Source organism: Stenotrophomonas sp. STEN063, assembly GCF_056854515.1.
In genome coordinates this window covers 1-57,671 of record NZ_JBXFWF010000015.1, presented here as the reverse complement: position 1 = coordinate 57,671, position 57,671 = coordinate 1, and the positions used below count along the sequence as shown (strand labels likewise).

Annotated in this window: 45 protein-coding genes and 2 pseudogenes (1 of these 47 running past the window's edge); 17 read left to right on the top strand and 30 right to left on the bottom strand. The window is 64.1% G+C overall.

Annotated features, from left to right (window positions below; translation table 11 throughout):
• The 5 genes and pseudogenes from AC1VWL_RS06155 to AC1VWL_RS06135 all read left to right on the top strand — a co-directional run.
• Positions 1-1,128, top strand: the 3' portion of a protein-coding gene (locus tag AC1VWL_RS06155) for a sulfotransferase family protein (protein WP_482986117.1). 261 nt of this gene lie to the left of the window's left edge; only the last 1,128 of its 1,389 coding nucleotides appear in the window; its start codon lies off the left edge, out of view; its stop codon occupies positions 1,126-1,128.
• A complete protein-coding gene (locus tag AC1VWL_RS06150) occupies positions 1,125-2,075 on the top strand; it encodes a class I SAM-dependent methyltransferase (RefSeq protein WP_481533516.1) in 951 nt (316 codons plus the stop codon). Before AC1VWL_RS06155 ends, AC1VWL_RS06150 begins: the two co-directional genes overlap by 4 nt.
• Positions 1,969-2,238, top strand: a pseudogene (locus tag AC1VWL_RS06145) (tetratricopeptide repeat protein); the annotation flags it as partial. The gene AC1VWL_RS06150 and the pseudogene AC1VWL_RS06145, both read left to right, overlap by 107 nt.
• A gap of 87 nt (positions 2,239-2,325) precedes the next feature.
• Positions 2,326-3,993: an O-linked N-acetylglucosamine transferase, SPINDLY family protein gene (locus tag AC1VWL_RS06140; protein ID WP_482986120.1), complete on the top strand. Its 1,668-nt coding sequence runs from the start codon at positions 2,326-2,328 to the stop codon at positions 3,991-3,993.
• A complete protein-coding gene (locus tag AC1VWL_RS06135) occupies positions 3,990-5,369 on the top strand; it encodes a putative 2OG-Fe(II) oxygenase (RefSeq protein WP_482986116.1) in 1,380 nt (459 codons plus the stop codon). The genes AC1VWL_RS06140 and AC1VWL_RS06135 overlap by 4 nt, the downstream gene beginning before the upstream one ends.
• A 40-nt stretch (positions 5,370-5,409) precedes the next feature.
• Here AC1VWL_RS06135 and AC1VWL_RS06130 read toward each other — a convergent pair whose 3' ends face one another.
• Positions 5,410-6,012 (bottom strand): TetR/AcrR family transcriptional regulator, encoded by a 603-nt coding sequence (locus AC1VWL_RS06130; protein WP_282265782.1) that lies wholly within the window; start codon positions 6,010-6,012, stop codon positions 5,410-5,412.
• 164 nt (positions 6,013-6,176) lie between these two features.
• On the opposite strand from AC1VWL_RS06130, the gene AC1VWL_RS06125 reads away from it, so the two are divergent.
• The 4 genes from AC1VWL_RS06125 (at position 6,177) to AC1VWL_RS06110 (ending at position 10,516) form a co-directional block, all read left to right on the top strand.
• Complete coding sequence (locus AC1VWL_RS06125) at positions 6,177-7,082, top strand: alpha/beta fold hydrolase (RefSeq protein ID WP_481533513.1); 906 nt, start codon at positions 6,177-6,179, stop codon at positions 7,080-7,082.
• Complete coding sequence (locus AC1VWL_RS06120; protein WP_481533512.1) at positions 7,079-9,559, top strand: acyl-CoA dehydrogenase; 2,481 nt, start codon at positions 7,079-7,081, stop codon at positions 9,557-9,559. Before AC1VWL_RS06125 ends, AC1VWL_RS06120 begins: the two co-directional genes overlap by 4 nt.
• 66 nt (positions 9,560-9,625) lie before the next feature.
• Entirely contained in the window at positions 9,626-10,108 is a 483-nt protein-coding gene (locus AC1VWL_RS06115) for a hotdog fold domain-containing protein (RefSeq protein WP_482986115.1), read from the top strand.
• A 3-nt stretch (positions 10,109-10,111) separates the two neighbouring features.
• Positions 10,112-10,516: a hypothetical protein gene (locus tag AC1VWL_RS06110; protein ID WP_482986114.1), complete on the top strand. Its 405-nt coding sequence runs from the start codon at positions 10,112-10,114 to the stop codon at positions 10,514-10,516.
• A gap of 173 nt (positions 10,517-10,689) precedes the next feature.
• On the opposite strand, the gene AC1VWL_RS06105 is transcribed toward AC1VWL_RS06110, so the two are convergent.
• Together AC1VWL_RS06105 and AC1VWL_RS06100 are read right to left on the bottom strand one after the other, a co-directional pair.
• Positions 10,690-11,046, bottom strand: a complete 357-nt coding sequence (locus AC1VWL_RS06105) for a DUF1304 domain-containing protein (RefSeq protein ID WP_482986113.1) — start codon at positions 11,044-11,046, stop codon at positions 10,690-10,692.
• 49 nt (positions 11,047-11,095) lie between these two features.
• On the bottom strand, positions 11,096-12,424 hold the full coding sequence (locus tag AC1VWL_RS06100; RefSeq protein WP_482986112.1) for an NTP/NDP exchange transporter: 1,329 nt from the start codon (positions 12,422-12,424) through the stop codon (positions 11,096-11,098).
• 169 nt (positions 12,425-12,593) lie between these two features.
• Between AC1VWL_RS06100 and AC1VWL_RS06095 the strand changes: the two genes are divergently transcribed.
• Complete coding sequence (locus AC1VWL_RS06095) at positions 12,594-14,228, top strand: GMC family oxidoreductase (RefSeq protein ID WP_482986111.1); 1,635 nt, start codon at positions 12,594-12,596, stop codon at positions 14,226-14,228.
• Positions 14,229-14,310: 82 nt separating this feature from the next.
• Here the strand turns inward: AC1VWL_RS06095 and AC1VWL_RS06090 are convergent, their stop codons facing one another.
• Positions 14,311-16,236, bottom strand: a complete 1,926-nt coding sequence (locus tag AC1VWL_RS06090; RefSeq protein WP_482986110.1) for a M48 family metallopeptidase — start codon at positions 16,234-16,236, stop codon at positions 14,311-14,313.
• A 29-nt stretch (positions 16,237-16,265) separates the two neighbouring features.
• The gene (locus AC1VWL_RS06085; protein ID WP_482986109.1) at positions 16,266-16,871 is read right to left on the bottom strand and encodes a LemA family protein; all 606 of its coding nucleotides are present in this window, start codon (positions 16,869-16,871) and stop codon (positions 16,266-16,268) included.
• 79 nt (positions 16,872-16,950) lie between these two features.
• On the opposite strand from AC1VWL_RS06085, the gene AC1VWL_RS06080 reads away from it, so the two are divergent.
• Positions 16,951-18,366: a serine hydrolase domain-containing protein gene (locus AC1VWL_RS06080; protein ID WP_482986108.1), complete on the top strand. Its 1,416-nt coding sequence runs from the start codon at positions 16,951-16,953 to the stop codon at positions 18,364-18,366.
• Positions 18,367-19,165: 799 nt separating this feature from the next.
• On the opposite strand, the gene AC1VWL_RS06075 is transcribed toward AC1VWL_RS06080, so the two are convergent.
• The 11 genes from AC1VWL_RS06075 to nudE all read right to left on the bottom strand — a co-directional run bounded on the left by AC1VWL_RS06075 (position 19,166) and on the right by nudE (position 26,514).
• Positions 19,166-19,642, bottom strand: a complete 477-nt coding sequence (locus AC1VWL_RS06075) for a hypothetical protein (RefSeq protein WP_482986107.1) — start codon at positions 19,640-19,642, stop codon at positions 19,166-19,168.
• 286 nt (positions 19,643-19,928) lie between these two features.
• Positions 19,929-20,132, bottom strand: a complete 204-nt coding sequence (locus AC1VWL_RS06070) for a hypothetical protein (RefSeq protein WP_482986106.1) — start codon at positions 20,130-20,132, stop codon at positions 19,929-19,931.
• A gap of 300 nt (positions 20,133-20,432) precedes the next feature.
• Positions 20,433-20,828 (bottom strand): glycine cleavage system protein GcvH, encoded by a 396-nt coding sequence (gene gcvH / locus AC1VWL_RS06065; RefSeq protein WP_282270622.1) that lies wholly within the window; start codon positions 20,826-20,828, stop codon positions 20,433-20,435.
• Positions 20,829-20,914: 86 nt separating this feature from the next.
• The gene (gene gcvT / locus AC1VWL_RS06060) at positions 20,915-22,036 is read right to left on the bottom strand and encodes a glycine cleavage system aminomethyltransferase GcvT (RefSeq protein WP_482986105.1); all 1,122 of its coding nucleotides are present in this window, start codon (positions 22,034-22,036) and stop codon (positions 20,915-20,917) included.
• Positions 22,037-22,126: 90 nt separating this feature from the next.
• Entirely contained in the window at positions 22,127-22,558 is a 432-nt protein-coding gene (locus AC1VWL_RS06055; protein ID WP_282270620.1) for an NfeD family protein, read from the bottom strand.
• A gap of 3 nt (positions 22,559-22,561) precedes the next feature.
• Positions 22,562-23,530: an SPFH domain-containing protein gene (locus tag AC1VWL_RS06050; RefSeq protein ID WP_296252634.1), complete on the bottom strand. Its 969-nt coding sequence runs from the start codon at positions 23,528-23,530 to the stop codon at positions 22,562-22,564.
• Between the two features lie 68 nt (positions 23,531-23,598).
• Entirely contained in the window at positions 23,599-23,901 is a 303-nt protein-coding gene (locus AC1VWL_RS06045) for an Mpo1-like protein (RefSeq protein ID WP_282270617.1), read from the bottom strand.
• Positions 23,902-23,940: 39 nt separating this feature from the next.
• Positions 23,941-24,264, bottom strand: coding sequence for a YnfA family protein (locus tag AC1VWL_RS06040; protein WP_482986104.1), 324 nt, complete (start codon positions 24,262-24,264; stop codon positions 23,941-23,943).
• A complete protein-coding gene (mazG, locus tag AC1VWL_RS06035; protein WP_482986103.1) occupies positions 24,261-25,082 on the bottom strand; it encodes a nucleoside triphosphate pyrophosphohydrolase in 822 nt (273 codons plus the stop codon). Before mazG ends, AC1VWL_RS06040 begins: the two co-directional genes overlap by 4 nt.
• Before the next feature lie 77 nt (positions 25,083-25,159).
• Positions 25,160-25,969: a 3'(2'),5'-bisphosphate nucleotidase CysQ gene (gene cysQ / locus AC1VWL_RS06030; protein ID WP_482986102.1), complete on the bottom strand. Its 810-nt coding sequence runs from the start codon at positions 25,967-25,969 to the stop codon at positions 25,160-25,162.
• Positions 25,966-26,514, bottom strand: coding sequence for an ADP compounds hydrolase NudE (gene nudE / locus AC1VWL_RS06025; RefSeq protein WP_296252621.1), 549 nt, complete (start codon positions 26,512-26,514; stop codon positions 25,966-25,968). Before nudE ends, cysQ begins: the two co-directional genes overlap by 4 nt.
• Before the next feature lie 124 nt (positions 26,515-26,638).
• On the opposite strand from nudE, the gene AC1VWL_RS06020 reads away from it, so the two are divergent.
• Complete coding sequence (locus AC1VWL_RS06020; RefSeq protein ID WP_482986101.1) at positions 26,639-27,373, top strand: 16S rRNA (uracil(1498)-N(3))-methyltransferase; 735 nt, start codon at positions 26,639-26,641, stop codon at positions 27,371-27,373.
• Positions 27,374-27,568: 195 nt separating this feature from the next.
• On the opposite strand, the gene AC1VWL_RS06015 is transcribed toward AC1VWL_RS06020, so the two are convergent.
• The 7 genes from AC1VWL_RS06015 to pilG all read right to left on the bottom strand — a co-directional run bounded on the left by AC1VWL_RS06015 (position 27,569) and on the right by pilG (position 39,791).
• Positions 27,569-28,045: a chemotaxis protein CheW gene (locus tag AC1VWL_RS06015; RefSeq protein WP_282271128.1), complete on the bottom strand. Its 477-nt coding sequence runs from the start codon at positions 28,043-28,045 to the stop codon at positions 27,569-27,571.
• 25 nt (positions 28,046-28,070) lie between these two features.
• On the bottom strand, positions 28,071-29,414 hold the full coding sequence (locus AC1VWL_RS06010) for a chemotaxis protein CheB (RefSeq protein ID WP_482986100.1): 1,344 nt from the start codon (positions 29,412-29,414) through the stop codon (positions 28,071-28,073).
• On the bottom strand, positions 29,401-36,294 hold the full coding sequence (locus tag AC1VWL_RS06005) for a hybrid sensor histidine kinase/response regulator (protein ID WP_482986099.1): 6,894 nt from the start codon (positions 36,292-36,294) through the stop codon (positions 29,401-29,403). The genes AC1VWL_RS06010 and AC1VWL_RS06005 overlap by 14 nt, the downstream gene beginning before the upstream one ends.
• Positions 36,295-36,402: 108 nt before the next feature.
• On the bottom strand, positions 36,403-38,439 hold the full coding sequence (locus AC1VWL_RS06000) for a methyl-accepting chemotaxis protein (RefSeq protein WP_282271122.1): 2,037 nt from the start codon (positions 38,437-38,439) through the stop codon (positions 36,403-36,405).
• A gap of 40 nt (positions 38,440-38,479) precedes the next feature.
• Positions 38,480-39,010 (bottom strand): chemotaxis protein CheW, encoded by a 531-nt coding sequence (locus AC1VWL_RS05995; RefSeq protein WP_481510165.1) that lies wholly within the window; start codon positions 39,008-39,010, stop codon positions 38,480-38,482.
• Positions 39,010-39,372 carry a response regulator gene (locus AC1VWL_RS05990; protein ID WP_282271119.1) on the bottom strand — a complete coding sequence of 121 codons (363 nt, stop codon included), beginning with the start codon at positions 39,370-39,372 and terminating at the stop codon, positions 39,010-39,012. Before AC1VWL_RS05990 ends, AC1VWL_RS05995 begins: the two co-directional genes overlap by 1 nt.
• Positions 39,373-39,389: 17 nt before the next feature.
• A complete protein-coding gene (gene pilG / locus AC1VWL_RS05985) occupies positions 39,390-39,791 on the bottom strand; it encodes a twitching motility response regulator PilG (protein ID WP_057628851.1) in 402 nt (133 codons plus the stop codon).
• A 240-nt stretch (positions 39,792-40,031) separates the two neighbouring features.
• Here pilG and gshB point away from each other — a divergent pair, with 240 nt between their 5' ends.
• The gene (gene gshB, locus AC1VWL_RS05980; protein WP_296251146.1) at positions 40,032-40,979 is read left to right on the top strand and encodes a glutathione synthase; all 948 of its coding nucleotides are present in this window, start codon (positions 40,032-40,034) and stop codon (positions 40,977-40,979) included.
• Positions 40,979-41,869 (top strand): energy transducer TonB, encoded by an 891-nt coding sequence (locus AC1VWL_RS05975; protein WP_481547704.1) that lies wholly within the window; start codon positions 40,979-40,981, stop codon positions 41,867-41,869. Before gshB ends, AC1VWL_RS05975 begins: the two co-directional genes overlap by 1 nt.
• 373 nt (positions 41,870-42,242) lie before the next feature.
• On the opposite strand, the gene tsaB is transcribed toward AC1VWL_RS05975, so the two are convergent.
• From tsaB to mrcB, 4 genes are all read right to left on the bottom strand, one after another.
• Complete coding sequence (gene tsaB / locus AC1VWL_RS05970) at positions 42,243-42,950, bottom strand: tRNA (adenosine(37)-N6)-threonylcarbamoyltransferase complex dimerization subunit type 1 TsaB (RefSeq protein ID WP_482986098.1); 708 nt, start codon at positions 42,948-42,950, stop codon at positions 42,243-42,245.
• Positions 42,951-42,959: 9 nt separating this feature from the next.
• Positions 42,960-45,056, bottom strand: a complete 2,097-nt coding sequence (gene yoaA / locus AC1VWL_RS05965) for a DNA repair helicase YoaA (protein ID WP_482986097.1) — start codon at positions 45,054-45,056, stop codon at positions 42,960-42,962.
• 153 nt (positions 45,057-45,209) lie between these two features.
• On the bottom strand, positions 45,210-45,743 hold the full coding sequence (locus AC1VWL_RS05960; protein ID WP_482986096.1) for a tetratricopeptide repeat protein: 534 nt from the start codon (positions 45,741-45,743) through the stop codon (positions 45,210-45,212).
• A gap of 8 nt (positions 45,744-45,751) precedes the next feature.
• Positions 45,752-48,178: a penicillin-binding protein 1B gene (gene mrcB, locus AC1VWL_RS05955; RefSeq protein WP_482986095.1), complete on the bottom strand. Its 2,427-nt coding sequence runs from the start codon at positions 48,176-48,178 to the stop codon at positions 45,752-45,754.
• A 96-nt stretch (positions 48,179-48,274) separates the two neighbouring features.
• Between mrcB and AC1VWL_RS05950 the strand changes: the two genes are divergently transcribed.
• A complete protein-coding gene (locus AC1VWL_RS05950) occupies positions 48,275-50,377 on the top strand; it encodes a glycosyltransferase (protein WP_482986094.1) in 2,103 nt (700 codons plus the stop codon).
• A gap of 157 nt (positions 50,378-50,534) precedes the next feature.
• Here the strand turns inward: AC1VWL_RS05950 and AC1VWL_RS05945 are convergent, their stop codons facing one another.
• Together AC1VWL_RS05945 and AC1VWL_RS05940 are read right to left on the bottom strand one after the other, a co-directional pair.
• Positions 50,535-52,082 carry a hypothetical protein gene (locus AC1VWL_RS05945; RefSeq protein WP_481533483.1) on the bottom strand — a complete coding sequence of 516 codons (1,548 nt, stop codon included), beginning with the start codon at positions 52,080-52,082 and terminating at the stop codon, positions 50,535-50,537.
• A 13-nt stretch (positions 52,083-52,095) separates the two neighbouring features.
• Positions 52,096-54,252: a RelA/SpoT family protein gene (locus tag AC1VWL_RS05940; protein ID WP_482986093.1), complete on the bottom strand. Its 2,157-nt coding sequence runs from the start codon at positions 54,250-54,252 to the stop codon at positions 52,096-52,098.
• Positions 54,253-54,313: 61 nt separating this feature from the next.
• Here AC1VWL_RS05940 and AC1VWL_RS05935 point away from each other — a divergent pair, with 61 nt between their 5' ends.
• Both AC1VWL_RS05935 and AC1VWL_RS05930 read left to right on the top strand, forming a co-directional pair.
• On the top strand, positions 54,314-54,829 hold the full coding sequence (locus tag AC1VWL_RS05935) for a hypothetical protein (RefSeq protein WP_482986092.1): 516 nt from the start codon (positions 54,314-54,316) through the stop codon (positions 54,827-54,829).
• 77 nt (positions 54,830-54,906) lie between these two features.
• Entirely contained in the window at positions 54,907-55,437 is a 531-nt protein-coding gene (locus AC1VWL_RS05930) for a DUF4124 domain-containing protein (protein WP_482986091.1), read from the top strand.
• Between the two features lie 12 nt (positions 55,438-55,449).
• On the opposite strand, the pseudogene AC1VWL_RS05925 reads toward AC1VWL_RS05930, so the two are convergent.
• Positions 55,450-57,546: pseudogene (locus AC1VWL_RS05925) on the bottom strand (DUF3418 domain-containing protein); the annotation flags it as partial.
• Between the last annotated feature and the right edge of the window lie 125 nt (positions 57,547-57,671).

Sequence of the window (57,671 nt, the reverse complement as noted above, 5' to 3'; positions counted from 1 at the left end):
CTCACCGAAGATCGACTCCTGTTGGCCGCTCAGGTCGCGCAGGTCATGGGAAAAAAGGACACCGCCAGAGCGCTCTACCAGAGACGAATATCGCAACATCCCGCGGATGTGGATGCACTGCAGAAGTACATCGAATTCGAGGATCCGACGTTACGCTCACCACAGATACCTGCACAAATCGAAGCCCAACTGACCCAGCCGACCTCAAACTATGCACGGGAAAAGCTGCTGTTCTCTTTGAGCACGTACTTCCTGCAAAGGGATCCACCGACAGCTTTCCGCTTCGCGACCGCAGCACAGCGCCTCAAACGCGAGCGTTTGCCGAATTGGCATGCAAGCGAGCTTGCTGCACGCCTGCAAACTGACAAGTCCCGGGAGCTGATGGGCGCGTCCGAGCCAGGGGAACCACCTGAGCTTCTATTCATAGTCGGACTACCACGCAGCGGCACAACCCTCCTCGGCTCGATGCTCGGCGCGCATAGCAAGATGAGCAACGTTGGCGAGCAGAACCTTATACCTTCACTCGCAAACGGCCCACTTGCTCGAACCAGCGGACCAGTCGCAGCGCGCGTCACCCAATTCGTCAATCACTGGTATCGTGCCGCGACAGGAGACATCCTCGGCTCAAAAGCCACCACCGTGGATAAGCTCCCGGCAAACATCGAGCACTGCGGCCTGATCCTTTCCTGCCTCCCGCGCTCGGCAATAATTCACATCCGCCGCAACCCTTTGGACTGTGCTGTATCCATCCACCTGCGAGACTTCGATTTCGGATGCGGCTATGCCACGAGCGCAGCCGATATAGCTCGCTATCACGCGCTTACCGACGCCCATATCGCATATTGGAGATCAAAAGCACCGGATCGCGTGGTCTCGCTCGACATGGAAGATCTGATTGAGACACCACAAACGTCACTGGGGAAGCTCCTGGAGAAGTTTGGCTTCCAATGGGAACCACAGATGCTCGACTATTGGAAGAAATCGCGGAGTACGGCAACCTTCAGTGAATCCCAGGTCCGGCGCCCCCTGAACAGGGACGGACTTGGCTTGAGGGAAAAAATTGGTGATGCCGGCACCGAATTCACAACCGCGTACATCCAAGCAGCGGACAAGGTGGCGTCGGCATGACTGACCAGAACGATTCAACCCAACACTGGACGAACCTTTGGCGCACTGGCGTACTTCACTCCAGCAGCGTGTCTTCCATCAATGACAATTACGATGGAGAGACCGCCGACTTCTGGAACATGCAGTTTGAAAGCCTGACCGCAGGCGACCGCATCGTGGACTTGGGGACAGGCAACGGTGCAGTGTTGCTATTGGCCAAAAAACACCATGCTTCGTTCGAGCTCCACGGCGTCGATAGCGCATCCATAGATCCAGGCACGGACGCGGGTGCAACCAACCATGATTACAAGGGAATCATTTTTCACCCGGATTGCTCGATGAGTCGGCTGCCGTTCGCCGATGGCAGCGCCCAGCTTGTCACGTCGCAGTTCGCTTTTGAGTATGCGCATCGAGAACTGGCCCTGGCCGAGGTACTACGAATAACGGATCCCGCACACGGACGGATAGCAATGATTCTGCATAGCACGGACTCGGAGATATCGAAGATGTCCGAGCTTCAACTGGAGGCATTTCATTTTGTTTTCGATGAATTGGACATCGTACGAAAAGCGCTCCTGCTGGCGGATGCATTGAATCTTTCTGATGGCCACGCCGATCTGCGTGACAAATACCGACTCGTGTTCAATGATGCAGCCGCCCAACTCATGAGTCGCGTTGCCACCGCCGATCACGCACCGATGCTCGACACTGTATACACGTTGCTGCGGCGCGCCATGTCGACCCTCTCCTCATCTCCAGCGGACAGCGTCAAGTTGCTGCGCGCAACCGATATCCAGATGCGCAGTGAAAGGCAACGTCTGCTTGAGATGCAGCGCGCGGCACAGACGGCGCAGCAACTGCATGCACTGGAACAGCTCCTTGTGGAAGAAGGCCTTGGAGTATCCATCGCACCCCACCTTCAGCAGGGGAGCAAGATGGGCTGGGAGCTGGTGGCTTGCCGTGCTTGAACAACGCGCCAGGTATCTCCACCAGACTGGAATGCTACGGGAAGCAGAAGCGGCCTACCGGGCAGCGCTGCAGATCACACCAGGGGATTCTGGACTGCTAAGGGATATGGGTGTGCTCCTGATGCAGACCCGACGACTTGAGGACGCGATCGAGTACTTTCGAAGAGTTCCCAGAGGCACCTCCGCCTACGGCACCTCGCTTGTACCGAGGGCAGTCTGCGAACGCGACTCGGGGCTCGTGCAGGATGCCTTGGCCACCGCCACAGAAGCCATAGACTTCGATACCAGCGATCCCATTGCATGGATGCTGCATGGGAGCCTGCTCACTGCGTCAGGCGCTGCAATTCCTGCCGAAGCATCCCTGAGAAATAGCTTGATGCTTGCCCCCGGACTGGGTGAGGCGCGTCATTTCCTTGCAGAATGCCTCCAGCAACAAGGTCGCTTCAAGGAGGCCATTTCGGAATACCAGGTCCTGCTGCACCAAAAGCCTCAGGAGGCCTTCAACATAGCCCAATGTGCCGAGTTGATGGGAGAGCTCGTCATGGCTCGCCAGCATTACGAACTTGCAGCCCGCATATCGCCAGCACGACTGGATGTGCAAGCACGGCTTCTGCATCTCCTGTCCGCTCTATGCGACTTCGAGGAGTGCGAAAGAGTACTCGTCCGAATCAAACTTCTGCTGCGCGCGCCACTGGCATCCGATGACAGACCATCGCCATTCTCACTCAGTCACTGCGGCCTGTCTGGAGAAGAGTATCGCCGGGTTCTTGTTCACTACGCTGCCAGCTATCCTGCGCGCAGGCGGATGCACAACGAAAAAGTCAGCAGAACGCTTACATCTTCCCTGACCCACATCGCCTATCTATCTGCCGATTTCGAGGGCCATGCTGTAGGCCGTTTGACCAGGGATCTGTTCAAGGCCCACGACCGCTCCAGATTCAAAGTATCCGGCTACACGCTCAGGTCCCTGCCGCAACCCCATACCGAAGCATTGTCGTCAGATTTCGATTCATTCCGTGACCTGGATGGCTTGTCAGATGAGCAGGCTGCAGCGGCGATTGCGGCCGATGATGTTGACGTGCTGATCGACCTTGGCGGCTACACGTTGGGTGCGCGCCCAGCAATTTTGGCGTTCCGGCCCGCCCGGCTCCAACTCGGCTGGCTTGGCTTCATCAGCCCGCACGAAAGCAATTGGTTGGATGCCGTCATCCTCGACGACATAGTGCAGCCTTCCAATGAAATCTGGCCTTACTCGGATGAAGTAATACGCCTGGCATCCCCCCTGCTGCCGTCCCCCGCACATCAGGTCATCGTGCCATCGCCCAGGTCGCGCTTTGGACTGCCCGATGGTGTTCCATTGCTGGCCAGCTTCAACAACACGTACAAGCTCAGCGGCGCCCTGGTTGCCGCTTGGGCACAGATCCTTGATCAATGCGAAGGCGCTTACCTGGCGATTTACGCACTTCAGCCCGCGCGCGAAGGAATACTGAGGTCCTTTGGTGCGGCCGGCGGCGACGTGCAAAGAGTTGTCTTCATGGAAAACATCGACCATGCATCCAACCTGCAGCGCATGCAATGCTGCGACCTCATGCTTGATGCATTCGATTACAACGCGGGTGCCACCGCAATCGACGCCATCGCCGCAGAGCTGCCTATTCTCTGCCTGGCCGGGACCACGCCTCTTTCGCGCATGAGTGCAAGCATCAACCATTACCTGGAAATGCATGAACTGATATGCGCCTCACCTGGCAGCTATGTCGAGAAAGCCGTCTCCTTCATCACGAATCCAGCGGAGATGGAGCGGATACGCACCACCATGCGTGCCTCAACCAAGCGCAAAAGCCTGTTGTCTCCTGAAAGATCGGCACGCGACATCGAGCAGGTCTGCCACATGCTACTGGGACAAGCGTTGCCATGACCGACGATCGCATGTTGGCGCACGCGCGCGAATCCGGGGCACAGGGAAATCTGCAGCTTGCCATTTCCAGCTATGAACAATGCCTGCGCAAGGGCTTGCCCGTATATGAGGAGTACGCAGGGACCCTCTACAGGGCCGGTCACCACCAGCAAGCAGCTGATGTCATTTCGCGAGCCATCCAAAGCAATCCCGACAACGCAGATCTATACTTTCTGGACGGCTTGGTGCAGTTGGCAATGGGAGCCACCGAGACTGCGTTATCCAGCCTTGACCACGCAATTCGCCTGGCGCCTTGCCAGCTTCCTGCACTCAGGAAGCGTGCAATTCTGCTCGCACAGCTTGATCACCTCGATGCGGCGCTGCAGGATTTCCAGCGTATCGTGGAGCTGGCCCCTACAGATTTCGATGCAGTGGGCAACTGCGGCATTATCCAGCTCAAGAAGCAGAACTACGCGGAAGCTGCTCGCCTGCTGGCGCACTGCAATGAAATGTCGCCAGCCCGCCCAGAGGTAGTTCGCAGCCTGGCCAACGCACTACGCGGCTCGGGTGATGCGGCGGGCGCACTACGTCTGCTGGGAAAATTGCTCGAAGGCTCCCCAAACGACGATGCGACTAGAACCGACTACGCATTGACCCTCTTGGCCCAGCAACGCTTTCACGAAGCTTTCCAACATTATCAGCAGGTGGCATCACGCTCCCCCTTGGACCAATGGGCACTCACAGGCTTGTACCTTGCGGCGTCCGCCGGCGGCGACACAGCTTTTTCTCGAAAGCTGATGGACTACGGGCTTGTTGTCAAAAGCAACGATGACAGCATCGAGCAACGGGAACTGTTGGTAACGCGCGTATTGCAGCACCAGCAACTGCGGTGGGAGCCGATCGGAAAATCGACTATCGGGGGGCAACAGACTACGTTACTTGATCTCTCCGCCGGCTCTGCCTTACTTCCTCTTGAACGGCTGATTCGGCGGAAGATTGAGTTTGCGATCGCAGCTTTGGCACGCAGCCCCCTGCTGTCAGCTCATCCGTGGTTCTCCGCGCGCTCGCCACACTGGCGCATACAGGCTTGGGCAACCGTGATTCACGGCGACGGCGGCCATCAACGTCCACACACGCACCCTGCTGGATGGATGAGCGGCGTGTACTACCTTGATAGTGGTGACGGAAGTGAAGCCGAAGGGCAGCTGGTTTTCGGCCACCCTCCTGACGAACTGGAGCTTAGTTTTGCGGCAAACCAGCTTGAGGTGATACCGCAGACAGGCGACCTGCTGCTTTTCCCTTCATTTTTCCTGCATCACACCACGCCTTATTTCGGCAGCAGGAAACGAATCAGCATCGCATTCGATGTAATTCCCTCGGATCGACCTGTTGGTTGATTCTGGAAGCGCTCTAACCCGGCACTTGCGTTCGATCAACTCACCCGTTCGGAATCAAGGTCTCGATCACGTGCTCGACATAGGCCTCGAAATCCTCGCGGGCCTGCTTGGGCTGCTGCAGCTGCAGCGACAGCTGCAGGAAGCCGACATAGGCCGCATAGGCCAGGCGTGCACGATGACGCGCGTCGGTGGAACTCAGACCGGCCTGGCGGAACGAGGCGATCAGGTACTCCATGCGTCGCTGCGAGACGCGGTCAATGACCGGACGCACCATCGGGTTGTCCAGGGCCTTCAGCAGCTCGCTGTAGATCACGTGCGGAGTGACTTCATGGGCGACCAGCTGGAACAGCGCGCGCAGACGGGTGCGCGGATCAGGCACCTCTTCCAGGCTGCCGAAAACCTGCTGCTGCTCGACGACTTCCCAGCGCTCCAAGGCCGCTTGCAGCAGCGCGTCGCGCGAGGGGAAATGCCAATAGAAGCTGCCCTTGGTCACGCCAAGGCGACGCGCCAGCGGCTCGACCGCGACCGCGCCCACACCCTGTTCAGCAATCAGGTCCAAGGCCGCTTGCGCCCAGTCATCCGCGCTCAGGCGGCTGTTCCGCGTGCTGCGGGACTCGGTGCTGGAATCTGAAGAATCGTTCATGGGCAGATTTAACCATACGGCGGGGACTGGTTGCAGTATGTGGGCAACAAAATACGGACAATCTGGCAAATAAATGATCAGGTCCGACGCGCTCATCCTCCCCAGTCAGCATCTCCATACCCATAGGTATTGACAGTCATTCAGGCCATTCCATACCATCAGGTATGGTTACGCCAACTCCCATCTCTGTATCCCCTGAGGACATCCGTCTGGAAGGCGCGCATGGCGCTGGCCTTGGCGCGTCCAGAACCAGCGGAAAACAGCCCTGCATCCTGTTCGCACATGGCTTTGGCCAGACGCGCGGCGCATGGACTGCAACAGCCGAAGCGCTCAATGCCGAAGGCCACGCCACGCTCAGCTATGACGCCCGCGGCCATGGCGATTCGGATTGGAACGCCAGCGATCTGCCCTACCACGGCGACCAGTTCACCGATGACCTGATCGTGGTAGCCGGCGAACTGCCGCAGCCGCCGGTATTGGTCGCCGCTTCCATGGGCGGCCTGTTTGGCCTGATGGCCGAAGCGCGCTGGCCGGGCTTGTTCTCGGCGATGGTGCTGGTGGACATCACCCCGCGCTGGGAAACCAGCGGCGTGGAGCGCATCCTTGCCTTCATGAGCGCGCACCCGGACGGTTTCGCCTCGTTGCAGGCCGCTGCCGACACCATCTCCGCCTATATGCCGCACCGCCCACGCAAGAGCGAAGACGCGCTGCGTGCGTTGCTGCGACCGGGCAAGGACGGCCGCTGGAACTGGCATTGGGACCCGCGCCTGGTCGATGAGCTGGCGCGCGACAGCGAGCAACATCAAGGCGTGATTGCCGACGCCGCACGACAAGTGCAATGCCCGCTGCTGCTGGTCAGCGGCGGCCGCAGTGACCTGGTCTCACCGCAGACCGTTGAAGAATTCATGGCGCTGGTGCCACACGCACAGCATGTCCATCTGCCGCACGCCACCCACATGGTGGCCGGCGATGACAACAATGCGTTTACCGCCGCTGTGTTGAACTATCTGGACGCACTGCCTTCCGCAGCGTCCGCCCGAACCGAGCACGTTACCGGAGCACGTCCATGAGCATCGTCGTACCTTTCCTGGCCCTGCTGCTTGCAGGTGCCTTTGTTGCCTACCACCGCATGCGACTCGTCGTATGGACGGTCATCAGCGTGGTGGCCCTGGCCATCTGCTGGTTTGCCGGCGTCAACCAGACCGCGATCATCGTCGCCGCCGCCATCGTTGCGCTGATCTGCGTGCCGGTGCTGCTGCCGTTCCTGCGCAAGCCGCTGATCACCGCGCCGTTCATGGGCGTGTTCCGCAAGGTGCTGCCGCCGCTGTCCAAGACCGAACGCATCGCCCTGGAAACCGGCTCGGTCGGTTTTGAAGGCGAGCTGTTCACCGGCGACCCGGACTGGAACATCCTGCTCAACTACCCCAAGCCGCAGCTCACCGCCGAAGAACAGGCCTTCATGGATGGCCCGGTGGAAGAGCTCTGCAAGATGGTCAACGACTTCGAGATCACCCACGTGCACGCCGACCTGCCGCCGGAGCTGTGGGAGTTCATCAAGAAGAACAAGTTCTTCGGCATGATCATCCCGAAGGAATACGGCGGCCTGGGCTTCAGTGCGCTGGCCCACCACAAGGTGATCCAGAAGCTGGCATCGGTATCGAGCGTGGTCAGCTCCACCGTTGGCGTGCCCAACTCGCTGGGCCCGGGTGAACTGCTCAACCATTACGGCACGCAGGAGCAGAAGGATTACTACCTGCCGCGTCTTGCCATCGGCCAGGAAGTGCCGTGCTTCGGCCTGACCGGCCCGTTCGCAGGCTCCGACGCCACCTCGATTCCCGACTTCGGCATCGTCTGCAAGGGCATGTGGAAGGGCGAGGAAGTGCTGGGCCTGAAGCTCACCTTCGACAAGCGCTACATCACCCTGGCCCCGGTCGCGACCCTGATCGGCATGGCCTTCCGCATGTACGACCCGGACGGTCTGCTCGGCGATACCAAGGACATCGGCATCACCCTGGCACTGCTGCCGCGTGACACCGATGGCGTGGAGATCGGCCGCCGCCACTTCCCGCTGAACTCCACCTTCCAGAACGGCCCGATCCGCGGCAAGGACGTGTTCATCCCGCTGACCCAGCTGATCGGCGGCGCCGAGAAGCGCGGCCTGGGCTGGAACATGCTCAACGAGTGCCTGGCCGTTGGCCGTTCCATCACCCTGCCCTCCACCGCTTCCGGTGGTGCCAAGGCCGGCGCGGTGGTGACCGGTGCCTATGCACGCATCCGCAAGCAGTTCGGCCTGTCGGTCGGCCGCTTCGAAGGCGTGGAAGAAGCGCTGGCCCGCATCGGCGGCAAGGCCTACAAGATCAGCGCGCTGTCGCAGGCCACCGCCGCTGCGGTTGACCGTGGCGACGTGCCGTCAGTGCCGTCGGCGATCGCCAAGTACCACTGCACCAACATGAGCCGCGAAGTCATTTCCGACGTGATGGACGTGATCGGCGGCAAGGGCATCATCCTCGGGCCGCGCAACTTCGCCGGCCGCAGCTGGCAGGCCGCACCGATCGCCATCACGGTGGAAGGTGCCAACATCATGACCCGCTCACTGCTGATCTTCGGTCAGGGTGCCATCCTCTGCCACCCGTGGGTGCTGAAGGAAATGAAGGCCGCGCAGGATGAAGACCGCAAGGCCGGCCTGCGTGAATTCGACCAGGCGCTGTTTGGCCACGTTCGCTTCGGCATCTCCAACGCCGTGCGTTCGCTGTGGTTCGGTCTGACCGGTGCGCGTTTCGGTGCCGCCCCGGGCGACGCCTACACCCGCCGCTACTTCCGCAAGCTGGACCGCTACTCGGCCAACCTGGCGCTGATGGCCGATATCTCGATGATGACGCTCGGCGGCAAGCTCAAGTTCAAGGAATCGCTGTCAGGCCGTCTGGGTGATGTGCTCAGCCACATCTACATGACCAGCGCCATGCTCAAGCGTTACCACGACGAAGGCGCACCGAGCGCTGACCAGCCGCTGCTGGCCTGGGCCTTCCACGACAGCGTGCACAAGATCGAGGAATCGCTGTCGGCTGCGCTGCGCAACTTCCCGATTCGTCCGATCGGCTGGCTGATGTGGGCACTGATCTTCCCGTTCGGCCGTCGCGCCGAGGCCCCGGGCGATCGCCTGAGCCGCCGCGTTGCCGCCACCTTGATGGCACCGGGCGAAGCGCGTGACCGTCTGGCCCAGGGCGTGTTCCTGACCCCGTGCGAGAACAACCCGGGTGGCCGCATCAACAGCTACCTGTCCAAGGCGATCATGGCCGAGCCGGTCGAGCGCAAGTTCATCAAGGCGCTGAAGACCAAGGGCATTGAAGCGCTGACCTTCGCCACCCAGTTGGACGAGGCAGTGGCCGAGGGCGTGATCACCCAGGACGAGCGCAAGCTGCTGGAAGAGCTGCGCGAGATCACCATGGACACCATCACCGTGGACGACTTCGAGCCGCACGAACTGCGTTCGGCCGGCTACTACGACCTGCCGGGCAAGCAGCGCCCGCAGCCGCAGCAGGCCGCGTAAGCCAATCCACATGCAATACCGACGGCGGGCCTTGTGCCCGCCGTTTTCATATCAGGACACCACGCCATGACTGCGCCCCTGCTCTCGCTATACCGTCGTTTCACCCGCTGGCCTGCCGGCAACTGGCTGTTCTCGCGCGCGGTCTGCTTCAAGGCACCCTATTTCGCCAGCATCTCGCCGCTGATCACCGCGCTGGAGCCGGGCCGTTGCGAAGGCGTGATCCGCCAGCGCCGCCGCATCAGCAACCACATCGGCACGGTGCATGCGATCGCGATGTGCAATCTTGCCGAGCTGGTCGGCGGCGTGATGGTGGATGCTAGCCTGCCCGGTGACATGCGCTGGATCCCCAAGGGCATGCAGGTGAAGTACCAGGCCAAGGCGCTGGGCGTGTTGAAGGCGGTGGCAACCCCTCGGCAGCCCATCATCAGTGCCGAACACGGCTACGACCTGCCGGTGCAGGTCAGCGTCACCGATGCCGCCGGTACCGAAGTCTTCCAAGCCATCATCGCGATGTGGGTATCACCACGCCCAAGCCGCAGCGGAGGCTGACGCATGCAGACTGCGGAATGGATGTTGCGCCTCGGCGGACTGCACTGTCTGGGCTATGCCCTGTTCCATCTCGCGTTCTGGCGCTTTTTCGGCTGGAAACACGAGCTGGCAAAGCTAAGCGCAGCCAACCGCGCGATCATGCAGATCCTCAACCTGCGCCTGATCTATGTGTTTGTGGGAATGGCCGTGCTGTCACTGGCGTTCACCCGCGAACTGCTCGATACCCGGTTGGGGCACGTGGTGTTGGCGTTCATGGCCGTGTTCTGGCTGGGCCGCGCCATCGAGCAATTCGTTTTCCTGCGCATCAATGACTGGCGCGTGCACCTGCTGACCGCCTTGTTCGTGCTCGGTGCGGTGCTGTACGCAGTACCGTTGTGGCTGGGATTCGCGCGTTACATCAGCCGCTGATCGCCAGCGATGCCCTGTAGTGCCGAACCATGCTCGGCAGGGGCGTTACAAGCCAACCCAACCGTAGCGCCGGGCAATGCCCGGCACGGGCTCTATGGGCAATGCCCCTGCCGAGCATGGCTCGGCACTACGGATGATCTATCGGTAGCGCCCCTGCCGAGCATGGCTCGGCACTACAGCGCGCGTAGCAGCAACGCGACGATTGCGGGTGCGGCCTGCACGTAGAAGATGCGCGGGCTGACGCTGTACGCGCCGTAGGCACCGGCCACTACCACGCAGACCAGCGAGAACGTCACCAGCACCGGCTGCGCCAGCACCAGCCCGGTGATGATGCCGGCAGCGAGAAAGCCGTTGTACAGGCCCTGGTTCGCCGCCAGCACTCGCGTCGCCTGTGCTTTTTCCGGTGTGTTGCGGAAGGTCTTCAGGCCCTGGGGCTTGGTCCACAGGAACATCTCCAGCACCAGGAAGTACACATGCAACACCGCCACCAGCAGCGTCACCACCATCGCACCCACGCCCAATACGCTCATCGTCATCTCATCCTCGCAGCACGGCAGCGACCCGCCACAGGGTAATCACTCAACGATCCTGCGGCAGCTTCTTCTCTTCACGCAAGACACCCAACGCCGACAGCGTCATGAACACGGCCACCGCGGCACCGCCGACGAATACCGCCTGCGAGCCAAGCAAGGACAAGCCCTTGTGCACCCAGGCGAAGGTCAGGTCGGCTCCGCGGTAAACAACGGTATCGATTGCCGCACCGGCCTTGTAGCGCCATTGCCGGTCCACCCGCGTATAGATCGTCTCGCGGGCAGGTTTGCCCAATGAGAATTCGCTGGCGCGGGTCAGCACCTGGATCACCGCCACCATCACTGGCAACGGTGACGCCGCCGCGATCGAGAAGCCGACGATGATCGCGAATCCCGGAATCAACAGCGCCGGAGCCACGCCGTAGCGCGATAGCAACCAGCGGGTCAGGCCCAGCTGGATGATCAGGGTCAAGGCATTCACCGCCAGGTCGATGCGCGAATAGAACGCGGTACTGGCTGCCGGATCGATGATCATGCGCCGTACGATCGAGGCCTGCTCATTGTACAGCATGGTCCCCACGCCTACCCCGAATATGACCATCAGGGCCAGCCAGCGCAGCAGCGGTTCGCGCGCGATCAGCTTCAGTCCATCGAACACGCTGCCGCCCATCGGCTGCTCGCCATCGGCCAATTGCTGTTCGCGTTCGCGCTGCACCGCCCACGGCCGCAACTTCCAGATGCAGAACAGGCAGATCGACAGGAAGCCGGCCGAGACCAACATCAGGTTGGCGATGCCGACGCGCTGCACCAGCGAGCTGGTGATGATCGGCCCCAGGAATGCGCCAACCGTGCCGGCCGCGCCGATGTAGCCGTAGAACGCACGCGCCTGTACGTTGGAGAACACGTCGGCCATGAAGCTCCAGAACACCGCCACCGCGAACAGGTTGAAGACGGTCGTCCAGAAAAAGAATGCCGCCCCACGCCCAGGGACGCCAGCATTGAACATCACGTAGAACAGGAACAGGGTAATGATGAAGAAGCCATACACCAGCGGCAGGAACACCCGTCGCGGATAGCGGCTGACCAGCCAACCGTACAGCGGCTGCAGCACCAGCATGATCAGGAACACGCAGGAGAACAGGAACTGCAGGGTGAAGTCCTTCAGCGGCATGCCATGGGCCGCGAACCAGGCGATCAACCCGGGCGGGAACAAGGCCTCCATGTCCGCCGATGCCGCCATCGCCTCACGCACCGGGCGCAGCACGTAGTAGCCGCTGAGCAGGCAGAAGAAGTACAGGAACGACCACCACAGCGGTGGCGAGCCACGCAGCGCCAACATCAGTCGATGCACTGCACCGGGTCCGCGCGGAACGGTCATGCGGCACCCCGACACAGCGGGTGGCGAGAGGACGGCGGCATCGGGGAACTCCGGTGGGACTCGGCGGAGCGCGTACGTTATCTAATGCACTGCAACATCGCCAGTGCGGCAGGGCTTACCCCGATACAACGCGCCGTTCTATCCTGAGTGACTCGGGAGGGAGAAGGCTGTGAGCGGAGCTGGGAAGGAATTCGACTACATCATCGTCGGCGCCGGCTCGGCCGGCTGCGTATTGGCCAACCGGCTCAGCGCCGACCCACAACTCCGGGTGCTGCTGATCGAAGCCGGGCCCCGCGATTGGCACCCCTTCATCCACATGCCGGCGGGCATCGCCCGGCTGGTCAACAACCGCCGCGTGAACTGGAGCTACGACACCGAGCCGGAGCCCGCGCTTGGCAACCGCCGCCTGTGGTGGCCGCGCGGCAAGGTGCTGGGCGGCTCCAGCTCGATCAATGCCATGTGCTATGTGCGCGGCGTGCCCGGCGACTACGATCGCTGGGCAGCGGCCGGTGCCAACGGTTGGAACTGGGACAGCGTGCTGCCATGGTTCCGCCACAGCGAAGGCAATGCGCGCGGCGCCGATGCACTGCATGGTGCTGATGGCCCGCTGCAGGTAGCCGACCTGCGCCATGTCAATCCACTCAGCCGTGCCTTCATCGAAGCCGGGCAACAGGCCGGCTACAGCCATAACAGCGACTTCAACGGCGTCCAGCACGAAGGCGTTGGCCTGTACCAGGTGACACAGAAGAACGGCGCCCGTTGCTCTTCAGCCGCCGCCTATCTCGCCCCAGTGCGTTCGCGCAACAATCTGCAGGTAATCACCGGCGCGCTGGTGGAGCGGCTGCAGATCGACGCTGGGCGCGTTACCGGCGTGCATCTGCGCGTCGGCAGCCAGCGCCAGCAATACCACGCGGCCGCCGAAGTGCTGCTCAGCGCCGGCGCGATCAACTCGCCGCAACTGTTGATGCTGTCCGGCATCGGCCCCGCCGATGCGCTACGCGCGCAGGGCATCGACGTCCAGCTCGACCAACCCGGCGTCGGTGCCAACCTGCAGGACCACCTGGATATCTGCACGCTGTACCGCAGCGTGCCGGGCGTCAGCTACGACCGCGCCAGCGAGATCATGATCGGCTTGAACTACTTCCTGCGCGGCCATCAAGGTGCAGGCACCAGCAATGTTGCCGAGGCCGGCGGCTTCGTTCGTTCGCGTTTCGCGCCGGACGAGCGCGCCGACATCCAGTTCCATTTCGTCCCGGCGATGCTGGACAACCACGGCCGCAATCGCCTGCCCGGCGACGGCTACACCCTGCACGCCTGTTACCTGCATCCGCGCAGCCGTGGCCGCATCAGCCTGGCCAGCGCCGACCCGGCCGCACCCGCGCGCATCCAGGCCAACTACCTCAGCGATGCAGAAGGCTTCGATCTGAAGATGATGATCGAGGCCGCACGCCTGAGCCGCGACATCCTGCAGCAGGCCGCGTTCGCGCTGTGGCGGAAGTCTCCGCTGTTCCCCGCCGATGAGCACCTGGACGATGCCGGCCTGGAAGCCTTCATCCGCGCCAAGGCCGAGACCATCTACCACCCGATCGGCACCTGCCGCATGGGCGGCGATGACGCGGCCGTGGTCGATCCGCAGCTGCGGGTGCGCGGCATCGACGGATTGCGGGTGATCGATGCCTCGGTGATGCCGACCCTGGTCAGCGGCAACACCAATGCACCGACCATCATGATTGCGGAGCGGACGGCGGGGTTGATTCTGGGTGAGGCCCGGCGCTTCAGTCGAAATGGTTGCGGGAGTTTCTGATCGCAGGCGAAGACACGCAAAAGCAAACCTGATCGGCAGCAAGGTTCAGCCGCCGTAATAAGGTAGCCCGGGTAAGCGCTTGTCAGACCACCTGCAGCATCGCTGGCAAGGGGCAATGCAAGGTGGCGCAGATGGTCCGCAGCAACTCAGCTTCGGCAACATTGACGCGCTGGTTGTGGCTGACGGTCGCAGTCACCGCTTCCACCAGCAGCTGCTTGGCCAGCGGGTCCATCGAATCCAGCGGTGCCCAGACCGCATCCAGGGCCAGCACCCCATTCGCCGGCGGCGCATATGGCAGATGATCCTGCGGCAGGATGCGCTGCAGGCCGGCCAGGTAGGCGCGACGCGCGCCCGCCTCGTCGCCGGGGTTGCCGGCGCGCGCCACCACAGACAGCAGGGTGGCGAACTCACGCTGCACGCCAGTGGCTTTGCGGCGGCCGAAATGCAGGTGACGCGATGGATCCAAGGCTGCCTGCACCTGCACCAGCAGCAAGCGTGACAGGCAGTACTCGAACAGGGAGATGCGCCCATCCGCGTGGGTCAGCGCCTCGATGCAGCGCATGAAAGCGGTCAACTGCGGGCGCGGCAGGCTGCGCAGGGTCGGGAATGCCAAGGCCGCCAGCGGCAGCTTCAGCGCCGCGTGCAGCTCACGCAAAGGCCCAGCCGCGATGTTCGATGCGCCTTCGGCCATCGGCTCACCCAGTTGCGCGCTCACAGCGCTGCGCTGGCGCGCGGCGATCGTGGCATCCTCGTCCAGCAACATCGCAAGCAACAACGGCTGCGCCGCGCCACGATCAGCGGCCAAGCGGCGCAACGGCGCTGGCAGACTGCCCGCCAGCCTTACCGCCTGCTGGTAGTCATCGTCGGCAGGCGTCGCCACCTGCGCGGCCACCTGCGCTGGATCCACCGGGATCTGCTGCATTCCAGGCAACGGCGGCAACACCGCTTCCACGCTGGGCGCTTCGCGCCCTGCCAGACCCAGCACACCGTCTTCGGCCAGTCCGTCCGGCGGTGCGCTGGACCAGTTGCCTCGCAGTGTCTGCAGCTGCTCCGCGCGGAACGATGGCTCCAATCGTTGGATACGCGCAACCAGCGGCGGATGGGTGGCGAACCAGCTGGACAGACGCAGGCCTTCGCCGAACAGCATATGGCTGACTTCCTCGGCACTGGCACGGTCGGCCAGGCGCGAGCCGTCGTCGAGCCCGCCGATCTTCTTCAAGGCGCCGGCAAGGCCTTGCGTCTGCCGGGTGAACTGCACTGCCGAAGCATCGGCAAGTATCTCGCGCTGGCGCGATACCGCCGCCTTGATCAGCCGCCCGAACAGCACTCCGATGCTGCCGATGGCGATGCCTGCCAAGCCAACCAGCATCAGCAGGAACACCGGCCCGACATTGCGACCGAAGCGCACGCGGCTGCCGCCGCCCATGTGCAGCAACACACGCTTGCCGATCACGCTGAGCATCAGGATGCCGAACAGCACGCCCATCAGGCGGATGTTCAAGCGCATGTCGCCGTTGAGGATGTGGCTGAATTCATGCGCGATGACGCCTTGCAGCTCATCGCGGTTGAGCCGCTGCAAGGTGCCGCGGGTAACGGCAATGGCCGCATCGGCAGGCGAATAGCCGGCGGCGAAGGCGTTGATGCCTGCCTCCTGCTCCAACACATACAGGCGCGGCATCGGCACGCCGGAGGCAATGGCGATCTCCTCCACCACGTTGCGCAACCGCCGCAGTGCCGGATCGCGGGTATCGGCAGGCACTTCCGTGCCGCCCATCTGCACGGCCACCACCTCGCCGCCACCGCGCAGGGAGCTGATCCGGTACAGCGATGCCAGCCCGATCACCGCCACCGTCAACACGCTGCTCCACAGCACGCCGCGCATGCTGCCGGTGCCCAACCACACCAGTGCGTCCACCATCAGCACGATGGCCAGCACCGCCAGTGCAAACAGCAGCACCAGCCGGCCTGAGTTGCGCCGCGCCTGGGCCTGGTGTTCGAAGAAATTCATCCCGCGCCCCTGTTACACCTGCGCCAGGTTCAGAACTGCACCTTGGGCGCCTCGCGCACCTGCTCGCGCTTCTCCAGCGGGATATCCAGCAGTGCGGCCGTGGCGAAATTGAACATGTCGGCGAATACATTGGCCGGGAAGGTCTCGCGGCGGTTGTTGTAGCCCATCACCGCATCGTTGTACGCCTGCCGCGCGAACGCCACCTTGTTCTCGGTGCTGGACAGCTCCTCGCTGAGCTGCAGCATGTTCTGGTTGGCCTTCAGCTCGGGATAGGCCTCGGCCACCGCCATCAGCCTGCCGAGCACACCATTCAACTGCCCCTGCGAGGCCGCCAGTTGCGCCATTGCCGCCGGATCGCCCGGATCGGCCTTGGCCGCGGCCAAACCTGACTGCGCCGCGCTGCGCGCCGCGATCACCGCTTCCAGGGTCTGCCGCTCATGGCCCATGTAGGCCTTGGCGGTCTCCACCAGGTTGGGAATCAGGTCAAAACGCCGCTGCAGCTGCACGTCGATCTGCGCAAACGCATTCCTGTAGCCGTTACGGGCCCGCACCAGCCCGTTGTAGATCCCCACACCCACCGCCACAACTGCGACAACCACCACAAGAAAGATCAGCAATATCAACGCGATGCCCATTCATTCTCTCCCCGTTTGTGCATTGATGAAAAGCGGCGCTAGAATCGCCCACAGCAGTAGCTTACAGGCACCGATCACGATGAAAGACAAGAGCAAGCGCCGGCACATTCGCCCGGTGGCATCGGGATTGCTGGGGGTGTTGATGCCCTTTGCATTGTCGTCTACCGCGCAGACTCCCACTCCCAACGCCCTGCCCGCCGAAGCATCGGCTGCCGTGGCGTTGCCGGTGAACCTGGAGAACGCGCCCGCACAATCGCCAACGCAGCCGATGCCATATCGCACCGCGCTGCGCCCGGACCAGGTACAACCACTGCCGGCCGACTTCAATGTCGCCGCCATCGAATCGCTGGCCGAACAGCTGACCTACGGCAACCGCGTTCCCGGCATGGCGATGGCCATCGTCCAGAACGGCCGCGTGCTGTCGGCACGTGGCTATGGCGTCACCGACGTCAGCAATCCGCAGGAAGTAGACGCGCACACCGTGTTCCGTCTGGCGTCGTTGTCCAAGGCCTTCGCCGGCACCATGGCCGGCCTGCTGGTCAACGATGGCACCCTGCGCTGGGACAGCAAGGTCACCGATTACGTTCCCGGTTTCCGCCTGGCCACGCCCGAAGCCACCGACAAGCTCACCGTTGCCGATGTACTGAGCCAACGCGTCGGCCTTACCAGCAATGCCTATGACCGCGATGTCGAGGCCAACGCTGACTACTACACGCTTACCCAGAAGCTGGCCACCGCGCCGCTCAAGTGCGCCCCGGGTGATTGCTACTCCTACCAGAACGTCGCCTTCAGCCTGGTCGGCGATGTGGTGTTTGCGGCCTCGGGCAGCTTCTACGAGCAGGCCGTTGAGAAGCGCATCCTCAAGCCGTTGGGCATGAACGATGCCAGCCTCGGCCTGGCCGGCATCCAGGCCAGCTCGCGCTGGGCGCGTCCGCACGTGCGCAGCCGCAACGGCTGGGTGTCGCTGACGCCCAAACCCACCTACTACCGCGTGGCACCGGCTGCTGGCGTCAACGCCAGTGCCAGCGACATGGCGCAGTGGCTGCTGGCCCATACCGGCCACCGTCCGGATGTATTGCCGGCACCGTTGCTCGCAACACTGCATGCGCCGCTGGTGAACACGCCGGGTGAAATGCGCTCTGGCTGGCGTCACCAGCGCCTGGATTCGGCTGGCTATGCACTGGGTTGGCGCGTGTTCGACTACTCCGGCCACCAGGTGGTCTTCCACGCCGGTGCAGTGCAGGGCTATCGCGGCCTGGTCGCGCTGCTGCCGGAACGTGACCTTGGCATCGCCATCATGTGGAACGGCGAAAGCAGCCTGCCCAGCGGCATGATGCCGACCATCCTCGATCGCGCCATCGGCCTGCCGACGCAGCGCTGGCTGGACGTGGACACCGACTTCGGCAGCGACAACCTGATGGCCGAGGATGCGGCTCCGGCACGCGGCGGCAAGAAGGGCGCGTCCTCCGATCGTGCGGTGGCATCGCCGCGCTGAGCTGCGTTGCGATCTCCAGCAGTATCTGAAAGGCGGCCGATGGCCGCCTTTTTCTTTGCTCGGTAGCATCGCCTTGGGCAGGAGCCAGCGCCGGTAGATCGGATGCACCGTCAGCTTCGCGGCTGACGCCGCTCCCACAAAGACCGGCGTCACCTGTAGTGCCGAGCCATGCTCGGCATAGGCTTTACCAGCAAACCTAAAGCACCCCTCCCAACCCTCCCCTTGCCTACGGCAAAGGGAGGGCTCGGTTCCTCCGCGCCAATTGGTTAGTCAGCAAGGTTCACCGCACGGGTAGTGCCGAGCCATGCTCGGCAGAGGCTTCATCCGCAAATCTAAAGCACCCCTCCCAACCCTCCCCTTGCCTGCGGCAAAGGGAGGGCTCGGTTCCTCGGCGTCGATTGGTTGGTCAGCAAGGTTCACCGCACCGGTAGTGCCGAGCCATGCTCGGCAGGGCTTCACCCGCACAAATCAAAAGCACCCCTCCCAACCCTCCCCTTGCCTGCGGCAAAGGGAGGGCTCGGTTCCTCCGCGTCGATTAGTTGGTCGCCGCGGTTCACCGCACGTGTAGTGCCGAGCCATGCTCGGCAGGGCTTCACCCGCACAAATCAAATGCACTCCTCCCAACCCTCCCCTTGCCTGCGGCAAAGGGAGGGCTCGGTTCCTCGGATGTGTAGCCAGCTTCGCGGCTGACGCCGCTCCCACATCCACTGCCCCGCCATTCCAGAAGACGCCCATAAAAAAACTCCCTCCCCGCTGGGCAGTCGGGGAAGGAGTTTCAGGTATTGCTAGTGGAGCTGGATCAGATCAGCGGCGCCGGAGTAGCCGGCAGCGCAACCGGAGCGGCCTTCTTCTTGCGAGCGGCCGGCTTCTTCTTCGCAGCAACCTTCTTGGCGGCCGGCTTCTTGGCGGCAACCTTCTTTGCAGTCTTCTTTACGACCTTCTTGGCAGCTGCCTTCTTGGCAACCTTCTTGACGGCCTTCTTAGCTACTTTCTTGACGGCTTTCTTGGCAGTTGCCTTCTTGGCAACCTTCTTTACGGCCTTCTTAGCTACTTTCTTGGTGGCTTTCTTGGCAGTTGCCTTCTTGGCAACCTTCTTTACGGCCTTCTTGACGGTCTTCTTGGCAGCTGCCTTCTTGACGGTCTTCTTGGCTGCTGCGTTCTTGAAGGTCTTCTTGGCGGCTGCCTTCCTCACGGTCTTCTTCACAACAGCCTTCTTGGCGACTTTCTTTACCGCCTTCTTGGCGGCCGGCTTTTTAGCTGCTTTCTTCGTAGCCATGGTTTGTTCCTCGTCAGTGATCTATGGAATTGAAATGCCCAGTTGAAGCAAATCCGCGGTGTTCGGCGGAGGACCGACGACGCGTCTAGCGCATCGTTACGGATACAGAAACACCCACAACGGGTCCCGCTGCAGGTGCCAGATAGAAATCAGGGGGGTGTTTCGCGGAAGGAAGCGAGTCCTGCTCCACCATCAAGAGAATCCTGGCGGACGTCCAAGTTGTGCTTCGCGTCTGAATGTTGATCCGGCTCACTCGCTTCCGCAGGAAAGGTCTGCTGGGCGAAACCTAATCACGGTTTTTTTTACTGTCAACCATCTTTGCAAAATATTTTTCGGAAGCCTTCAGCCTTCCGCGCCCGGCCGCCCGCCGCCACAGCCCGCCATGTGCATCCGTCGTCGCCATGCATGCGTGCTTAAAAAAAAACACAAAGTAAAAAAACATCGGTAAAAGTGCACTATTCGTTTCGACGCAGCCAACACGCAGCTGCATTGGCAGTACACCAACGGCATCTCAAGACATGCGACCAACAGTCGCCGCCGGCCACTTCCAGCACCCGAAAAAAAGTTTGCCGACGGCAACGCTTTGGCTGCGCGACGGATCATTTTGCGCAAACTTTTTGGACCACTTCGCAGTCCGCAGCGACACCGATCAGAACCACTTCGCGTCCCTCGGCATCGGCTTCAACGCGTCAACAGCAGCCGCTCATCACTACCGATCATCACGTGATGCTGACACCGGCATAAAAAAAACGGCCGCTGGTAGCGGCCGTTTTTCGGATCACGACAGGACTCAGTGGTCCTCGTTCTCCAACATCTCGGCGTAGTCGTCCGGGCCAAGCAGGTCGTTCAACTGATCCGGATCGGACAGCTCGACCACGTACAGCCAGCCGTCGCCGTAAGCGTCTTCGTTGATCGTTTCCGGCTTGTCGGTCACCGCTTCGTTGACTTCGACAACGGTGCCGGACACCGGGCTGTAGACGTCGGAAGCCGCCTTCACCGACTCGACCACAGCGGCGCCAACGCCAGCCTGCACGCTGTCACCGACAGCCGGCAGTTCGACATAGACCAGGTCACCCAGCAATCCCTGGGCATGATCGGAAATACCGACGGTAACGCGGTTGCTGCCTTCGACACGGGCCCACTCGTGGGACTTGAGGAACTTGAGGTCGCCAGGGATCTCGCTCATGGAACTACTCCGGAAAAACGGTGGTCGGGATGAAGCGCTAGTTTAACGAACCGGAAGCAAGGTCGCTTCCGGCCCGGTCCTACAGGTCAAAGATTGATGCCGGCCTGTGCCTGGCCGTCACGCACGAACGGGAACTTCACGATGCGCACCGGCACTTCCTTGCCGCGGATATCCACCCGCACATCACCCGGCGCGCCGGCCGGCACGCGTGCGAAGGCAATCGCCTTGCCCAGCGTCGGTGAGAAGGTGCCGGACAGGATCTCGCCTTCGCCATTGGCGGTGAGCACCTTCTGGCCGTGGCGCAGCACGCCCTTCTCGTCCATCACCAGGCCGATCATCTGGCGCGCGTTGCCGGCGGCCTTCTGCGCTTCCAGCACGGCGCGGCCGGTGAACGCGCGCGGCGTGCCATCGGCCAGGTCATCCAGCGCCACGGTCCAGGCCAGCGCCGCCTCGTACGGAGTAATGGCTTCGTCCATGTCCTGGCCGTACAGATTCATGCCGGCTTCCAGTCGCAGCGTGTCGCGCGCACCAAGGCCGGCCGGCTTCACGCCAGCAGCCAGCAGCGCATTCCAGAACGCCACGACCGCGCTCTGCGGCAGCAGCACTTCGTAGCCGTCTTCGCCGGTGTAACCGGTGCGTGCGACGAACAGTTCAACGCCGTCGATGGAGCTGACGGTCAGTGCAGCGAAGCGGCCGAGCTTGTCCAGCGCGGCACGATCCGACTCCGCTACCAGCCCGGCGACCAGCGCACGCGCCTGCGGTCCCTGCACGGCGACGATGGCCAGGTCTTCGCGTTCGACCACCTCGACACCGAAGGCTTCGGCGTGCTGACGGATCCAGGCCAGGTCCTTCTCGCGGGTGGAGGCATTGACCACCATGCGGAACATGTCTTCGGCCAGGAAGTAGACGATCAGGTCGTCGATCACCCCGCCCTGCGCATTGAGCATGCACGAGTACAGGGCCTTGCCGCGGACCTTGATCTTGTCGATGGAGTTGGCCAGCAGCTGGCGCAGGAACTCGCGGGTGCGCGCACCCTTCAGGTCGACCACGGTCATGTGGCTGACGTCGAACATGCCGGCGGCGCTGCGGACCAGGTTGTGCTCGTCGATCTGCGAGCCGTAGTGGATCGGCATGTCCCAACCTCCGAAGTCGACCATCTTGGCGCCGAGTGAGCGGTGGGTTTCGTTGAGCAGAGTCTTCAGGGTCATGGCCGTTCCACACTAAGGGGACCGCCATTATCCCAGATGGTTACTTTTAAAACCTGCGGCACTGCCACAACGGCAGTACCGCAGCGGTATTCAGACTGGCTGCACCTTCAGCGTCATGCCGTCCACGGCCACCACCCGCACCGTACTGCCCTGCGGCAGGTCGGGACCGGCGACCACCCAGAACGCATCGTCCACCTTGGCCCGGCCGACACCGGCGCTGATCGCCTGCTCCAGCGTCACCACCCGCCCGATCAACTGCTCGGCGCGGCGGTTGAGCAACGGCTGGTCGCTGGGCCGTGCACGCTGCCGGAACCAGGTGCGATAGACCTGGATCGAGACAAAGCTCAGCACCACGAACAGGATCACCTGCAGCAGCACGCTCATGCCGTCGATTGCCCAGACGGTGAGGAACACCGCCGCTGCAGCGATGCCCATCCACAGCATGAAGGCACCCGGCGCCAGCGCCTCGGCGGCGAACAAGGTCACCGCCAGCGCCGCCCAGATCACCACTTCCCAGCGCATGGCTCAGCGCCCCAGCGGCGGCGGGTTGCCGCGTGCAGGCTGCTTGGTTTCGCCCTGCTTGGCGAAAGCTTCCTTGGCCAGTTCCGAGATACCGGCAATGGAGCTGATCACACCGGTGGCCTCCATCGGCATCAACACCAGCTTCTGGTTGGGCGAGTTGGCCAGTTCACTGAAGGCTTCCACGTACTTCTGCGCGATGAAGTAATTGATCGCCTGCACGCTGCCGTTGGCAATCGCATCGGACACCATCGCGGTCGCCTTGGCCTCGGCCTCGGCCAGGCGCTCGCGCGCCTCTGCGTCGCGGAACGCGGCTTCCTTGCGACCTTCGGCCTCCAGTACCGCCGACTGCTTCTGGCCTTCGGCGCGCAGGATCTCCGACTGGCGGATACCTTCGGCCTCCAGCACCGCTGCACGCTTGTTCTGCTCGGCCATCTTCTGCTGCTGCATCGACTGCACCAGGTTGGCCGGCGGCTGGATGTCCTTGATCTCGATGCGGGTGACCTTGACGCCCCACGGATTGGTGGCGTGGTCGACCACGTTGAGCAGCTTGGCGTTGATGGTTTCGCGCTGGCTCAGCGATTCATCCAGGTCCATCGAGCCGATCACGGTACGGATATTGGTCTGCACCAGGGCGATCATCGCCACTTCCAGGTTGGCCACTTCATAGGCCGCCTTGGCCGCATCCAGCACCTGGAAGAACACCACCCCATCCACCCGCACCACCGCATTGTCCTTGGTGATGACGTCCTGGCTGGGAACGTCCAGCACCTGCTCCATCATGTTTACCTTGCGGCCGACGCCGTAAACAATCGGGATCAGGAAGTGTAGGCCGGGGCTCATCGTATGCGTGTACTTGCCGAAGCGCTCCACCGTCCATTCGTAGCCCTGCGGCACCATCCTCACCGTCTTGAACAGCACGATGATGCCGGCCACCACGACCACCAACGCCAACAACCCTGCTCCGCCGCCCATGGGACCGTTCCTTGTGCTGATTGATGTGCCGAGTATAGCCACAGCCAAGGACACCGCCGGCCAGGCGCTTACAGCCGCACCCGCCCGCGCAGGATGTCGACGAACATCACCCAGTCACCGGCAAATGAATAGAAGGGGTGGCGAAAGGTCGCCGGCCGGTTCTTCTCGAAGAAGAAGTGCCCGACCCAGGCAAAGCCGTAGCCGCATAGCAGCGCGAACCACAGCCAGCGCAGCTGGCCGCTCCACAGCAGCATCGCGACACAGAGCAGCACGCCGCAGCTGCCGATGAAATGCAGGCGGCGACTGACGACGTTGCTGTGTTCGCCCAGGTAGAAGGGGTAGAACTCACGGAAACTGCTGAAACCTGACATGGCCTGCACCCAAGGCTGGATGCCGCCAGCATAGGCGTTTCAGTTGCTGCGCGGGGCGAACATGATCACCGCCATGCCAAGCAGGCAGAGACCGCCGCCGAGCAGGTCCCAGCGGGTGGGCTTGACCGAGTCCACCAGCCACAGCCACAGCAGTGCCACGCAGACATAGACACCACCGTAGGCGGCATAGACACGCCCACTGGCGGCCGGATGCAGGGTCAGCAGCCATGCAAACAAGGCAAGGCTGGCGGCAGCCGGCAACAGCAACCACGGGCTGCCCTGCTGCCGCAGCCATAGCCACGGCAGGTAGCAGCCGACGATCTCGGCCAATGCGGTCAGCAGGAACAGGGCGAGGGTTTTCACTTCGCCGCGTCCTTTTCCTGCTGCTTCACCTGCTGCCACAGTGCCTCCTGCTGCTGCAGGTCAAGTTGCGACATTGCCTTTCCCTGCGCAGCCGCCAGCGCTTCCATCGCGCGGAAGCGGCGCTCGAATTTGTGGTTGGCATGGCGCAGGGCGGTGCCGCTATCGACCTTGGCGTGGCGGGCAAGATTGGCGCAGACAAACAACACATCACCCAGTTCTTCCTGCAGGCGGGTGTGGTTGTCCACGCCTGTGGCAGCATGCGCGAACTCGGCCTGCACTTCGTCGATTTCCTCGCGCAGCTTGTCCAGCACCGGCACCGCGTCGGGCCAATCGAAGCCGGTACGGGCCGCACGCGACTGCAGCTTGGTGGCGCGCAGCCATTCCGGCAGTCCACGCGAGACACCGGCCAATGCCGACCCATCCTGCTCGCCCTTGGCGGCGCGTTCGCTGCGTTTGATCTCGTCCCAGTTGGCCAATACTTCGTCGGAATCACTGACTTCGGCGTCGGCAAAGATATGCGGGTGGCGGCGGATCATCTTGTTGCTGATCGAGGCCACCACATCACCGAAATCGAAGGCCCCCTGCTCGCTGGCCATCTGCGCGTGGAATACCACCTGCAGCAGCAGATCGCCGAGCTCGTCCTTCAGATCCGGCAGATCGTTGCGGTCGATGGCGTCGGCCACTTCGTAAGCCTCCTCCACCGTATACGGCGCGATGCTGGCGAAGTCCTGTTCCAGGTCCCACGGGCATCCGCCATTGGGATCGCGCAGGCGCGCCATGATCTGCAACAGGGTCTGGATATCGGTCAATTCGGACATGCGCACATCACCTTGTTACGAATACGCCGGCAATTGCCGGCGTTTGAAGTTCACTGCAGGCAGCCAGTGGCCGGGCGTCAAAGCCCGGCCACCCACTCCTGCCACGGCAACGAGGCATCACCCAAGGCGACGAAGTCGCCATTGAGCAGACGCGGGCGTTGGTTGTAGGCAAACGGCACGCCGTCATCGGCCGCCAACACGGCACCGCCTGCTGCCTCCAGCACGCATTGACCGGCGGCGGTATCCCATTCACTGGTTGGCCCAAGGCGCGGGTACACATCCAGCGTCCCTTCGGCGATGCGGCAGAACTTCAGCGAGGAACCCTGCGCGACCAGCTCGATCTCGCCCATCCGCGCCAACAAGGTGGCCGTACGGGCACTGGCATGTGAGCGGCTGGCGGCGACCCGCAGCGGCGATGCCGGTGGCACCCGCGTATTGATCGCATCCTGCTGCTCACCGCTGCGGCGCCAGGCCTGGCCACCGCGCTGTGCATGCCAGATGACCTCGGTCACCGGTGCCTGTACCACCCCAAACACCGACACGCCATCTTCGATCAACGCGATATTGACGCTGAACTCGCCATTGCGCTTGATGAACTCGCGGGTGCCGTCCAGCGGGTCCACCAGCCAATAGCGCTGCCACTGCCGACGCGTCTCCCAAGGCAACTGCGCGGATTCCTCGGACAGCACCGGGATATCCGGGGTGAGCTGCGACAAGCCTGCAACGATCAGCCGATGGGCGGCCAGGTCGGCCGTGGTGACCGGACTGTCGTCGGCCTTCTGTTCGATATCGAAACCACTGGCATAGACCTGCATGATCGCCGCGCCTGCGCGCTGGGCGATATCCAGCACGCCTTCGCGCAGCACGTCATCAACTACTGCGCTCATGCGCCACCTCGCAGCCACTCACGGGCAATGAACAGGGCTGCCAGCGAGCGTCCCTCGGAGAAATCCTCGCGCAGCATCAGCTGGTCCAGCTCGGCCAGCTTCCACGGCACCACCTCCAGCTCCTCGGGCTCGTCGCCAGGCAGACGCTGCGGATACAGATCACGTGCCAGCACCAGGGTGGACTGATGACTCATATAAGTAGGTGCCAAGGTCAGGCTGCGCAGCGCATCCAGCTTGCGCGCGCCATAACCGGCCTCCTCCTTGAGTTCGCGGTCGGCCGCTTCTATCGGCGTTTCGCCTTCATCGATGCGCCCCTTGACCAGGCCCAGCTCGTAGCGATGCAGGCCGGCGGCGTATTCACGCACCAGCAGCACGGTCTCCTCATCGAGCATCGGCACCACCACGACAGCACCGTGGCCGCCGCTGACCAGCCGCTGGAAATGCCGACGCTCGCCGTTGGAAAACTCCAGATCCAGCTGCTGCTGACGGAAGGGACCGATGTGTTCTTCGACCACGTTGTGGATCTGTGGCAGGCGGCGACTCATGCGCCACTCCGGGCAAAACGACGGTAGACCGATAGAATGCGCATTGGCAGATACGTTTTCATGACGTTGAAATGCTAGCAGACCCAGCCGCTCCCCATGTGGCACCGCCTTTGCGAGAACTCCCATGCGCCTTACCCGTAGCCCGATCGAACTGCCGCTTGCCGTCGGCCAGACCCTGTCCCTGCCCGAGGATGTGGCCAATCATCTGGTACGGGTGATGCGCCTGCGCGAGGGCGAAGGCTGCATCCTGTTCAACGGCGATGGCAACGACTATGCAGCCACCCTCAGCGCGATCAGCAAGCGCGAGGTACAGGTGCACATCGACAGCGCCCAGGCCGTCGACAATGAATCACCGCTGGCGATCACCTTGCTGCAGGGCATTGCCAGGGGCGAGAAGATGGACCTGATCCTGCAGAAGGCCACCGAGCTTGGAGTCAGCCGCATCATTCCGGTCAATGCCGAGCGTACCGAGGTCAAGCTGGACGCGGCACGGGCCGAGAAGCGCATCGCTCACTGGCGCAACGTGGTGGGTTCGGCCTGTGGTCAATCCGGGCGCGCACGGATCCCATCCATTGGCAGCCCGCAGGCGCTGGCCGCGGCCGCCGCGGCACTGCCCGAGCACACCATGCGCCTGACCCTGGACCCACTGGGCGAACACCGCTTGGCCTCGCTGCCTGACGCACCGGCAAACGGGGTTGTGATCGCGATAGGCCCGGAAGGTGGTTGGTCGCCGCGCGATCGCCAGCAACTGAGCGAGGCGGGCTTCCAGGGCCTGCAGCTGGGCCCACGCATCCTGCGCACGGAGACCGCCGGCCTGGCCGCAATCGCGGCCCTGCAGGCGCGGCTGGGCGATCTGTAGCGCCCAGCCGTGCTCGGCTGGGGCGTTCAGTGTCGGCTTTTGTAGGAGCGGCGTCAGCCGCGAAGCTGACACTGCCGAAATCACCGGCCCGTCTGCAATCTGATGTGATGCGAGCTTCGCGGCTTACGCCGCTCCTACAATGCTCGGGCGGGAAAGCCCCTGCCGAGCATGGCTCGGCACTACCGCACAACCAGGTCAGGCTACGGCTTCTGCCAGGGCGAGGATGACCGCGCTTTCGACCGCATCCAGGTCCGGTAACAGCGCGCTTTGTTCGCCCAGCAATACGCGCATGTGCACGCCTACCGGCAGGCTTTCTTCCGATGCGTCGGCCAGCAGACCGTCGCGGGGTACCGCGATCAGCTGCGGGAAGGACTGGGTCAGCAGGGCGAAATACGGCAGGTCCGGGTTACCCCCCAGCGCCTTGAGCACCACCACCTTGTTGTTGCTGGTCACCATTTCATTGCCATGGCCACTGAGGCCGGCATAGGACAGCAACGGCACGCTCCAGCCATGCCACGCGATCTGCCCGACCAGCCACCCGGGGGTATTGGCAATCGGCTCGACCGCAACACGGGACATCATTTCCGCCACCGTCGCGTTGGGCAGCAATACGCGCTCGGTACCGGCCTGTATCAGTACCCCACGGACTTCATCGTTGTTTGCGTAGCTCATCGTCAGTTCCTGGGTCGCGCTGCGGTCAGGCCGCGCAATGCACAGCCAATTCGGCAGCGAGATATTCCGGATCGCCGGCGCTCAAGCCAGCGACAGCCAGTTGGCTGGCAGCGGCCGGGTCATAGCACCCCTCGCCGATCTGCCCCGCCACCCAGCCACCCTTGCCGGCAAACTCCAGCACCGGGGCGACCATCGCCACGTCGGCGCCACTGAGCATCAGCACCGCGCTGCGGTCCGGCTGCAAAGCGCCGAGCAGATCGTTGGCTTCCGCGCAGAAGCGCAGGCCCTCGGCACTCGACTCCACGCCGATCACGTCGGGAAGAATATAGACATCGCCCGGGACCAGGTTCTGGCCCGGATCGGCCAAGGTCACCGGCAACGGTGTGGCCCGCGCCATCTGCTTGACCAGGTTGGCATAACGACCGCCATCCAGGCGCAGCTGCACCAGCACCGGCCGCGCGAAGTCTTCCGGCAGGCTGGCCAGCACGCGGCGCACCGCATCCGGGCCACCAATACCGGCGATCAGCAGCACCGCACCATTGCCTTCGGCAGGGCCAGCATCGATCTCAACCAGGGACAACTCGCTGTTGAGCAGGCTGGCCAGGGCCGGAGGCGGCTCCGGGGTGCTGGTGGTTGCAGCAGGCGCCGTCTCGTAGCCGTCGTCCTCCACCAGCGACCAGCTGCTGAAGTCAGCAATCGGTGCCTTCCTGCTCTCAGCTTCCACCGGCGCGACAACCGGCTCCGGCGGCAGCGGCGGTGGCAGGCCCGGCGACGATGGTTGCGCAGGTTGCGCGTTCCCGCCGATCAGTTCCTCGAACGACAGCACTTCCGGGCGCGGTTCAAGCGCGCTGACCGGAGCGACGTAGATTTCGTCGGCGGGCAGGTCATAGGCCTGCACCTGCGCCTCATCAAGATGGAACTGCAGTGGTGCGTCCACGTGCCCGTCGGCCGGACGTGGCGGCAGACCCGGTTCCAAGGTGACTGCCGGCTCGGCCTCTTCATGTTCCAGGCCCGGCGGCAGCACGTTGTCGTGGCCCTGCAGCTTGGCCGCCAGATGACGGATCCACCGCTGTGCTTCCCAGCCTTCGCGGCGAGCGGCCAGCTCGGCTTCCTCGAACAACAGAGAAAGCTCAGGCGTCTCCAGCACCGACTCCAGCCGCTCCAGCGCGTCCTCGACTGCCGGCTCCAAGGCCACCAGCACGACCTGGGGCGCAGCCGAGGTCAGTGTCGCCGGCTCCAACTGGTTGGGGTCTTCTTCCAGCACGATGCGGCCGCCAGCGGCGACCAGCGCCTCGCGCAGGCGATCACGGGCGGCACCGGCACGGGCCAGCAATGCAACCGGCTTGGCAGCGTCGTCAGTCGCGTGCACGGGCGATCCCCAGCAGGTCATAGACATTGCGCATCAGATCCAGCTCCTGGTACGGCTTGCCGAGATAGCGTTGCACGCCGATCTCGAATGCGCGCTGGCGATGCTTGTCGCCACTGCGCGAGGTGATCATCACGATCGGGATGTTCTTGTAGCGCGGATCGGCACGCATCGCGGTGGCCAGCTCGTAGCCGTCCATGCGCGGCATCTCGATATCCAGCAACATCAGGTCCGGGATGCGCTCTTCCAGCTGCTCCAGCGCTTCGACGCCGTCGCGGGCCACCGCTACATCCAGGTTGTGACGTTCCAGCACACGGCCGGTCACCTTGCGCATGGTCAGCGAATCGTCGACCACCATCACCAGCGGCACATGGCGCTGGTTGCTGGTTTCGGTGTGCTCGACCAACTGCTGCGGCTGGGTGAGATGACGACGCACCAGCGGTGCCACGTCCAGGATCACCACCACGTTGCCTTCGCCGGTGATCGTGGCGCCGTAGATGCCCGGCACCGACGCGATCTGCAAGCCCACCGGCTTGACCACGACTTCGCGGTTGCCCAGCACCTGGTCGATCGCAACCGCTGCGCGCAGGTCGCCGGAGCGCACCAGCAGCAGCGGTATCTCGGCCTGGCCTTCGGCCTTGGCAGCAACCTGACCCACCAGGGTGCCGAGGTTGTACAGGCTGAAATCTTCGCCGTTGTAGTGGTAGCCGCCCTGCCCGGACTCGAAACGCTCGCGGGAGATACGACCGATGCCGCTGACCGATGCCACTGGCACCGCGTAGGTGGTTTCGCCGATGCGGACAAACACCGCCTGGGTGACCGCCAGCGTCTGCGGCAGGCGCAGGGTGAAGGTCGCACCCTGCCCGCGCACCGAGTGGATGTCCACCGAGCCGCCGAGCTGGCGCACTTCGTTGCGCACCACGTCCATGCCCACACCGCGGCCTGCCAGCTGGCTGACCTGTTCGCTGGTGCTGAAGCCGGACGCAAAGATCATCTGGTCCAGCTGGGTATCGTCGATCTGCTCGTCGCTGCCCAGCAGGCCACGCTGCTCGGCGCGGCGACGGATCGCCTCGCGGTCCAGGCCGGCACCGTCATCGCCCACTTCCAGCACGATTTCCGAACCTTCGCGGCGCAGACGCAAGGCGATTTCGCCTTCTTCCGGCTTGCCCGCGGCAGTACGTGCAGCCGGCTGCTCCAGGCCATGCGCAACCGAGTTGCGCAGCATGTGCTCCAGCGGCGCGACCATGCGATCCAGCACGTTGCGATCGAGTTCGCCGTGGGTGCCTTCCAGCTTCAGGTGCACCTGCTTGTCGGTTTCCTGCGCGGCCTGGCGCACCACGCGACGCAGGCGCGGCACCAGTCCGTCGAACGGCACCATGCGCGCACGCATCAGGCCATCCTGCAGTTCCGAGCTGACACGCGACTGCTGCTGCAGCAAGGTGTCGTAGTTGCGCGACAGATCGTCCAGCACACCTTGCAGACCGCCCAAGTCGGCCGCCGATTCGTTCAGCGCACGGCTGAGCTGCTGCAGGGTGGAGAAGCGGTCCAGTTCCAGCGGATCGAAGGTCTGGTCGGCCTGCTCATGCTCGCGGCGGTAACGCGCCACGATCTGCGCTTCGGTTTCCAGATCCAGACGACGCAGCTGGTCGCGCAGACGTGCGTTGGTGCGATCCAACTCGGCCATGGCGCCACGGAACGCGCCCAGCTGCTGCTCCAGGCGCGAGCGGTAGATCGCCACTTCGCCGGCGTGGTTGACCAGGCTGTCGAGCAGATCGGCACGCACGCGCACCTGTTCCTGGCCGCGCGGCGCACCTTCTTCCTCGTTGCTCGCCTGTTCTTCGCGCAGCGGTGCAGACAGCGGTTCGATCGCCGCCAGCGGCTTCGGCAGCACGTCGGCAGAAGCAGCATTTGCCGGTGCCGATTCGAACGTGCTGACAACTGCTTCCACCGGTGCCTGCGCGGCTTCGGCGCGCCCATCGGTACGCGCTTCGAAGGCCTCGATCAGATCGGTCGGCATGACCACTGCGCGATGCTCACCGGTGCGGATCAACAACTGGTGCAGACGGTCGAAACCGCGCTCCAGCAGCTGCACGTCGGCGCGGGTGATCTCGGTGCGGTTGGCGGCAACCGCCTCCAGCAGCGATTCGATGGCATGGCCAAGGTCGCCGATGGCATTGATGCCGGCCATGCGTGCACCACCCTTGAGGGTGTGCAGGTCACGCTGCAGACCCGCCAGCGCCTCGCGGTCTTCCGGCGCGGCGCGCATGTCGTTGACCAGACCATCGCAATGGTCGAGCAGGTCCTTGCCTTCCTCGACAAAGATATCGACCAGCTCGCGATCCAGGTCGGCGAAATTCAGCGGCCCAGCGTCCAGTTCGTGCGCCACGGCCGCAGCGACTGGTACCTCAGCCTGTTCCGGCAACGCTGCGGTCAGCGGTGCCAGCACGGTCTTGGCGACGGCAATGGTTTCGACGCCAACCGGCTCGACAACCTCGCTCACAGCCACATCGTCAAGCTGAGCGGCTTCTTCAAGCTGCTCGGCTTCTTCGGTTGCCAGTGCGTCCTCGACCGACGCAGCTTCTTCATTCGAAGCGATGTCTTCGATCAACGCAGCTTCGTCGACAGCTGCCTCAGCTTCGATTTCAGCTTCTACTGCTGTTTCAGTTTCAGTTTCGGCTTCGGCTTCGGCTTCGGCTTCCAGCTCCAACGCTGCATCCACAACCGGCTCCTCGCCAATCGGAGCAACAACGTCGGTCTGGGCGGCCGCGATCGACGAAGGCACGCCGCTGTCATCGGTGACTTCGTCGAGCTCCGCGGCAGCATCAGCCTGCTCTTCGGCCACAGCCGTTTCAATCTCTTCTGCTTCTGCTTCTGCTACCGTCAGCTCGCTTTCTGCAGCCTGCCCAGCCGGGCTTGATGCTTCGGCTTCGGCTTCAACCGAGCCAAGCTGTGCTGCGCCAACACCAGCTGCAGCTGCAGCGGTGGCGATGGCCAGGGCGCGTGCGACCACGCTGTCACGGTCATCCGGATGGCTGGACGCTTCCAGCGCGACCGACGCGTTCTGCTGACCATCTTCGACCTGCGTGTCGACTGCTTCGGCTGCAGATGCCAGATCAACTTCAGTGCCGACAGCCGATTCGGATTCAACCTCGCCAGCTTCAACGGCAAGCTGCGGATCCGTTGCTTCTGCTGTCTCCTCAGCGTCGTGTGCAGCACCCCAGGTGGACGCCCGCACCGCGTCATAGTGGTCTTCAGCTTCGACGGCTTGCTGCGGGGCAACCGGCTCGACGACTTCAGCCGATCCGGCGATGTCGATCTGCCCGCTCACTTCATCAACGACAACCACGGCTTCCGACCCGCTTGCAACGGCGGCGTCGACCGGCTGCGACAGCGGCTCCACATCAACTGCATCAGCACCGTCAGCTGTCTCGTGTGCATCGTGCTCGGCAACGTCGGCACCAGCCCGCAGGAACTCCGGTTCGGCTGCGGCCAGCGGCGCAGGGACGTCCTGCGATGCTTCGCTGCCAGGCGTCTCATCCAGCAAGCCAGCGTCGAAGTACGCGGACAGGTCTTCCGTACCAACCGGCTCGGAACCAACGTCGCTGTCCAGCGAACCGGTCGACGGCACAGCCGCGATATCGTCTGCGACAAGGTCGTCTTCGGCCTGCATCGGTGGCCACTTGCCTTCCGGCAGGGCATCAACCAGCCCCTGCAGACGCTCAGCCACGCCCGGGAACGCCGGGATGCGTGGTGACGACGCACGCAGCGCCGTGATCGTGGTCTGTACCGCCACCGCCATCTGCGCCAGCGCATCCACGCCCGCAGCTGTCGGCGTCACCGCAGCCGCCAGCGAACGCTTGACGAAGGTTTCCGCCGGGCTGGTGATCTGGGTGATCACCGGCACATCGGTCATCGCGAATGCACCGCTCATGGTGTGCACGGCGCGCAACAGGTCTTCGGACACCGGCTGCGGCTGTGCAGCCGAGCCAGCCAGCCAGGCATTGACCGTGACCAGATGCGCGCCGATCTCGGCTTCGAGAATCTCGCGCAGCACCTCATCCACCGACGCAGGGGTACCTTCCGCATCGTCGATTTCGATGGCCGATGCAACGTCGTTTTCCGCCGGCGCGACGATCGCGATTTCCGGCGCCACCTGCTCAGCCGGCGCGGCCGCTGCAACAGCGCTGGCACCGGTCACGTAGAACGCTTCTTCGCCCGCGGCAACGCGGTCAGCCACATCCTGTATGCCCAATAGATCGGACTGGATGTTGCCAACGCCGCGCAGCGCGGCATTCAGTTCCGGCAATACGTCATAGGCCTGGGTCACCGCAGCCATGACGGCGGGGCTGGCGGGACGGCTGCCGTCGAGCACGCGGTTGAGCATGCTCTCGATCTTCCAGCTGAACTCGCCCAGGGTGCGTGCACCCACCAGGCGCCCGCTGCCCTTCAAGGTATGGAATACGCGCCGTACCGGGCGCAGACGCTCCATGTTGGCTGGTGCCGCGCGCCATGCGGGCAGCAGGTTGCCAAGGTTCTCAAGCTCTTCGTCGAATTCCTCGATGAAGACGTCACGGATGTCCTGATCGATTACATCGCCGCCATCGATGAAGCCGCCATCAAGCTGCTGCGCCGGCGCGGAAGCACGCGTCGGCGCGGCAGCACTGGCAGCACTATCGGCAACTTCCGCCGTAACCGGCTCAGGCTGCAGCGACTCAGGCAGCGCGAACGGATCGAAGGCCTCGGCAGCTGCATCAAGCTGCGCCATGAACGCAGCGGTTTCCATATCCAGCTTGGACACGGCTTCCGCCGGCATGGATGCCGGTTCGATCGGGGCGGATGCCTGTTCAACCGGCGTGGCGGCCAGCTCCCAGTCGTTGGTCAGCGATACCGGCGCGTTCGTTGTGTCATCGATCACCGGGTTGACGGCTTCCAGCTCCGGGCTGAAGAACACATCGGTGTCGGCAAACTCAAGGTTGACCAGCTCGGCATCAAGCGCGCCGGTGCTGGCAGGCTGGGACACCTGCGCTGCTGCTGTATCGGTACCGTCCAGCGTCAACAGCGAGGCGTCGAAGTGATAGCTGTCGCTGGCGACGGTGGACGTCGCGTCCTCGGCGGCGACCGGGTCGAAACTCGCGGCAAACGACGCCGGTGTTTCCGCGCCGTTCGAGTCCGCTGGCTCCTGGCCTTCAAGCACCATCGGCGCCAGGCTGAAACTGCTCGCAGCGGCTTCCGGCGTCTCGGCGGCCACTGGATCGAATGCAAAACTTCCGGCTGCACCGTCTGCTGCCTGCGACGCAGACACCGCAGGCACGTCCACAAGCTGGACCGGTGCGACTGGGGTTGCCACGGCATTGATCGCCGCGCCAAACACCAATGGGTAATCGGCGACAGCAGCCTGCGGCTTTTCTTCCACTTCCAGTGGCGGCAACGGCGGCGGCACGGCCGCTGCAGCGATGATCGCTGCCTGTTCGACAACCGGCGAGGCTTCGCCCGCAGTTTCGACAACTTCAGCCGGTGCTTCGGCCACATCCGCAACTGCCGAATCGGCCACGGCGTTGCCTGCGCTGTCCGCAACGGCTGCAGCGCTCAGGTCGGCAACCGCCGTCTCGACAACAGCACTGTCGGCCACGGCCTGCTGCGACGGAATCGGCCAGTAACGCAGGGTTTCCAGGCTGGTGCGGGTGATATCGAGGATTTCCTCGCGGCCCGGGCGGCGATCGCGCAGGGCTTCAAGGAAGTACTCCAGGCTGGCCATGGCGTCGGCCAGGGTGTCGAGCTGGCGCCCGCTGGGAATACGCTGGCGCGCGATCAGCTCGACGTCGATGTACTGGCGTACGGCCTGCAGGTAATCGGCCGGCGCCGGCATTTCCAGCATGCGCAGTGCGCCGGAGACCTCGCCCAGCAGGCGTGGCACTTCGGCCAGGCGGGCATGGTCCCAATTGGTCTCGATGAAGGCGACAAAGGACTCGCGCGCAGCGGTGAAATTGGCGATGGCTTCATGCGCCAGCACTTCCACGGTGCGGCGTGTCTCCACCGAACCCGCATCATCTTCACCCGCGACGTTGGCGCCCAGATGGGCAACCTGCTCGTCCAGCGAGGCGTCCACATAGAGCAGCGCGCCAGCGATATCCAGCAACAGGTTGTCATCGATCTGACGACTGCCGTTGACGACCTCGTGCAGCGAATCGCGCTGCTGGGCAACGATGCCACGGGCAACGCCCAGGCCCATCACGCCCAAGGTATCCGAGACGGCGCCCAGCTCATTGACCTGGACCTGCAGGTCGGCCGGATTGCCATCCATGCGCATATGCAGGTCGAGCGCATCCTTGATGCGCATCAGCTCTTCCTTGACCGCACTGCCGACGGTATCGAGCAGCTCGCGGTTACGCCCGCTCACGCTGCCACGGGCGTGCTCAAGCTCGTCCGGGCTGGCGTCGCTGGCATCGGGATTGAAGGCGAACAGCACGCTTTCATTGATGCCTTCAGCGCCGCGTGCCGCGCGGATGTCATTGAGCAACGGCAGCAGCACGATCGGGATATCACGGTGGCCGTTCTGCAGGCGCTCCAGGTAGTCGGGCAGCAGCACGGTGCCGCGCATCAGCGTGGCGCAGGCCTCATCGCGGTCGGCGACGCCACCGTCACGCACCGCATTGGCCAGCAGTTCCAGCTCCTCGGCAACCATCGCCGGTGCATACAGCTCCACCATCCGCAGCGTGCCCTGCACCTGGTGCAGGTAACCGGCGCAGAAACGCATGCGACTGGAATCGCTGGGGTCTTCCACGAACGCTTCGACCTCGTTGCGCACCTGGCGCAGGGTCTCGTCCAGCTCGGGCTTTACCCACCCAAGAGCTGCGTGGCTCATCGCATCGCGCAAGGTACTCATCGCACTCCCCCGTGCAGCATCAATTGCATGCCGTCCGGGCGGCCCTGCGTTGCGTTGTGACGAAACTTCATCTGCTGATTCCTCTGCATCCCCGCCCGATCAGTCCGTTCAGGCCGGCAACTTGAAGTCGGCCACCGAACGGCGCAGCTCTGCCGCCAACTGGTTCAACTGACCCAGCGAGTCGGCGGTCTGCCCGGCACCCTGCGAGGTCTGGCCGGTAATCTGCCGGATAACGCCCATCGTCTGGGTGATATCGGTAGCTGCCGAGGCCTGCTGGTTGGCGGCGATGGAGATGCTTTTAATCAAGTTGTTGAGTGCGTTGGACACGCGTTCGATTTCGGTCAGTGCGGTACCGGCGTCCTCGGCCAGGCGCGCACCGGACACCACTTCGGCGGTGGTCTGTTCCATCGAGGTAACCGCTTCGTTGGTATCGGCCTGAATCGCCTGCACCAGACCTTCGATTCGACGGGTTGCGCCGGAGGTACGTTCTGCCAGGCGCTGCACTTCGTCAGCCACCACGGCGAAACCGCGACCGGCTTCACCGGCCGAGGCTGCCTGCACGGCGGCGTTCAATGCCAGGATGTTGGTCTGCTCGGAAATGTCGTTGATCAGTTCCACGATCGAGCCGATCTCCTGCGAAGATTCACCCAGGCGCTTGATGCGCTTGGAGGTTTCCTGGATCTGGTCGCGGATCTGGTCCATGCCCTGGATGGTCTGGCGCACCACGCCGGCACCTTCGGTCGCGATGACCACCGAGCGCTGTGCCACTTCAGCCGACTCGGTGGAGTTGCGCGACACCTGCTCAATGGAGGTAGCGATTTCGCCGATACGGTCCGAGGCGCTGGTGATCTCGTCGGCCTGGTGGCCTGCGGCTTCGGCCAGCTGCATTGCCGTTGCCTGGGTTTCCTGTGCCGACACTGCCACCTTCGAGGAGATGTCGTTGATGGTGGTCACCAGGTGGCGCAGTTCGTCCACGGCGTAGTTGATAGCGTCGGCGATGGCGCCAGTCATGTCCTCGGTCACCGAGGCTTTTACCGTCAGGTCACCTTCACCGAGCGAGCTGATTTCGTCCAGCAGACGCATAATCGCCTGTTGGTTGCGGCTGTTGAATTCCACCTGGGTCTGGTAACGCACGTCCTGCTCACGCGAACGGGTACGCACCGTGCTCCAGACGAAGCCAATGATCGACAGCACCGACAGGCCGCCGAAGATCACGCTCCACCAGAAGTTCGGGAAGATGCGGGTGTCGCGAGCCGAACCGAACGCCGAAAACGCGTCGAACAGCTTGCGGCTGCTTTCCAGCATCTTGTCCGAACCGGTCGCCAGTGCGGCCGCCGAGGACTGTGCAGCAAACAGGTTGCGCGAGCTGGCCAGAATGGCGTCGGCATCCTTCTTCATCTTGGCCCACTGGTTGGCCGATTGTTCCAGCGCAACCTGTGCATTGGCATTGCGCACGGCGGAAATGCCCATTTCCTCATTGCCGTTGCGCAGGCCTTCCAGCACCTGGGTGAACACCACCATATCGCGTGCCAGTGCGTCGCCAGCGCCGCTTGCGCCAGCACCACCGGCGCGGATTTCAGTGACGCGACGGGCCATGGTGCCCACCACCACCACCTGCTGCAGGCCGTTGTAGACCTGCGAGGACTGGGCGCCGCCGGCAGTCATTGCGCGCACTACTTCGTTCAACTGCGCCTGCAGCTGCGGCACCGCGCCAACGAAGGCATCGGCATTACCGGCCAGGGCCAGCACCGCAGGCTCGGAGGCGACGATCTGCTCGGCGTTCTTGGACAGCGGCTTCCAGGTATCGACCAGCGCGCTCAGCGGGCCGGACACACCAGTCTCATTGCCGTAACGGCCCTGCAACTCGCTGACCGTACTTTCCACCTTGCTGCGCGTGTCCTTGAACGCGGCGTAGCTTTCGCGGCTACCGGCCACGGCTTCACGGCCCTGGTTGGCCAGCTGCTGTGACAGCACCTGCAGATCCGCGGCGCCGGTACTGGCGCCGGCCAGACGACTGCCCTGCCAGGTGGCCACGCCGGTGTTGGCACCGAACACGACCATCGAGAGCACCAACAAGCCCAACCAGAAGTTGGTGCTTACATTGCCAAGCTTGCCAGCCTTGGCGGCTTCAGGAGCAGTACTCATCGTTCGACCTCGGTCTCAATACGAAGAGGCAAGCGTGCCGTCAGGCGGCTGCTTGCCGGAATTCAGGAGTGCGGGAAAGCAGCGACAGCGAAAACACACCCCAATCACGGCCTTCATCGTGGAAGGCACGTTCGACGAAGTGCGCGTAACGGCCCTGGGCGATGTCACCGGCCGGCACCTGCATCGGTGCCTCGAAGCTGCGCTGGCCATACAACTCGTCGATCACCAGCGCCACGTCGCCGCCACTCTGGCGCATGATCAACACGCGTTGACCTTCCTGTGGCGGCGTACGCTCACCTTCCAGGAAGTTCTTCAGGTCCACCACCGGGAACAGGTTGCCGCGCAGGTTGCCCACGCCCAGCAACCAGGACTGGGCGCCGGGAACCGGCGTGACCGGCGGCATCGGCACGATTTCCACGACTTCGCGGAAGTCCGAGACCAGATGCCGGCTGCCGACGCGGTACCCCACGCCACGCCAGACATCCTGCGAAAAGCTGCGCTCGGGCAGCTGTACCGCGTGCGCCAGACTGCGGCGTTCGTAGGCTTCAAGGATGTCGAATGGAGAACGCATCAACCCACCAGTTTGTTGATCCGCGCGATCAGATCATCCTCGCGCGGCGGCTTGACGATGTAATCACTGGCGCCTTGACGCATGCCCCAGGCCTTGTCGGTTTCCATGCCCTTGGTGCTGACGATCAGCACCGGGATGGCACGCGTGGACTCGTCACGCGACAGCGCGCGGGTCGCCTGGAAACCACTCATCCCCGGCAACACCACGTCCATCAGCACCAGCTGCGGAGCCTGCTCACGGGCAATCTGCAGGCCGTCCTCGGCATTGTCAGCCGACAACACCTCGTGCCCAGCCTTGAGCAACCACTGTGTAAACACCGCCCTGTCGGTCGGTGAGTCCTCGATCAAAAGAATTCGAGCCATTGTGCCTTACCCCCTGGTCAGGCGTTGACGTATGTGCGGATGGCACCTAGTAGTTCGTCGCGGGTAAATGGCTTGGTGAGGTATTGCTCGGAACCGACGATGCGGCCACGGGCTTTGTCGAACAGGCCATCCTTGGATGACAGCATGATCACCGGCGTCGACTTGAACAGCTGGTTGCCCTTGATCAGCGCACAGGTCTGATAGCCATCCAGCCGCGGCATCATGATGTCGACGAAGATGATCTGTGGTTGCTGGTCGGCGATCTTGGCCAACGCTTCGAAACCGTCAGTAGCGGTAACGACCTCGCAACCTTCACGTTTGAGCAGTGTTTCAGCCGTGCGCCTGATGGTCTTCGAATCATCGATGACCATCACCTTCAGCCCTGCGAGTTCCCCACCCGCAGCCATGTTTTCAACCATTTTTGTTCCCCGAACGCGCGACCGATACCAAGTGCGATATTGCCGCGAAAGCGCATCTATATCCCAGCCCAGCCGCGAACTGTCAAGCGATGTCCGCAGGACTTGGCCGATCCCCAATGTAATGTGACCTGCATCTCAATAAAAGCGCAGCACCATTCAGCCTCAGCGTTCCGCTTTCCGCGCTGTGCGGCCCCGCCCTGAACAGCTAACATCGTCGACCAGATCTGCTGGATTCAAGTCATGCCTTTAGACGTCATCGTGGTGATGGATCCCATCGCCGACATCAAGATCGCCAAGGACACCACCTTTGCCATGCTGCTGGAAGCCCAGCGCCGCGGGCATCGGCTGCACTACGTGCGCCCCGGCGGGCTGTCCCTGCACGGCGGCCAGGCCCAGGCCGAGGTTGCCCCGCTGCAGGTGCGCGACGACAAGGCCGGCTGGTTCAGCCTGGGCGAGTTCGCCCCGCTGGCATTCGGCCCGGGGCAGATCGTGCTGATGCGCAAGGACCCGCCATTCGATGGCGAGTACCTGTACGACACCCACATCCTCAGCGTCGCCCAGCAGGCCGGCGCCACCGTGGTCAACGACCCGCAGGGCTTGCGCGACTTCAACGAGAAGCTGGCCGCGCTGCTGTTCCCGCAGTGCTGCCCGCCGACCCTGGTCAGCCGCAACGCGCGCGAACTCAAGGCCTTCGTGCTTGAACACGGCCAAGCCGTGCTCAAGCCGCTGGACGGCATGGGCGGGCGCTCGATTTTCCGCAGCGGCACCGGCGACCCCAATCTCAACGTGATCCTGGAGACGCTGACCGATGGCGGCCAGCACCTGGCTCTGGCGCAGCGCTTCATCCCCGACATCAGTGCTGGCGACAAGCGCATCCTGCTGATCGATGGTGTACCGGTGGACTACTGCCTGGCGCGCATCCCGCAGGGCGACGAATTCCGCGGCAACCTGGCCGCTGGCGGCCGTGGCGAAGGCCGCCCACTGAGCGAACGCGACCGCTGGATTGCTGCCCAGGTTGGCCCGGAAATGAAACGCCGCGGCATGCGTTTTGTGGGACTGGATGTGATTGGCGACTACCTGACCGAAGTCAACGTCACCAGCCCCACCTGCGTGCGCGAGCTGGATGCACAGTTCGGCCTGAACATCGCTGGCCAGTTGTTTGATGCCATCGAGGCTGGCCTGGCCTGATGTATTCCCAGCCTGACGTCCTGCCCGCGGCACCGCGGGTCAGCGAGCAGCAACGCCTGACCGCCACCCTGGTGCTGTCCACGCTGGTGCATGGCTTGCTGATCCTCGGTGTCGGCTTTGCAGTGAGCGACAACGCACCGCTGGTACCGACGCTGGATGTGATTTTCAGCCAGACCAGCACGCCGCTCACGCCCAAGCAGGCCGACTTCCTCGCCCAGGCCAACCAGCAGGGCGGCGGCGACCATGACAAGGCCCAGCGTCCTCGCGATTCCCAGGCCGGCATCGTGCCGCAGTTGCAGGACGGGCTGGCACCGGTACCGCTGCAGGCACAAAGCGCGGCCGCGCCACCGCCACCACAGGCGCGCATCATCACCAGCACCCAGGGCAAGGACCCGGTAGCGACCGCGCAGACCCAGCCGCTGCCCGATCGCCCCGATGCCAACGCGCCGATGAGTGCACGCGAACAACGCGATGCAGCAATGGCGCGACTGGCGGCCGAAGTGCATCTGCGCTCGGAGCAGTACGCCAAGCGCCCCAACCGCAAGTTCGTCTCGGCCAGCACCCGCGAATACGCCTATGCCAACTACCTGCGCGCCTGGGTCGACCGCGCCGAGCGCGTCGGCAACCTGAACTATCCCGACGAAGCGCGCCAGCGCCGGCTTGCCGGCCAGGTGGTGATCACCGTCGGCGTGCGCCGCGACGGCAGCGTGGAGAGCAGCCGCGTGCTGCGCAGCAGCGGCGTGCCCCTGCTGGATGCCACCGCCCTGCGCGTGATCGAGCAGGCGCAGCCGTTCCCGGCATTGCCCGAGACCAAGGACGACATCGACATCCTGCAGGTCACCCGCACCTGGATGTTCCTGCCCGGCGGGCAGTTGCACGACGATCGCTGAACCGGAATTTCGTAGGAGCGGCGTAAGCCGCGAAGCTGGCAATACCCGAACCACCAAGCTGATCGCCATCTGATGGCGCATGAGCTTCGCGGCTCACGCCGCTCCCACAAGCGGTGATGCCGCTGTGTTGTTGTGGGAGCGGTGTAAACCGCGAGGCTGGTGATGCCCGTACCACCGAGCTGATCGCCATCTGATGGTGCATGAGCTTCGCGGCTCACGCCGCTCCCACAAGCGGTGAAGCCGCTGCGTTGTTGTGGGAGCGGTGTAAACCGCGAGGCTGGTAATGCCCGTACCACCGAGCTGATCGCCATCTGATGGTGCATGACCTTCGCGGTTTACACCGCTCCCACAACCATCACACCCCGCGACCGCTTCAACGCTTGGAATCGCGCAAGGCCTGCTGTTCGATCAGGGTCAGCGCGACGTTGTCGCGCAGGTAGGCCGGCTGCACCAGCTCCGGGGCGATGGCTTCGCCGCGCAGCATCGCCGGCACGGCGATCCTCAGCACGTCGGCGGCACCGGGCAATGCCTGCGCGTCCACACTGCTCAGCCGCGGCTGCAGGCGCGCACTCAACACGCCCTCGCCCGCCGCAAAGCCAGTACCAACACCGGCCCAGCTGCTGTCATCGGCCGGCAACTGCACGGCATCCGGCGCGACCAGCAACTCACGCTCCTGCAACTGCAGTTCGCCATCGGCATCGCGCAGATAGCGCGCTGCGTAAAGCTCGCCCATGCGCGCATCGATGCAGGCCAGCACCCGCGGCGCATCGGCCGGTGCGCGCAGTGCCAAGGTCTGCAGGGTAGATACCGGCAGCAAGGGCCGGTCCAGTGCCAAGGCAATGCCCTGCGCGATCGCAATAGCCAAGCGCACACCGGTGAAAGCACCCGGTCCACGGCTCAGCGCGATGGCGTCCAGCTGGCTGCGGGCGACACCGGCTTCGGCCAGCAACTGCTCGGCCCACGGCAGACTCAACTCGGCGTGCCGACGCGGGGCGACTTCAAACCGCTCCAATACCTGCCCATCCACATACAGGGCGACGGAACAGGCTTCGGTGGCGGTTTCAAAGGCAAGCAGCTTCATGGCATCACATCAGGAAAGGGAGAACGGCGGCGCTTCGGAGCCAGCGTCGGCCGGGGCCGTCGCGCTGGCAGAATCTGCCTCCGGCGCCCATTGTCGCGCAAAGAAGGCCTGCACATCGGCCAATGCGCGGGTGCGGCGGAAGGGCGGCAGTGAGTCCAGGAAGATCCGCCCGTAGCCGCGTGACAGCAGGCGCGGATCACACAGCACCAGCACGCCGCGGTCGGTCTCGCTGCGGATCAACCGGCCAACGCCCTGCTTGAGCGCGATCACCGCCTGCGGCAGCTGCTCATCGCGGAACGGATTGCCGCCCTGGCGGCGGATCGCATCCAGCCGCGCTTCGAACACCGGGTCATCAGGGGCAGCAAACGGCAGCTTGTCGATCACCACCACGCTCAGCGCATCGCCAACCACATCCACGCCTTCACGGAAGCTGGCCGCGCCCAGCAGCACACCATTGCCCGACTCACGAAAGCGCTGCAGCAGGCTGGCGCGTGGCGCCTCACCCTGCACGAACAGCGGCCACGGGCCGTCGCGCAGCGCATCGGCGGCCTCACGCAGCGCGCGGTGCGAGGCAAACAACAGGAATGCCCTGCCCTGCGACGCTTCCAGCACCGGCCGCAAGGTGGCGATCAAGGCCGCACCGTAACCTCGCGCAGCCGGATCGGGCAGCTGCTGTGGCAGATAGCACAGGGCCTGCTGCTGCCAATCAAAAGGACTGGGCTGGACCAGGGTATCCGGGTCATCCAGGCCCAGGCGTTTGGACAGGTGTTCAAAGCCGCCATCCACGGTCAGCGTGGCCGAAGTGAACACCCAGGCTGCCATCGAGCGCAGACGGTGCTCGCGCAACGGGCCGGACACATCCATCGGCGTGCGCTGGCAGCGGAAGCCGCGCGGGGTCAGCTCGTACCACAGCACATCGTTGCCATCATCGACGGGGAACAGCGAATCGCTGGCGGCTGGTGCGGCACTATCTTCCGGCGCGACGGCAACCTCATCGATATCCCACGCATCAACCGCGCCACTGTCGCCGTCATCCAACCAGCGCGACAGCCGTGACACGCCTTCCAGCGCACGTGCATGACAGGCATCCAGGCCCGGCGAGGCTTCGCGCACAAAATTCAATGCATCGCGCAGCTGCGCCATCGCCGCGGCAACCGCGTCAAAACCCTCGGCCACTGCAGGCACTGCCAGGGCGCGCCAACGGGTACCGCGCTGCGGCAGTTTCTCCATCGCCTCGCGCAGTTCGCGCAGGGCCAGCTCAAGCGTCGCCACGGGTTGTTGCAGGGTGGCCTGCGCGCCAGCGACGCTGCGGCATTCGGCCATGCAGTCGCGCGCCAGTTCCTGCCACGGACGCATGCCGAACCCTTCACCGAAGAAGTTCGTGGCAAGCTCCGGCAGCTGGTGTGCCTCGTCGATGACGAAGGCCTGCGCGCCGGGCAGGATCTCGCCGAAGCCTTCCTGCTTGAGCGCCAGATCGGCCAGCAGCAGGTGGTGATTGACCACCACCAGATCCGCCTCCTGTGCCCGCTGCCGCGCCTGCACCACGAAACAGTCGCCCCAGAACGGGCAATCGGTGCCCAGGCAATTGTCCACGGTCGAGGTGACCATCGGCAGCAAGGGCGAATCATCGGCCAACCCATCCAACTCGGCCATGTCGCCGTATTGAGTGCGGCCGGACCAGGTGAGGATGCGCTGGAACTGCGCCACCTGCTCGGTCGAGGTGAAGCGTGGCTCGCCGCGTGCCTGGTCCAGTCGATAGCGACACAGATAATTTGCCCGCCCCTTCAGCAGCGCGGATCGATGACCGACACCCAGTGCAGCGCGCACGCGTGGTAGATCACGATGGTAAAGCTGGTCCTGCAGCGCGCGCGTGCCGGTGGAAACGATGGTCTTCAAACCGGACAGCAAAGCCGGCACCAAGTAGGCGTAGGTCTTGCCGGTGCCGGTACCGGCTTCGGCCAGCAACACATCACGCTGCTGGAAGGTCTCGGCGATCGCGCCAGTCAAACGCAGCTGCGCGGGCCGCGGCACGAAGGCATCGAGCTGGCGCGCAAGCGCGCCACCTTCACTGAGTGCTTCGCAGCTGGCGGTGACCAAGGAGGACATGGCTCAAGCGCCGGAAGTGGTGAATCGAGAATGGGGAATGGCCGCAGGCCTCAATCGAAGCGCTGATCGCACCATTGCACTGACGGAGTACACCCTCGCCCGGCGATCAGGCACTTTCATTCCCTGTTCCCAACTCCCGATTCCCGGCACAAATCAAAAACGCTTGATCCCCGGCACGGTGCAGCCTTCGATCTGCGCATGCGCGGAGACGGCATTCTCTTTTTCGGCGCGGGCCAGACGCGATTGTTCGATGGTGGCCCAGTGGCGACGGCACAGCGGACCCGTGCGCGAGCCCAGATCCACCGCCTTCCTGGCCAAGGTCTCGGCGCGCGCCCAATCGGCCTGCAGCAGGGCGATTTCGGCGCGTTCCTGCAGGATGCCCGGATCATCGGTCACCTGCAGCAGTGCTTCGTTCAGGGCTTCGGCGGCACCGGCCAGGTCACCGGCCTTGCGCAGGGCGATGGCGGTCTGGCGCAGATCTTCCACCTGCGCATCGCGCAGCGGCTGCACTGACAGCTCGGTGTCATCGACGCCGGCGATGGCATCGACCGCAGCCAAACGCTGGGTCGGCGTGGTGTTGTCGACTACCGCCGGCTTTGCTGCTGGTGGTGCGCTGACGCAGCCTGCGAGTGACAGGGAAGCTGCAGCAGCAAGCAGCGCGTAGCGGATCAAAGACTTGGTATTCATGGGCGGGATTATCGCGCAGGCGTCTGCGCAGCGGGGGCCGCAGCCGGTTCAGGTTCCTTGCGATCCAGTCCCAGCCAACCACGCCAGCCGCCGCCGGACTGTTCCTGCGCACCGTCAGCACCTTCTTCCAGCGGCACTTCCGCCGGCACAGCACAGGGCGCGTACTGCGGCGCATAACCCACCACGAACGGAAAGCGGCGCGCGCCCGGGCAGGATTCGTCGGTGGCATTGCTGCCTGCCGCTTCCACGTACTGCCAGTCCAGGCCCTTGTTGTTCACCTGCAAGGCCTTGCTCGGCAGGTTGCGGAAGATACCCGACCACACCCGCATCGCGCCGGAAGCGCCAAACAAACCGGTCTGCTCGTTCTGGTCGTTGCCCATCCAGATCACCGCCAGATGGTCACCGGTATAACCGGCGTACCAGCTGTCACGGCCATCGTTGGAAGTACCGGTCTTGCCGGCGGCCTGCAGCCGCGACAGGCCTGCGGCGTTCAAGCCCGAGGCGGTGCCGCTGGACACCACCTGTTGCAGGCCGACACTGATCAGGTTGGCCGCGATCGAGTCGCCCTCCTGTGCCGGCGCCGGGCTCTTGTCATAGCGCTTGAGCAGCTTGCCCTGCGCATCCACCACGCCACGCACCGCATGCAGCGGCTGGATTTCACCGCCGGAGGCGAGGAACTGGTATAGCTGGGCCATGCCGTAGGGGCTCTGGTCGGTGGAACCCAGGATCACCGCCGGATTGGACTCGGCCTTGAGCCCGGCCAGCACATTGATCAACTGGGTCAGCCGTTCCGGCCCGACCTGCATGCCAACGCGCACGGTCGCCTGATTGTAGGAACGGGCCAACGCATCGATCAGCCGCACCGTACCGTGGCTGCGGTTGTCGGCATTGCCCGGCGTCCAGTTGCGGCCGCGGCTGAGCTTGACGGTAACCGGGGAGTCATCGACCCAACTGGCCAGCGAGTAGCGATCCGGCTGAGCCAATGCCAGCAGGTAGACGAAGGGTTTGAGCAGCGAACCAACCTGCCGCTGCGCGTCGATGGCGCGGTTGAAGCCCGGTTCGGATACATCACGGCTGCCGACCACGGCCAGCACGTCACCATTGTGCACGTCAGTGACCACCAGGCCGGTCTGCAGCTCCGGGCGACGCTTGTTCTCCAGCGCCTTGATGGTGTGCGCCACCGCACCCTCGGCATAGGCCTGGGCCGACGGCGACATGCCGGTGAAGACATTCAGGCCGGCGCCTTGCAGCACGCTTTCCGGGTAATCGTTGCCCAGCTGGCGACGTACCAGGTCGACATAGGCCGGGAACCGGTTGGCGGCAGCAATACCCGCCGTCTTGGACACGCCCAGCGGCGCCTTGAGGGCACGCTGGTACTCGGCATCGTCGATCAATTTGTTTTCGTGCAGCTTGCCCAGCACGAAGTTACGGCGGTCCAGTGCGTTCTCGGGATTGCGCCGCGGGTCGTAGAACGACGGGCCTTTGACCAGACCGATCAGCAAGGCGATCTGTTCGCTGCTCAGCGAATTGAGGTCGCGGCCAAACCAGAACTCGGCACCGGAGGACACGCCATGGATGGCCTGCTTGCCGCGCTGGCCCAGGTAGACCTGGTTGAGATAGGCCTCAAGGATGGTGGACTTGTCGTAGCGCGCTTCCATGATCAGCGCGTACAGCACCTCGTTGAACTTGCGGGTGATCGTCTGTTCCTTGCCGATGCCGAGCAGGCCGCTGCGGGCCAGCTGCTGGGTCAAGGTGCTGGCGCCCTGCCTGGTCTCACCACCCGTACGGATAGTCACCCACACCGCGCGCGCGATACCGCTCAGATCGATGCCGTGGTGACGGGCAAAGTCCTTGTCTTCCACTGCCTGCAGGCCGGTGACCAGCAGCTCCGGCACATCGCCCACCCGCACCAGCCGGCGCTCTTCCTGCTTCTGCCCGTACAAGGTGGCGATACGTGCCGGGTCCAGGCGCGCGGCTTTCAGCGCCTTGCGGCTGCCGGCGTCGCGCAATGAAGCCACCTGACCGCCGGAAACCACCACGTCTACCTTGCGTGCGGCGACATTGCCGTCAACGTCGACATAGCCGCGGCTGGAAATACTGAAGCTGCCGCCCTGCACCTTGTAGGTGCCGGGACTGTTGCCAGCGCCATCATCCCGGTAACCGGACGCCGCCAGCTCGGTCTTCAAGGTATTGGGATTCATCGCCGTGCCCGGACTGAGCACCAGCGGCCGCGCATAGACGCGGGTGGGGATCTGCCAACGCAGCTCGCCAAAACGCTGGCTGACCTGACTGTTCAGGTAGAGCGTATACGGGATCATGAAACCCAGCCCCAATGCGGCTGCGGCCAATCCCCAGGTGATCAAGCGGCTCCGCCACACAGGGCTGTTGCCGTCGGTATCGTCTTCGAACTGGTCGGAATCGTGGCGTCGTGGCACAGGGATGCGAGAATGTGGTTTGCAATGAGTCTAACGCAGCCGCATCCCCGGGGGCGTTGGCTGTCAGTTCCCTGCTTAAGCTGGAGTTCCAAAGGAATGTCGATTTCGCTGGCCGATGCGCGCTACGCCGTCAACCGCATCATCGGCCTGATCCGTCGCGGTCTGGCCAGCCTGCGAACGCGCGGCTGGCGGGCAACCCTGCACCGGGTTGGCGTGCATACCCGCCGCCAACCGCCGGCTCAGCGCGCGCCCCTGTACTTCCCTGACAACGCCCCCTTTACGCCGTTCAGCGTGCCAGGCAGTGACCGTCCGAGGGCCAGCATCGTCATTCCGGTCTACAACCATTGCGTACATACGCTGGCCTGTCTGCGTGCCTTGGCCACGCATCCGCCGGCTGCCAGCTGCGAGATCCTGGTGATCGATGACGGCAGCAGCGACAGCACCCGCGCCTGGATGCAGCAGATCGATGGGCTGCGTTACCACCTGCGGGCGCATAACGGCGGCTTCATCGCCGCCTGCAACGACGGTTTGCGGCTCAGTCGCGGCGACTACGTGGTGCTGTTGAACAACGACACCATTCCCCAACCCGGCTGGCTGGACGCGCTGCTGGAAACCTTCGACCGCGTGCCGGAAGCCGGCCTGGTCGGCGCCCAGCTGCTGTATCCGGATGGCCGCCTGCAGGAATCGGGCGGTGTCGTCTTCGCCGATGGCAGCTGCTGGAGCTACGGTCGTTTCGAGTCGGCCGAAGACCCCCGCTACAGCGCGCTGCGTGATGCCGACTATTGTTCCGGCGCAGCGCTGGCCATACCGCGAGTGCTGTTTGAAGAGCTGGGCGGCCTGGACAGCGTGTATGCACCGGCCTACTACGAAGACACCGACCTGGCCTTCAAGGTGCGCGCAGCCCGGCGCCGCGTGCTGGTGCAACCCTCCAGCCGCGTCGTACACGATGAAGGCACCAGCAATGGCACCGACACCAGTTCGGGGGTCAAGGCCTACCAGGTCCGCAACCAATCCGTGTTCGCCGCCAACTGGCAGGATGCACTTGCAGCGCAGCCCGCACCCGGCAGCGTGCCATCCCCTGCCTTGTTGCATCGGCGCCAGCGGCAGATCCTGGTCATCGACGAGTGCCTGCCACAACCTGACCGCGACTCGGCCTCGCTGCGCCAGTTCAACCTGATCCGCATGCTGCTGAACGAAGGCGCGCATGTGGTGTTCCTACCCACCCGCGGTGAGCCCGCAAGCCCTGCCAGCCAAGCGCTGCAGGCAATAGGCGTGGAGGTCTGGCACGCCCCCTTCCTCGCCGGCGTGGGCAGCTGGTTGCGCGACAATGGCAAACGTTTCGCGGTGGTCCTGCTGGTGCGTTACCACGTTGCCAACGAATGCCTGCCCTTGCTGAAGCAGTTTGCCCCGCAGGCACGCACCGTGTTCGATACCGTCGACCTGCACTACCTGCGCGAGCGCCGTGGTGCCGAGCTGGCCCGCGACCAGCGCCTGCTGCGTAGTGCAGAGCGTACCCGCGCCAGCGAGCTGGCGGTGATGGCAGCCACCGATGTGACCCTGCTGGTCAGCGCCGCCGAAAAAGAGCAACTGGTGACCGACGCACCGCAGGTGCAGGTCGAGCTGATCTCCAATCTGCATGAAGTCGCTGGCGCTGGCCAGGGCTGGGCACAGCGGCATGATCTGGTGTTCGTCGGCGGCTTCCGCCATCCACCGAATCTGGATGCGATGACCTGGTTCATCGGCGAGGTGTTCCCGCTGATCCATGCCCAGCGTCCGGAGATCCAATTCCACTGCATCGGCGCCGATGTACCGGACAGCATCCATGCACTGGCCGCTGGCAGCCCCGGCGTGCAGGTACATGGCTATGTGCCCGATGTAGTTCCCTTCATGACCGGCATGCGTGTTGCGGTGGCGCCGCTGCGCTTCGGCGCCGGGGTCAAGGGCAAGGTCAACCTGAGCATGGCCCACGGCCAGCCAGTTGTGGCCACCACCTGCGGCGTGGAAGGCATGCACCTGCAGGACGGCCAGGACGTGCTGGTTGCCGATGGCAGCCAGGCCTTTGCCGACGCGGTCCTGCGCCTGTATGACGACGCGGCGCTATGGCAACGCCTGTCGGATAACGGTCTGGCCAATATCGCCAGACACTTCTCGATGGATGCGGCGCGTCAGGCCGTGCAGCGCGTGTTTTTCTCTCCATAGCGCAGGTCACTCGTTCAATCACACCGTATGCAAACTTGCACGCGCAGCTAGACCATCGATGGAGCGCGGTCATGCTGCGCTGGAGCCATAACGATAAAGCTTCAGCCGAGCGTAGCTCAGCGCTAGCTGGCTCATCCCGGCCCAGCGCCCGCGACAATCAACGCAGCGCGTTGCGGACACGCTCGCTGAAGCCGGCAATTTCCGGCGTCGCCGGATCGATCTCACGCGCCTGCAGCAGCGCCTGCTGTGCAAAGGCGGTGTCGCCGCCTCCCAAGCGCTCGCTGCCAACCGCGATCCAGCGCTGCGCCAGCCGTCGCCGCGCCGGTGCCAATGCAGGATCAGTCGGGGCAAGCGCCTGCCAGGCATCCAGGCAGGTACGTGCTGCACGCAGCCGATTGCCGCGCAGGTTGTCGTCCAGGCAGGTGCGCGCGGCCGGAAGTATCCTCGCCGCCGCGCGTTTGACCCGCGGGTCCTGCGGTGCCAGCGCCTGTGCTGCCTTGAAACGGTCGTAGGCGCTGCTGCCCGGCGGCAACAACCATTGCTGGCGGGCCTCGGCTTCGTCGAGTTGTTTGAGCAGCGCCTTCAAGCGGCGTTCGCGCTCGGCGCCGGCAACCGGAGCCTCCATCGACTGCCGGGCCTGACGCGCGCGTTGCAGCACCTGTTCGGCAGGGCTCAGTTCGGCGCTGTCCGGCGCCAGTTCACGCGCGTGCTGGAGCGCGCGTTCAGCCGCTTCAAACTGAAAATCCGCAGCCAGGCGCAATGCTTCCTGCACCTGCGCATGGGCGATGCGCTGCAGCCCCTGGCGGGCGACCGGGTCCTCGCCTGCTGCCAGCACCTGCTGGAAAGCAGTGGCTGCGCGCTGCAGGCGGCCGCGCGCCAGGTCACGCTCGCCCTGCTGCCGACGCTGTTCCAGCGCGGCATTCATGACCGCCTTGACCCCCGGCAGATTGGCATGACCGGCGTCATAGTGCTCCACCCGCTGCAGCAAGGCCGCCGCTGCAGCCAGATCACCGCGATCCGCCGCCCGCGTGGCCTGGGTCAACAGGTCGGAGAGCACCTCGTCACGTCCTTCCAGCGCCTGCATCTTGTCCGGCTGCAGCGCCAGCACACGCTGGTACAGCGGCAAGGCCGCGTCGGCCGCATCATCCAGACGGCCCTGCGCCTGCGCGGCCTCGGCCTGCTGCAACAGCTGCTCGATGCCGTCATGCCCGCGCACCGCCTGCTGCAGCCTGGCCGCGAGCAGATCAATCTCGGCGGAAGGTGCCTGCAGTTGCCGCGCCAGCGCCAGGCTGGCCGCAGCCGCCTCGCGATCGCCTGCCGCCAACTGTGCGCGCGCCTGTGCAAGCGCTGCCTGCGCGGTCTGCACCAGCGCGTTGCGCACATCGCTGCGGTCCGGGTCCAGCGCGGCGGCGGCTTCAAACAGTTCACGTGCCCCGCGCCCGTCGGCGGCGCTCAAACGCCCCTCGCGCAGCGCCTGGCGGCCGTCATCGAGCAGTTGCTGGATCTTGGTTTCCGGCCACAACCAGTCGGCCAGCGGCTGCCGGAACAACGCCAATAGCAGTGCCAAGGCGGCTACGCCGATGGCGATCGAACGCCAGGCACGCGGGCTGTTCCAGCCACGCGCCACCCACCAGCGCCCGTACAGCCGCAGCTTGTCGCCGAATGTCTCCAATCCCTGTTGGCCGCGCTGACGCCAGTTCTCCATGCGCCAAGCTTACCTATCCCAGCCTTCGCGCATCGTCTACGCCGGGCAAGGCATCAAGTTTTCCAAGCAGGGTGGACAGCTGGCCGTAGTCACTCACCTTCAAGCGCAGGCGCAGTTGGATGCGTCCGCTCTCGCGCAGGTTGTCGCTGTTGATCTCCAGCACATAGGCATCTTCCTGCGCGATGAGGTTGGTGATGTCCTTCAACAGCCAGCGGCGGTCAACCGCGCGCACCATCACATCCACCTCATAGCCGGTGCCGGTACGTCCCCATTCCACCGGCAATACCCGTTCCGGATGGGCGGCCGACAAGCGCGCCAGCGACGCGCAGTCCATGCGATGCACGGTGACACCACGGGTGCGGGTGAGATAGCCGGTGATCGGCTCACCGGCCACCGGCTGGCAGCAACGCGCCAACTGCACCAGCAGGTTGCCCACGCCCTGCACGGTGAAATCGGACTTGCCGAGGCTACCGCGGCGCGCAGTCGGCCTTGGCAGTACCGGTGCTGCCGGTTGCGAGGCGGCTTTTTCGGCCTCCAGCAGCGCGCGGCTGACCTGGTTGGGCCCGGTATCGCCCAGCGCAACCTGGATGTACAGATCGTCGATACTGTCGGCGTGGAACTTGCGTGCCGCCACCATCAGGTCCGAATGCTGCAGGCCCAATCGCTTCAGTTCACGGTCCAACAGCTCGCGGCCGGCCTGCACGTTGCGGGCACGATCGAGCTTGTGGAACCAGTTGCGGACCTTCTCGCGCGAACGCCCGCTGGCCAGGAAACCATTGGACACCAGCAGCCAGTCGCGCCGGGGGTCAGCTTCCTTGCCGGTAAGGATCTCGACGCGGTCGCCGCTGCGCAGGCGGTAGGTCAGCGGCACGATCCGGCCGTTGATCTTGGCCCCGCGGCAACGGTGCCCGACCATGGTGTGCACGTGGTAGGCGAAATCCAGCGGTGTGGCGCCCGCCGGCAGGTCCATCACCTCGCCTTTGGGGCTGAGCGCATAGACCCGGTCCTCGATCAGCTCGGCATCCAGCGCGCCGGCCAGATCATCCGCACTGCCGTGCTCCTGGGCCTGCTCCAGCAGCTGCCGCATCCAGGTGATCTTGCGATCGAAGGCCTTCTCCGCGCCCTTGCCGCCCTCCTTGTACTTCCAGTGCGCGGCCACGCCCAGTTCGGCCTGCGCATGCATTTCGTGGGTGCGGATCTGCACTTCGATGGTGCGACCTTCCGGGCCGATCACCGCGGTATGCAGCGACCGATAGTCATTGGCCTTGGGGCGCGCGATGTAATCGTCGAACTCGCTGGGAATCGGCGTCCACAGCGCATGCACCACGCCGAGCGTGGCGTAGCAGGCACCAACGTCATCGACCATCACCCGCACCGCGCGCAGGTCATACAGCTGCTCGAAGGCCAGCTGCTTCTTCTGCATTTTCCGCCAGATGCTGTAGATGTGCTTGGGCCGGCCGCTGACTTCAGCACCGATGCCCTGCTCGGCCAGGGCAGCCGACAGTTTCTTCTTCACCGCCTCGACATAGCGCTCACGGGCGATACGGGTTTCGTCCACCTCGCGGGCGATATGGCGGTAGGTGTCCGGTTCGAGGAAGCGGAATGCCAGATCCTCCAGCTCCCACTTCAACTGCCAGATACCCAGCCGGTTGGCCAACGGCGCGTGGATATCGCGGGTCAGCTGGGCCAGCGCACGACGCTCCTCGGCCGGCAGTTTGTCGGCCGCACGCATGCAGGCCAACTGCCGGGACAGCAGGATGGGCACCACCCGCAGGTCATGGATGATCGCCAGCAGCAGCCGGCGCAGGCCTTCGCTGTTGCGGCCGGCTTCGCGCCCGGCATGCAGCGCCCACACCTGGTCCGCAGCCTCCTGCCCGTCCAGCAGCCCGGTCACCGCCGTGGTACTTGGCCCCAGCGGCAGCTCGGCCACGCGCGCGCGCAACCCAGGCAAATCAAACAGCAGGGCGGCGACGATCACACTTTCGTCGGCGGACAGCAGCGCCAGCGAGTCCAGGGTATCGGCAAGTACCGGCCAGGACAGGCGCGGCGACACATCCGTGTCCGCTTGCTGCCAGCAGGCCAGCAAGGCCTGGCGCAGCGGCTCGGACAGGGCACGGGTTGAGGCGCGCTGCAGCAGCGCTTCCAGGCCGGGGGTGGGGGAACTGTTCACAGCATTCAATTACGGTCGGATGCCCCTACACTAGCGCCCACCCTCTCTGGGAACAATGTTCATGAAGCTGCCCCGCCTTGCTGTCCTGCTTGCCGCCACCGCTCTGTCGTCGTACCCATTCACCGATGCACACGCCCAGCGCGTGGTGCAGGGGGATCTGCAACAGCAGATGTCCGCTGCCGAATTCGACGCCGCCGGCTTGAACAAGCTCAGCCCCGAGGAGCTGGTCACGCTCAACAACTGGTTGCAGGGCAAGGTGGCACAGGCTGCCAGTGTCGCCGTGGAACAGGCGCGCGAAGAAGGCCGCCAGGAAGTGATCGTCAAGAACCGCGGCTTTTTCGATTTCGGTTCCAAGGACCCCATCCAGGCAAACCTGGAAGGTGAGTTCCGTGGCTTCGGCAAGGGCCGTCAGTACACCCTGGACAACGGCCAGGTCTGGGAACAGACCGATGATGCGCGTGCCGGCGGCGTGCACAAGCAAAGCCCGATGGTGCGTATCACCCCCGGCCTGATGAACGTGTGGTATCTACAGATCGATGGCCTCAACACCCGCGCCAAGGTCCGGCGCACCAAGTAAGCGCTCCTGCCCCGCCCCGGCCGCATCTGCCTGGGCAGGTATTTCCATGTTCTCCACTCTGTGAGCCTGCCTTCGCCATGCGTGTATTCGTTCTGACCCTGCTGTTGCTGCTACTGCCTGCCAGCGCGGCGGCCCAGGTGTACAAATGCAAAGGCAAATCCGGCGAAACCGTGTATTCCGAGCATCCCTGCGATGCCCGCGCCGAACCGATGAAGCTGCGTGAATCACCGGTTCCAGCCCCGGCGCCATCGCAACAGATGGCCATCGAGGGTGAGCATCAAGGCGAGAATGAGGCGGCACCAGCGCCAGCCGACAGCAGGGAGCTGGCAGAAGCCCGCGAAGCCGAGCGCAGCTGCATCAGTACCGCCACTGCGTCCATCTATGGCTCATCCAATGATCGTGTCGGCACCCTGCAGCAGCAGATGGGCGTGCTCAGCGAACAGCTCGCTGCAGCCGAGGACGCGCAACGCAGCAAGGCCTTGCGGGAACGGATGGCAACCTTCCGTCAGGCCATCAGCCGCGAACATGCCAGCGCCCACGCGCAGATGAATACCGCCCGTCGCGCCTGCGTCCAGCAGCACCGTCCGGGAGCGGCGGCCGCGCGCTGAACGCAGCCGCGCTCAGCTGCGCAGTGCTGCCACCCGCTGCGCCAGCTTCTTGGCCGAGATACCGGAACGGAAGCCCAGCTCCTGGGCGAACAGCGATACCCGCAACTCCTCGATGTCCCAGCGCAGGGCCGCCCATTGCGGGCGCTGCGCCAGTCCCTGCATACGCGCTTCCTGCAATGCATCAACGAAGGGTTTGAGCTCCAGCATGCGTGCCTGGTCACGCGGTGGATCGCGCTTGGCGCGTTCGGCACGCAGGATCATCGCCTTGAGGTAACGCGGGAACTGCGCCAGCGCATCGGCTGGCGTCTCGCGCAGGAAGCCCGCATGCACCAGACCGGCCAGCTGCGCCTGCATGTCGTCCAGGTTGCCGCGTGCCCAGCCCATCAACGGTGACTCCAGCTGTGGCTTCAACTCACCGGTCAGACCGAGGATGCTTTCGGCCAGCTTGAGCCGCTCCATCGCTTCGCCGAACAGGCGCTTGCCAGCGTCGGCACAGCGCTGCTGGAAGGCTTCCGGTGTGCGTATCGCTTCCAAGCCATCGGCCAACACCGCGTTTACCGCCGCATCGACCAGATCGCCACGCAGCCGCTCCTGCGACTCGATGGACGCATACAGCAAGCCCGTCTTGGGCGACACAGGCAGCTGTTTGCGTGCCTGCTTGAGCTTGTCGGCCAAGGCGATCTCCAGCAGGCGGCGGACGCCTTGCGGATGCGCAAGCGCAGCTTCACTCTTGTCGGCGAAGATGCGCAGCGCAGCGGCCTCGCCGGTATCGACCAGCGCAGGGTAGGCTGGCACCCCAGCTTCACCTGGAACCTGCTCGGGAATGGCAGTGGTTGGAAAATCGCGCAGCCCCTCGGCAGCCAGTGCCGCGCCTGCACGTGCAGCAAACGCGTTACCAGCGCGCTCGCCGAAGCGGGCACGCAGTGCATCCAGGTCACGTGACATGGCGAGCAGCTTCATCCCGTCCTTCTCGCCAGCGCCAGCCGATTTGCCGCGTGTTGCGCTACCAGATGCTGCTTCAAACAAACGCAGGTTCATGCGCAGGTGCGGATCCAATGCGTCCACATCAAAGTCCGTCGCAGCAACCATCGCCCCGGTAGCCTTGGACAGGAAGCGCGCCAGCTCACCACGGATGTCGTCAGCCGACGGCTGCGCCCAGGCTTCCGCAAACGCACGGCCAAAGTCCGGCGCCGGCACATAGTTGCGGCGCATCACCTTGGGCAGGCTGCGGATCAGGGCCGAGGCCTTGTCGGCGACAAAGCCGGGGGCAAGCCATGACAGTCGCGCCGGGTCCAGCGCATTGAGCAGGTGCAACGGCACGTCGAGGGTGACGCCATCCTGCTCGCTGCCTGGCTCGAAGCGGTAGTGCATTGCCAGGCGCGCATCGCCCAGCGGGAAATACTTCGGGTAACGATCCTGCTCACTGCCCTCGCCCGGCAACAAATCGGTCAGCGACCAGTGCAGGCTGCGGCGTTGTTCCGGTGGCAAGGCTTTCCACCAGCCATCGAGCAGATTGGCCGAATGGATATGCGACGGCACCCGGTCCAGATACCAGCGCGCCTGCCAATCCTCATCGGCAACGATACCGGCGCGGCGCAGCTTGGCTTCCTCTTCGCGCGCCTGCTCCAGCAGCTTCATGTTGTCGGCGACAAAACCGGCGCGGGTGTTGATTTCCCCGGTTACCAGCGCCTGCCGCACGAAGATGTCGTGTGCTTCGCCGGGATTGATCCTGCCGTAATGCACCGGCTTTTTCGGTGCCAGCACCAGCCCGAACAGGCTGATCTGCTCGGAGGCGAGCACCTGGCCCTGGGCACGTGACCAATGCGGATCGAAGTGCTTGCGCGCCAGCAGATGCGGCAACTCGGCAATCACCCAATCCGGCTCGATCGAGGCATTGGTCATGCCCCAGACGCGCGCCGTATCCAACAACGTGGCACTGAGCACCCACGGCGGCGGCCGCTTGGCCAGGGCCGAACCCGGGAACAGATGGAAACGGCGCTGGCGCGGCGCCTGGAAGTCGCCTTTGTCGGTGCGATGACCAATCTGGGTTGGCAGGCCTGCCAGCACTGCACGATGCAGCGTTTGATAGGCCGCTATGCGTACCTTGTCCGGGATGGAGTTAAGACCGGCTTTAAAACCGGGGTCAGAGTCGGGTTTTCCGACAGTTTTTTACCACCGGGGATGGGTGAGTGGGGAAGCCCCCTCAGACCCCCGGTTTTAACCCGGGTTACCCA

Bases quoted from the DNA above. Each gene is read 5' to 3' on its own strand.
- AC1VWL_RS06090 (WP_482986110.1), bottom strand. From the start codon at position 16,236: ATGAATTTCTTCGAACACCAGGCCCAGGCGCGGCGCAACTCAGGCCGG.
- AC1VWL_RS06085 (WP_482986109.1), bottom strand. From the start codon at position 16,871: ATGGGCATCGCGTTGATATTGCTGATCTTTCTTGTGGTGGTTGTCGCA.
- AC1VWL_RS05995 (WP_481510165.1), bottom strand. From the start codon at position 39,010: ATGCGTTCTCCATTCGACATCCTTGAAGCCTACGAACGCCGCAGTCTG.
- AC1VWL_RS06105 (WP_482986113.1), bottom strand. From the start codon at position 11,046: ATGAGCGTATTGGGCGTGGGTGCGATGGTGGTGACGCTGCTGGTGGCG.
- tsaB (WP_482986098.1), bottom strand. From the start codon at position 42,950: ATGAAGCTGCTTGCCTTTGAAACCGCCACCGAAGCCTGTTCCGTCGCC.
- AC1VWL_RS06130 (WP_282265782.1), bottom strand. From the start codon at position 6,012: ATGAACGATTCTTCAGATTCCAGCACCGAGTCCCGCAGCACGCGGAAC.
- AC1VWL_RS06055 (WP_282270620.1), bottom strand. From the start codon at position 22,558: ATGCGCTGGGAAGTGGTGATCTGGGCGGCGCTGGCGGTGACCTTGTTC.
- AC1VWL_RS05950 (WP_482986094.1), top strand. From the start codon at position 48,275: ATGTCGATTTCGCTGGCCGATGCGCGCTACGCCGTCAACCGCATCATC.
- AC1VWL_RS05975 (WP_481547704.1), top strand. From the start codon at position 40,979: ATGTATTCCCAGCCTGACGTCCTGCCCGCGGCACCGCGGGTCAGCGAG.
- AC1VWL_RS06050 (WP_296252634.1), bottom strand. From the start codon at position 23,530: ATGGGCGGCGGAGCAGGGTTGTTGGCGTTGGTGGTCGTGGTGGCCGGC.
- AC1VWL_RS06075 (WP_482986107.1), bottom strand. From the start codon at position 19,642: ATGGCTACGAAGAAAGCAGCTAAAAAGCCGGCCGCCAAGAAGGCGGTA.
- AC1VWL_RS06120 (WP_481533512.1), top strand. From the start codon at position 7,079: ATGAGCATCGTCGTACCTTTCCTGGCCCTGCTGCTTGCAGGTGCCTTT.
- AC1VWL_RS05935 (WP_482986092.1), top strand. From the start codon at position 54,314: ATGAAGCTGCCCCGCCTTGCTGTCCTGCTTGCCGCCACCGCTCTGTCG.
- yoaA (WP_482986097.1), bottom strand. From the start codon at position 45,056: ATGTCCTCCTTGGTCACCGCCAGCTGCGAAGCACTCAGTGAAGGTGGC.
- AC1VWL_RS05960 (WP_482986096.1), bottom strand. From the start codon at position 45,743: ATGAATACCAAGTCTTTGATCCGCTACGCGCTGCTTGCTGCTGCAGCT.
- AC1VWL_RS06110 (WP_482986114.1), top strand. From the start codon at position 10,112: ATGCAGACTGCGGAATGGATGTTGCGCCTCGGCGGACTGCACTGTCTG.
- gshB (WP_296251146.1), top strand. From the start codon at position 40,032: ATGCCTTTAGACGTCATCGTGGTGATGGATCCCATCGCCGACATCAAG.
- AC1VWL_RS06000 (WP_282271122.1), bottom strand. From the start codon at position 38,439: ATGAGTACTGCTCCTGAAGCCGCCAAGGCTGGCAAGCTTGGCAATGTA.
- AC1VWL_RS05945 (WP_481533483.1), bottom strand. From the start codon at position 52,082: ATGGAGAACTGGCGTCAGCGCGGCCAACAGGGATTGGAGACATTCGGC.
- AC1VWL_RS06080 (WP_482986108.1), top strand. From the start codon at position 16,951: ATGAAAGACAAGAGCAAGCGCCGGCACATTCGCCCGGTGGCATCGGGA.
- cysQ (WP_482986102.1), bottom strand. From the start codon at position 25,969: ATGAGCGCAGTAGTTGATGACGTGCTGCGCGAAGGCGTGCTGGATATC.
- AC1VWL_RS06020 (WP_482986101.1), top strand. From the start codon at position 26,639: ATGCGCCTTACCCGTAGCCCGATCGAACTGCCGCTTGCCGTCGGCCAG.
- AC1VWL_RS05930 (WP_482986091.1), top strand. From the start codon at position 54,907: ATGCGTGTATTCGTTCTGACCCTGCTGTTGCTGCTACTGCCTGCCAGC.
- gcvH (WP_282270622.1), bottom strand. From the start codon at position 20,828: ATGAGCGAGATCCCTGGCGACCTCAAGTTCCTCAAGTCCCACGAGTGG.
- AC1VWL_RS06070 (WP_482986106.1), bottom strand. From the start codon at position 20,132: ATGCAGCTGCGTGTTGGCTGCGTCGAAACGAATAGTGCACTTTTACCG.
- AC1VWL_RS06135 (WP_482986116.1), top strand. From the start codon at position 3,990: ATGACCGACGATCGCATGTTGGCGCACGCGCGCGAATCCGGGGCACAG.
- AC1VWL_RS06015 (WP_282271128.1), bottom strand. From the start codon at position 28,045: ATGAGCTACGCAAACAACGATGAAGTCCGTGGGGTACTGATACAGGCC.
- AC1VWL_RS06045 (WP_282270617.1), bottom strand. From the start codon at position 23,901: ATGTCAGGTTTCAGCAGTTTCCGTGAGTTCTACCCCTTCTACCTGGGC.
- AC1VWL_RS05990 (WP_282271119.1), bottom strand. From the start codon at position 39,372: ATGGCTCGAATTCTTTTGATCGAGGACTCACCGACCGACAGGGCGGTG.
- mazG (WP_482986103.1), bottom strand. From the start codon at position 25,082: ATGTCCGAATTGACCGATATCCAGACCCTGTTGCAGATCATGGCGCGC.
- AC1VWL_RS06005 (WP_482986099.1), bottom strand. From the start codon at position 36,294: ATGAGTACCTTGCGCGATGCGATGAGCCACGCAGCTCTTGGGTGGGTA.
- AC1VWL_RS06115 (WP_482986115.1), top strand. From the start codon at position 9,626: ATGACTGCGCCCCTGCTCTCGCTATACCGTCGTTTCACCCGCTGGCCT.
- AC1VWL_RS06100 (WP_482986112.1), bottom strand. From the start codon at position 12,424: ATGACCGTTCCGCGCGGACCCGGTGCAGTGCATCGACTGATGTTGGCG.
- AC1VWL_RS06125 (WP_481533513.1), top strand. From the start codon at position 6,177: ATGGTTACGCCAACTCCCATCTCTGTATCCCCTGAGGACATCCGTCTG.
- nudE (WP_296252621.1), bottom strand. From the start codon at position 26,514: ATGAGTCGCCGCCTGCCACAGATCCACAACGTGGTCGAAGAACACATC.
- AC1VWL_RS06150 (WP_481533516.1), top strand. From the start codon at position 1,125: ATGACTGACCAGAACGATTCAACCCAACACTGGACGAACCTTTGGCGC.
- gcvT (WP_482986105.1), bottom strand. From the start codon at position 22,036: ATGACCCTGAAGACTCTGCTCAACGAAACCCACCGCTCACTCGGCGCC.
- pilG (WP_057628851.1), bottom strand. From the start codon at position 39,791: ATGGTTGAAAACATGGCTGCGGGTGGGGAACTCGCAGGGCTGAAGGTG.